This window comes from Microbacterium sp. NPDC058021 (assembly GCF_042885955.1).
Classification (GTDB): Bacteria; Actinomycetota; Actinomycetes; order Actinomycetales; family Microbacteriaceae; genus Microbacterium.
In genome coordinates, this window is the sequence record NZ_JBHVRF010000004.1 from 229,140 (window position 1) to 286,810 (window position 57,671).

Below are 57,671 nucleotides of genomic sequence, written 5' to 3' on the forward strand. Positions count from 1 at the left end.
GCTCAGGCGCCCCTCGGCGAGGTCGGCGAGTTCTTCGACCGGGTCGAGCAGCCCCTCGGTGCGGCCCACGTCGATGAGGGGGATCGAGGACTCCCCCGTGATGAACGCGTCGGCGACGCGTTCGGCGAGCCATTGCGACCGTTCGTCCGTCCACACGAACGTCTCCGAGACCGCGGCACTCACCCGCACGTCCAGCCACTGCGCGATCTGGTCCCAGATGGGGCCGGGGTCGCCCTCGTCGATGGACGCCTCGGCGTCGCGCTGCACCTTGCGCAGCCGGTCGCGCAGGTCGTGCTCGGTGTCGGCCATGAGATCGGCGATGCCGTCGCTCAGGGTGACCTGCCAGCGCGATGAGCGGCTGCGGAACTCGTCGGCACGGGATTTGGCCTCCTCGAGCCTGGCGATCATGCGCGGGGTGTCCTCGGGGTGTTCCAGCGCCGCGAGCTCGGTGCGCAGCGCCATGCCCAGCTGCTCGGTCACCGACAGCAGCTCGTGGATGACCACGCGCCGGCGCAGCGTCTCGGCACGGCCCAGCACGTCCCGGCGCAGGTGCGCGACGAGAGCGGGGAACCCCGATTCGTCGTTGAGGGTGCGGTCCTGCTGGTCGGCGGCGAGCAGGCGCAGGTCGCTGGAGACCGCGAACAGCGGCACGGTTCCGACGTCGCCGAGGTGGCTGCGGTCGATGTTCTCGATCTGGCGCCACGACGGGTAGATGTCGGTCTTGGACAGCACCGCCGCCACGCTCGGCGACATCCGCATCGCGTGCCGCAGGAACTGGATCTCCGGCTCGGTGTATTCCTGCGACGCATCGGAGACCAGCAGCACGGCGTGCGCGGTCGACAGCGCCGCCAGGGTGCTGAGCGAGCGCGTCGACTCGAGCCCGCCGACGCCGGGCGAGTCGATGACGCGCAGGCCTCCCTTGAGGATCTCCCGCGGCAGCAGCACCTCCGCCCCCACGATGTCCCCACGTGCCTCCCGCTCGCCGCTCTCCGACACGTAGTCGGCGAGGTCGTCCAGCGGCACCGGGACCCGTTCGATCTCGGGATCGGGCCCGTCGTCGCGCCGCATCAGCACGACCGCCGACGGCGTCTCGGCGTAGCCCACGGACGTCGGCACGCTGGTGGCGACGTCGTCGTCCACCGGGCAGGCCGGCGCGTTGACCAGTGCGTTGACGAGCTTGCTCTTGCCCTGTTTGAACTGACCGACCACGACGACCCGGATGTGAGGATCCAGCACCCGCTCCTTCGTCTGCCTCAGCCTCGTGACGAGGTCCGGCCGGCCGAGAGCCTGCGAGTAACCGGCGGTCCGGTCGATGAGCGGGAGCAGTGCAGCGGTGACGGCCTCCTCGTCGAGGTCATCGGGCGAATCCGGCGGCGTGGGCGCGAATCCGGAGCCGGGGGCGGGGTGGGTCATCGGGCGGCCTTTCAGGTGCGCGGGTCGCAGGTGCGCGGGCGGAACGCACCGAGAACCCGCTCCGCGGATGCGGGGCGGGTTCTCGGTGACGGCGGACGCTTCACGGCGTCGTCGTCGGGTGACGACGGGACATCCGCTCAGAGAGCGACGTCGCCGTCGCCGATGGATGCCGAACTGCTGTCCCAGATCATGTCGACATCCACATTCCAGGTCTCCTCCGAGACCGAACTCAGCTCCTCGTTGAACGAGTTGTCCGCCGTCCAGGTGCCGGAGTTGTCGTTGTACGAGTCGGAGACGTCCGTGTCGGTGGAGTTGTCGGTGTCCGTCGTGGTCGTCGTTGCGGAGTTGTACGAGTCGATCACGCTGGTCGTCGTCGTGGTGTTGCCGAGGTTCACGTCTCCCCCGGCGTCGATGTTGAGCGACGAGTCCTGCGAGAGCGACACGTCGGCGTCGCCTCCGGCGGCGATCGCGCCGCTGCCGGAGGCGACGACCGCGCTGTTGGCCGCGGCGAAGCCGCCGTCATCGCCGCCGTGATCGGTCGCCGCGGCGAAGCCTCCCCCGGAGACGGCGGAGTTGTAGGACTGGTCGACGATCGTGCTCTGGTTGTTGACCCAGACGTCGCCGCCCCCGCCGCCGCCGACCGTGAGGTCGCCGAAGCCGACGGTGTAGTTGCGCACGCCGACCTGCACCGAGTCGTCGTTGGTGGAGTTGTCGGAGTTGTCGTTGTACGAGCCGTTCGTGGAGTTGTCGGAGTTGTCGTTGAACGCGTCGTTGTTGGAGTTGTCGGACGCGTCGGTCATGGAGTTGTCCGAGTTGTCGTTGTATGAGTCCCGCACGTCGCTGTAGGTCTCGGTGTCGTGCGAGTCGCTGTTGAACGACCCGGAGATGCTCGTCGTCGTGTTGCCGCTGTCGGTGACCGACTCGTCGGTGTTGGCGACGTTGTCGAGGTCCGCACCCAGCGTGCTGGTGGACGTGTTGACGGTGTTCCCGGAGTCGCGCACCCGCATGTTGAACGAGTCGGTCGCCTCGTAGGTGTCATCGGCCATGATGGGCATTCCTTTCCGAAGGTGTGGGATCGGTCCGGCCGCCGGCGGCGGCGGCCGGACCGAAGGTCATCAGAGCGCGACGTCGTCGATCGAGGAGTCGCTGCTGTCGACGATCGAGTCCATGTCCATGTTGACTTCGGACGAGAAGGACTCATCGGTCATCGAGTTGAACGAGTCGGTCGCGGTGTAGCTCTGCGAGTTGTCGTTGTACGAATCGTCGACGTCGGTGTAGGTGGAGTTGTCGGTCGTCGTGGCCGTGTACTCCCACGTGTTGTAGGAGCCTTCGACGGTGTCGACGGTCGTGGTGTTGTCGAGGTTGATGTCGCCGCCGGCGCTCATGTTGACCGAGTTGTCGAGGGCGACCGAGTACGACACGTCGCCGCCCGCAGCGATGGAGTCGGCTCCGCTGGCGACGATCGCGCTGTTGCCTGCGCCGCCGGCGTCGAAGGCGGACATCCCGCCGCCGCCCGCGGAGTTGGTCGACTGGTCGATGATCGTGGCCTGGCTGTTGATCCAGACGTCACCGCCCTCGCCGCCCCCGGCGCCGGTGACGCTCAGGTCGCCGAAGCCGACGTTGTAGTTGCGCACCCCCACCGCCACCGAGTCGTCGTTCGTGGAGTTGTTGGAGAAATCGTTGAACGAGTCGTTGGTGGAGTTGTCGGAGTTGTCGTTGAACGAGTCGTTGTTCGAGTTGTCCGAGTAGTCGTTGGTGGAGTTGTCGGAGTTGTCGTTGTACGAGTCGGCGACGTCGGTGTCGGTCGTCGTGTCGTTCGAGTCGGTGTTGCCCGAGTTGGTGGTGGTGGACTCGACATTGCCGCTGCCGTCCACAGAGGCATCGGTGTTGCCGACGTTCTCCCACGCTGCGGTGCTCGTCGTGGTCGATGTGTTGGTGGTGTTGTACGAGTCACGGACGCGCGTGTTGAACGATGCGTCTGCGAGGTATTCGTCGGAAGCCATGACCTTTTCCCCTCTTCCCGGGGAGCACTCCCCGACGTGTGGTTGTGCCTGAACGCTACGAGCGACGGCGCTGCGCCACATCGGGGATGCCTCCCGGTTCTGCCGGGTGCGGTTGCGGGGTCCCCCCTCCCGGCGAGGGGGTGGTGAGGGGGTCGCCCTGACACCGCCGCGGCAGGCCGGCCGCACCCCGCGACGTAGGCTGAACGGATGGACCTGGCCGAACTCGGTGCCCTGCTCACCCCCGAAGGGCTGCGGCTGCTGGATGCCACCGGTGGCATCCGCACGACCGCCGAGGCCGCTGCCGCCGTGTCGCGACTGCGGGCCGCGGGACACTCCCCCGACCTCGTCTCCGCCGTCGTCGGCCAGGCGCGGCTGCGCGTGAAAGCGGAGGCGAAGTTCGGCCCGTTCGCCGAGCGCATGCTGTTCACGCGCGCGGGTCTCGAGCAGGCGACGCGGCTGTCGGTGGCCGCGCGCCACGCCGCCCGCTTCCGCGCCGCGGGCTGTGCACGGGTCGCCGATCTCGGCTGCGGCATCGGCGGTGACGCACTGGGACTGGCCGCCTTGGGCATCGAGGTGGACGCCGTCGACACCGACGAGGTGACCGCGGCGATCGCGGCGTACAACCTCGCCCCGTTCGGATCGCAGGTGCGGGTGCACCACGGCACCGCCGAGGCGTTCGACACCTCGGCGGTCGACGCGGTCTGGCTCGACCCCGCCCGCCGCACCGCCGGGCATTCCGAGACCAGCCGGCTCGCCGCGCACGAATGGTCGCCGCCGCTGGAGTGGGTGTTCGCTCTGGCCGGGCGCATGCCCGCCGGGGTGAAGCTCGGTCCCGCGTTCGATCGCGACGCACTGCCGGCGGACGCCGAAGCGCAGTGGATCAGCGTCGACGGGTCGACCATCGAGCTGGTGGTGTGGACGGGCGCCCTCGCACGCCCGGGGGTGCACCGCGCCGCGATGGTCGTGCGGGGGGAGGCGACGCACGAGCTGACGGCGGCGGCGGATGCCGCAGACGAACCGGTGCGCGATCTCGGCGCCTTCGTGCACGAACCCGACGGCGCGGTGATCCGCGCGCGGTTGATCGGCGAGGTCGCGCGCGAGCTGGATGCCGGCATGCTGGCGCCGGGCATGGCCTACCTGACCGGAGACGCCGCCGTGACGAGCCCGTTCGTGTCGAGCTTCCGAGTGCGCGAGCAGCTGCCGTCTGATGTGAAGGGGCTGGCCAAGGCGCTGCGCGAGCGCGGCGTCGGCACCCTCGAGATCAAGAAGCGCGGTGTCGACGTCGACCCGGCGGCGCTGCGCACGAAGCTGAAGCTGAAGGGCGAGGCATCGGCGACGCTGCTGATCACCCGCATCGACAGCAAGCGGCTGACGCTGCTGGCCGACCGCGTGGGGTGAGCGCACCGGCGTCCACCGCGATCACGGCTCCTGCGGCGGGGTCTCAGGCGAAGAGGTTGGCCGTCTGCGCGGCCCACACCAGCCAGCCGGCGCTGTAGAGCACCGAGACGAGCCCGAGCACGAGCGCCCAGACGGCCACGGCGCGGTTCTCCAACGGGCGGCGCAGCGCCACGATCGCGGTGATGGCCGAGCCGATGCCGAGGGGGAACCCCCAGCCGACGAAGCACGCGACCACGAGGCCGGCGACCGAGAAGCCCAGCGCCCATCCGGCGAGCCCCACCAGTGGCCGCTGCGGTTCGATCCACGTCACCGTCGATCCGGTCTCGGCGCGCAGGACCTCCACGGGCGCCGTGGGCAACCGGGTGAAGCCGCCGCGGTGCTCCCCGGGGAGCCGCAGGGATTCGTCGGCGGGGGCGACGTCGGTGGACGGCGGTTCGATCTGCGGGGGCTGCGGGGGTTGCGCGGGCGCGGGCTGCGGGGGCGCGGCATCCCATTCCCGGGGCTCGACGGCATCGCGGCGGGGATCGGTCATGCGGCCACCTCCTCGGCCACCTGGATCTCGGTGACCGGCAGCGTCGAGTCGGCGCCGAACGCGAGCGTCGAGGCGGGCCGCCCGGCGGCGATCAGCTCGGCGGCCAGGCCCGCGATCATCGCGCCGTTGTCGGTGCACAGGCTCAGCGGCGGGATGCGCACCTCCACACCCGCCTCGGCGGCGCGGGCGAGGGCGACTTCCCGCAGCCGGCGGTTGGCGATGACGCCGCCGCCCAGCAGGAGCCGCGGCACGTCGTACCGGGCGCAGGCATCGAGCGCCTTCGTGACGAGCACGTCGACCACCGCCTCGCGGAACGACGCCGCGACGTCGGCGGTGGGCACCGGCTCACCGGCGGCCTCGCGCTGCTCGATCCAGCGCGCGACGGCCGTCTTCAGCCCCGAGAACGAGAAGTCGTAGCGGTGCTCGGCCATGTCCGACGCGCGCGAGAGCCCGCGCGGGAACCGGATGGCGGTGGGGTCGCCCGCTGCCGCCGCCCGGTCGATCTCAGGACCGCCCGGGTAGGGCAGCCCGAGGATGCGCGCGACCTTGTCGAACGCCTCGCCGGCGGCGTCGTCGACCGTCTCGCCGAGCATCTCGACGTCGCTCGTGAGGTCGCGCACCAGCAGTAGTGACGTGTGGCCGCCGCTGACCAGCAGCGCGACGGTCGGGTACGCCACGGCGTCGCCGGTGAGCAGGTCCGCGGCGATGTGGCCGACGAGGTGGTTGACGGCATACAGCGGCCGGTCCAGCCCGACCGCGAGCGCTTTGGCGGCGCCGATGCCGACCATGAGCGCACCGGCGAGCCCGGGGCCGCTGGTGACGGCGACGGCGTCGAGGTCGGCGAGGGTGATCTCCCGCCCCTCGGCGGCGGAGGCGTCCGCGAGTGCCCGTTCGATGGCCGGCTGCAGGGCCTCGAGGTGGGCGCGGGCGGCGATCTCGGGGACGACGCCGCCGTAGCGGGCGTGCTCGTCCATGGAGCTGGCGATCGTGTTGCTCAGCAGCCGGCGCCCGCGCACGATGCCGATGCCGGTCTCGTCGCAGCTGGTCTCGATGCCGAGCACCAGGGGGTTCTCGCGGTTCATGTGCGCTCCCTCGGTGCGTCGGCGGCGGTGTCCGCCGCGGTGCGGGCGGACCAGTCGCGCAGGTCGAGCCGCATCACGATGGCATCCACCCCGTCGGGCTGGTAGTACCGGGGGCGGCGGCCGAGTTCGGTGAACCCCTCCGAGACGTACAGGGCGTGGGCGGCGGGGTTGTCGGCGCGCACCTCGAGGAACACCTCGGCGACGCGGCGCGCGGCGGCCTCGCCGAGCAGGGTCCGCAACAGGGTGCGTCCGTGACCGTGACCGCGTGCGTCGGCGGCCACCGCGATGGTCTGCACATCGGCATCCTTCGAACCGGCGGGAGCGCGCAGCCCGGCGTAGCCGACCAACCGGCCATCGTCCTCGAGGGCGAAGTACGTTCCGTGCGGCGAGGCGAGCTCGGCACGCATGAGCGTCTCGCTCCACGCGTCGGTCGGGAACGAGGCCCGCTCGAGGGCCATGATCGCATCCAGGTCGGCGAGGGTCGCCGCGCGCACGCTCACGCGCCGACCTTCTTGCGCGGGGCGGACACCGAGACGTCCGGCGAGCGCAGGTAGAGGGGCTCGGATGCCGCGACGCGGCGCCCGGCGGCGATCGCCCGGGCCGCAACGAGCGCGAGCAGCTGCGCGGGAACCCCAGCGGCATCGTGGCGGCGGGCACCGAGCTCGGCCAGGCGGGCGTCGAGGTCGTCGCGCGGGACGAGGGCGGGCTCGGTGACGCGCACCGGCAGGCCGTCATCGTCGAGGCCGTCGTAGACGGTGTAGGCGAACTCGCGGCGACGGGCGTCGGTGACGACGGCGAAGCGGGGCGTGTCCTCGCCGCTCATCGCATCCGCCAGCAGCACCTCCAGCGCCACCGCGTCGTGGCTCGCGACCGGCACGAGCGGGATGCCGCGGGCGAGCGCGAAGGTCGTGGCCGCGGCGATCCCGACCCGGAGCCCCGTGAAGGGGCCGGGTCCCATGCCGGCGGCGACGTGCGTCACGGCGACCGGCTCGGGGGCGCCGGTCGCACCGATCGGGCCGAAGGCGGCGTCGGCGAGGGCGCGCCGGAGCAGGTCGCCGATCACCTCGGCGTGCCCGAGCGGATTGGGGCTCGTGGCGGCGGAGCGCACCACCCCGTCGTCCTCGACGACGGCGACCGCCGTGCCGAGGGAGGTGTCGATGCCGAGGATCACCCCTCCAGGCTACCTGCGCCGCCGGGCGGCATCCTCGAACCGGTCGCCCCTCAGGGGCGGCGGGAGATCACGACGCGACGCGGGGTGTCGGCGTCGAGGTCCTCGGTCGCGCGGGAGTACGTCCCGCACGCGGTGTCGACGCCCCGACCGTGCCACTCGCGGTCGAGCTCGACCTCCCACCAGCTCTCGCGCAGTCCCGCCACCATGTCGCGGCCCCACTCGACGACGACGACCGAGCCGTCCACGTCGATGTCGAGGTCGTCGAGCTCGGCGGCCGACCCGAGCCGGTAGGCGTCGACGTGCACGAGTGGCGGCCCGCCGACGAGCGACGGGTGCGTGCGCGCGATGACGAACGTGGGGCTCTGCACGGGGCCGCGCACACCGAGACCGGCGCCGATCCCGCGCGTCAGGGTCGTCTTTCCCGCCCCGAGCGCGCCGGTGAGCACCAGCAGGTCGCCGGCGCCGAGGCTCTCGCCGATCGTGCGGCCGAGCGCCTCCATCTCGGCCGGCGACGAGATCTCCCGTTCGCCGACGAGCGCATCCAGCCCGGTCACGTCGACACCTGCCGCCGGGGCACGCGGGGTCCGATGCGCGTGACGACCTCGTAGTTGATGGAGCCGGATGCCACGCCCCACTCGTCGGCGCCGGGGACCCCGAGCGTGGGGTCGCCGAACAGCACCGCCTCGTCGCCGACCGACACCGGGTCGTCGCCGACGTCGACGACGAACTGGTCCATCGCGATGCGGCCGGCCACGGTGTACCGGCGTCCACCGATGCTCACGGGACCCACGCTCGACGCCGCCCGCGGCACGCCGTCGGCGTATCCGAGCGGGACGAGGGCGAGGGTCGTCTCCCCCGCGGTGCGATGGGTGTAGCCATACGACACGCCCTGCCCCTCGGGGACGCGCCGGACGGCGGCGACGGCGGCGCGCAGCGTCATCGCGGGGCGCAGGCCCAGCTCCGCCGCGGTGCGGTCGTCGAAGGGCGAGAGCCCGTACATGCCGATGCCGATGCGCACGCAGTCCAGCCGCGCCTCCGGCAGGGCGATCGCGGCATTCGTGGCGGCGATGTGCCGGATCGTGGGCTTCAGCCCCGCGGAGCCGGCGAGCTCGACCGCCCGGTGGAAGACCGCGAGGGCGGCGCGGTCGTCGGCGAGGGACGTGTTGGAGAGATGGCTGAAGATCCCGACGACCCGCACCTTGCCGATGCGCTCGAGACGCGCGGCCTCGGCGAACACCATGCTCCACTCGGCGGGGGCGAGGCCGTTGCGACCCAGGCCGGTCTCGACCTTCAGATGCACCGCGACGGGGCGGTCGGCCGAGGCGGCCGCGGCGGCGAGCAGCAGCTGGTCGAAGCTCGAGATGCCGAGTTCGATGTCGTGGGCGGCGGGTTCGCCGAACGACGCACCGGGGGCGTGCAGCCAGGCGAGCACGGGCGCGTCGATGCCCGCTGACCGCAGCGCCAGCGCCTCGGTGACGTCGGCGACGCCGAGCCGGGTGGCACCGGCATCCAGCGCGGCCCGCGCCGTGCGCACGGCGCCGTGGCCGTAGCCGTCGGCCTTGACGACGGCGAGGATCTCGACGCCGGTGAGCTGGCGCAGGTGCCGGATGTTGGCGCCGATCGCCCCGACGTCGATCACGGCCTCCCGCAGGGTGCCCGACGGCATCCGGGTCATCGCGTGCCCCCTTCGGTCTCGGCAGCGGATCCGTCGGACTCCGCCACGACGTACGCGGTCGCCAGTCCCGCGTCGTGGGAGAGCGACAGGTGGAGGGTGGTGATGCCGCGTGCCGCGACGACGGCGGCGGTCGATCCGGTGAGGGTGAACCAGGGCCGGCCGGAGGGTTCGGGGGTGACCTCGATCTCGGTCCAGTGCACCCCGTCGGAGCCGCCGAGCGCCTTGATGAGCGCTTCCTTCGCGGCGTAGCGGGCCGCGAGCGAGCGTGTCGGCAGGCTGCGCTCCCCCGGAGAGAAGAGCCGCTCGGCCAGGCGCGGCGTGCGTTCGAGCGAGCGTTCGAACCGGGGGATGTCCACCAGGTCGATGCCGATTCCGACGATCACCGCCACCTCCTCGCGCACTCGGGTCCGCCCCGGGCGCGGCATCCGCCAGGATACCTCGCCACCACCCGTCGGAATTCAGGCGGGCAGGTCACAATCGGCCCCGCCGAGGCCGCAGCCGTCCGCTGAGCCTGAATTCCGACCGCCCTCCGGCTCCGCCGCGCGAGTACTCACTCGGCCGCGCGAATGCTCACTCGGCGGCGTCAGTACTCACTCGACGGTGACGGACTTCGCCAGGTTGCGGGGCTGGTCGACGTCCAGGCCCTTCGCGTTGGCGAGCCCCATCGCGAAGATGTGCAGCGGCACGACCGCCAGCAGCGGCTCGAACAGGGGCGCCGCCAGCGGGATGCGCAGCACCTCGTCGGCGTACGGCAGCACCGCGGCGTCCCCGGCCTCGGCGACCGCGATGATGCGGGCACCGCGCGCGCGGATCTCCTGGATGTTGGAGACGACCTTCTTCTGCAGCTCGGCGGACTCGCGCGGCGACGGCACGATGACGAACACCGGCTGTCCCGGCTCGATCAGCGCGATCGGGCCGTGTTTGAGCTCACCGGCGGCGAAGCCCTCGGCGTGGATGTAGGTGATCTCCTTGAGCTTGAGCGCACCCTCCAGGGCGATCGGGTAGCCCACGTGCCGCCCCAGGAACAGCACCGAGCGGGTGTCGGCCATCCAGTGGGCGAACTGCTCGATGTGCGTCTGCTCGGTGGCGAGGATCTCCGAGATCTTGGCGGGGATGGCTTCGAGCTCGTGCGCGTTCGCGGCGATCTCGGCGTCGGTCAGCGAGCCGCGCAGGCGCCCGACGTGCAGCGCCAGCAGGTATAGCGCGGTGATCTGGGCGACGAAGGCCTTGGTGGATGCCACGGCGACCTCGGGCCCGGCGTGGGTGTAGACGATGGCGTCCGACTCCCGCGGGATCGTCGCGCCCTGCGTGTTGCAGATCGACAGCGTCTTCGCACCGCGCGAGGAGGCGTACTTGACCGCCATCAGGGTGTCCATCGTCTCGCCGGACTGACTGATCGACACGACGAGGGTGTCGGGGCCGATCACCGGGTCTCGGTAGCGGAACTCATGGGCGAGTTCCACATCCACCGGGATGCGGGTCCACTGCTCGAGGGCGTACTTGCCCACCATCGCAGCGTACGCGGCCGTGCCGCACGCGACGACGACGATGCGGTTGATGCCCAGGAACATCTCGTCGAGCCCGTTGAGCTCGGGGATCTGCACGACGCCGTCGTGGATGCGGCCCCGGATCGTGTTGGCGACAGCCTCAGGCTCCTCGGAGACCTCCTTGGCCATGAACGACGACCAGCCGCCCTTCTCCGCCGCCGAGGCGTCCCAGACGACCTCGAACGGCTCCACCTCGACGTCGTTGCCGTCGAAGTCGGTGACGGTGACGGCATCGGGGGTGATCGTGACGATCTGGTCCTGGCCGATGGCGAGGGCGTTGCGGGTGTGCTCGACGAAGGCGGCGACGTCGGAGCCGAGGAAGTTCTCCCCCTCGCCGAGGCCGATCACGAGCGGGGAGTTGCGACGGGCGCCGACGACGACGCCCGGGCTGTCCTGGTGCATCGCCAGCAGCGTGAACGCGCCCTCCAGCCGGGAGACCACCGAACGGAAGGCGGCCACCAGGTCGCCGGCTTCCTGGCGGTAGGCGCGGGCCAGCAGGACGGCGGCCACCTCGGTGTCGGTCTCGCTGCGGAAGGTGTGCCCCTCGGCGACGAGCTCGTCCTTGAGCTCGGCGAAGTTCTCGATGATGCCGTTGTGGATGACGGCGAGCTTGCCGTCATCGGCCAGGTGCGGGTGCGCGTTGGCGTCGGTGGGGCCGCCGTGGGTGGCCCAGCGGGTGTGGCCGATGCCGGTGGTGCCGTCGGGCATGGGGTGCGCGGTGAGGTCGTCGCGCAGCACGCTGAGCTTGCCGGCGCGCTTGCGCATCCCGAGGTGGCCGTCGCCGTCGATCACGGCGATGCCGGCCGAGTCGTAGCCGCGGTACTCCAGACGTGCCAGCCCTGAGAGAAGGATGTCCTGGCTCGGCCGCGGGCCGACGTATCCGATGATTCCGCACATACGGCCCATCCTAGATCGCGGCGCCTGAACGCTTGCGCGCGGGCCAGGGGCAGGGTCAGGGGATGCGCGGGTTGTGCCGGGGCGACGGATCGCCCGTGAGCACGTCGACGATGTTCGCCACGACATCCGGGTTTCCGAACAGGTCGTCGTGCGCGCAGTCTCCGCCGCCCATCGGGATCGACACCTCACCGCGCAGAAGCCGGCCGAGGCCGGCCAGGTCGGCGGTGATGCGCGTCTCGCACCGCACCACGAACACCGAGTCGGCCTGCGCCGTCGCGGACTCGCGCGAGACCAGCCCGTCGCCGAAGGACACCACTTGATCGGCCACGCTCAGCCGCGCGTCGCCCGCGATGGCGTGCACATCCAGCGCGTGGGGCCAGGCGGGCAGGTTCGTCAGCTCCTCCGAGCCGACGTGCAGGGCGCGGCCCGCCTCACCGGTGTTCGCGATCGAGGTGCGCAGCCACGTCGGCAGGCCGCAGCCGGACTTCGCGTCGATGGCGAGATCGCGATTGCACAGGTCCACCAACGCCGGCACGATCAGCGCCCGGGCGGCCGACCCGGCACCGACGACGGTGCCGGTGGCCAGCGACAGCGCGTCGAGGAGCTCTGCGGCATCCGATCCCAGGGTGGGGGTGCCGACGGTCACCACCTGCCCGATCAGCTCGATGAGGTCGGGGTGGGCGGCGACGGCGTAGCGCAGGGCCAGTCCCCCCATCGAGTGGCCGATGACATCGACCGGCGCACTCGTCTCGGCGGCGAGCTGGCGGATCGCCCGCGCCAGCCCCTCGATGACGGCGGCGCCCCCCACCCAGGCAGCGGCCGTCTGGGAGTAGTCGAAGGCGTACAGCGTGGTACCGGGGAGGGCCTCGATGCGGTCCTGCAGCGAGCGGGTCGCCTCCATCGCCTCGGCGAGCGTGGATCCTGCAGCCGACGCCGGCCGCCGTGCGAAGGGCGACTGCGCCACACCGGGATCGGCGTCGCCGACGGCGGGCAGCGACGTGCTCAGCCATCCGTGGACGAACAGCACCGCGTGCTCGGCGGATGCCACGCGCTCGGGGGCCGACAAGCTCACGAGCGACCCGCCGACGGCGCCGCCGTAGCCTTGCGTCACCGTGAGGTCGACGGGGTTGTCGGTGGGAGTCGCAGCGTAGGAGGGCAGCGGCACACCCGAGCTGGAGTAGACGAGCACGGCGACCAGCGCCAGCGCCACGCGCGCCGACCGCGACAGCCCCCCGCGACGTAGCCACCGCCAGGACCTCAGACCGGTGGACGTGGGGCGTTCCGCACGGCTCGCCGGTGTCTGCGGCGAGGCGAGGGCACCCCGTGGCGAGGCGGCGCGATCATCGCCGCGGCGACGCGCCATCAGCCGGTTCTCGACCGCGCGATATTAACCCCCATACCCATAGATTATGGCGGTAATCGCGGCGTGTCGGAAATGCTGATTCGAAGAGAGAAGCGGGACCCTCTCGAGTCAGCCATTTGGGGACTGATTTACTCGAGAGGGTCCCTTGCCTGCGCACTCTCGAGCGATCCGTTGGGGACGGAGCATGCCCGAACGCCGCTTGGGGGGCAGCTGAGATTTACGCGCAGGCGCGCCCATGCTAGCCGATCGGGTCGGCCAGAAACGCCGCGCATCGACGCGACCCGCGGGAGGGGCGCGCGACGATCCCCCGCCGGCGGCCGACTCGACGAGGGGACGTCCCCCTATTGGTGGACAACCGGCATCTGTGTAATATGGCGCCCGACAGGCAAGGCCTGAGGCATTTGGGGAGTCCCAGGCCGATGAATTGCCGGTCGATCCAGGGGGCATTTGGGGACACTGTGCACCGTGGGGGGCGTTGTGCCGTGCGCTGATCCAGCGCACGGCACAACGTGTTTTCGGCCGGGTGCCGCCGTCGCCGATTGGTCCTTCCGCTGGCGGGGACCGTGTGCCATACTCAACCCACGCCGGCCACCGAGAGGGGGCCGCGGAATGCCGAGGGGTCGGCATTCCGCTTCGGCCCGATGTGGGAATCGGGCCGCGACAGACACGGCGCCTGATTGGGGAAGTGCGGATTTCGATCCGTGCTTGGGGAACGCGGGTCTGAACCCGCCTTTGGGGACACTGGGGAACGTTCATGGGGAAACGGTTCTGCACGAGCGTGCGTCGTCGCACGCTCTGCGCTTGTTCGGTCGCACAGTCCGCCGTCGGAATGCCGCGATGACCGCCGCGGCGCTGCCTCTGGAGTTCGAGGCGAGTGTCCGCGCACCCCGCGTCCTGCCGTTGCTGGAGCGACGGCTGGCGTGGCTGCGCAGGCGGCGTGCGTGGACGGGCACGCTCGATGTCGCGGTGATCGTGGCGGCATCCACCGCGACCGTCATGGTGACCACGGCCTCGGGAAGCACCGACTCGGCCCGCGTGCAACTGCTGATCGACTCGGCGGTGCTCGCCGCCGTGTGGATCGCGGCGCTGTTCGCGCTGCGACGCGCGGCGCATCGACATGGCGCGGGTCAGCGCATGGAGCTTCTTCCGGTGCTCCACTCCGCCGTCATCGCTTTGGCCGCGCTCGCGCTCATCGCCGGCGTCACCAGTTGGTCGGCCGTGCGGCCTCACGTCTTGCTGACGTTGCCGGTCGCAGTCACCGCACTGGTCACCGCCCGTGTGCTGCGCCAGGTATGGCGAGCCCACGGGCCCCACGCCGTCGCGTTCGCCCCGCGCGCTCTCATCGTGGGGGATCGGGTGAGCATCGAGCACACCATCCGCTCCCTGCGACTCGACGGTCGGCTCGGTCACAACGTCGTGGGGACGGCGTTGGGGGACGATGGTGTCACCGAGCTGACCGTCGATCATCTGACCTACCCGGTGCTCGGAGTGCCGGGTCAGGCGGCACGGATCGCACGCGAACTCTGCGTGGATACCGTGATCATTGCGGCCGGGACGGACGATCCCGACTTCGTGCGCAGGCTCAGCTGGAGCCTGGAGGGTGCAGCGACCGATCTGGTGCTCGCAACGCGGCTGACGGACGTCTCCCGTTCGCGCATCGCGTTCGAGCGCACCGACGGCCTCGCCCTCACGCACGTGAGTCTGCCCCGGTTCGACCGCTCGAGCATGCGCGCCAAGCGCGCACTCGACGTGGTCGTAGCGCTCGTCGCGCTCGTTCCGATTGCGATGATCACACCGGTCATCGCTCTGCTGATCCGGACGGACACACCGGGGGGCGTGTTCTTCCGGCAGCAGCGGATCGGGCGCGACGGGCGCGAATTCGGCATCCTCAAGTTCCGCACCATGGTCGCCACCGCCGAGGCGGACCGCTCGGCTCTGGAGGGGCAGAACGAGGGCGCGGGACCGCTGTTCAAGATGAAGTCGGACCCCCGCGTCACCCGCGTGGGCTCCGTGCTGCGGCGATTCTCGCTCGACGAGCTGCCGCAGTTCTGGAACGTCCTGAAGGGCGAGATGAGTGTGGTCGGGCCGCGCCCGCCGCTGCCGACCGAAGTGAGCGACTACGACGGCACGGTGTTCCGCCGGCTCTACGTGCAGCCGGGCATCACCGGTCTCTGGCAGGTGAGCGGTCGCAGCGACCTCACGTGGGAACAGAGCGTGCGGCTGGATCTGCACTACGTCGAGAACTGGTCGCTCACCACGGATCTGGGCATCATCGCCCGGACCGCCGGCGTCATGGTGCGACCGAGAGGCGCGTACTGAAATGACCGCCCCGAGATGTCAAGGATCGGACGCCCGTGCCACCGGGCCGTCCCCTCGTGCAGCGGCCTTCCTGCGGCACCGAGGACAGATGTGGCGGCTCATGCTCGAGCCAAGACGGCCGCGCCGGCACGATCGCTTAGGGGCTTGCTCATTCGCGCTACGGCAGTGTGGCCGCACTCCTCCCCCAGAGAGCATGAGTCGTCACTCCTTAGGTGTGTCCGCCCGGCTACCCAGAGGCCGGGCGGGCACGCCGACTCTTTCCACGGACCGGGGTGGGGAGTAGAGTCGGCGCGGCAACGGCTCGCGCCATGGGGACGTCATCGGGGACATGACGACGGCATTCGGAACACGAGCGCCGTCCGCGGGGAGGTGCCGGCAGCGCCGGCATCCTGAGTATCTGGGGATACGTGCATGGGGACACGATCACGCGCCGACGCGCGCGGCGAGAGCACACTGACGCCGACGATGCGATGGTCGATCGCCGCGGTCGCGGCGGTGGTCGTCCTCGGGCTGTCGGCGACGGGCTGGTTGCTGTCGACGACGCGCGATGCCGCGCCGGCACCGCTGCCATCGGCGACCGGGGAGCCGATGCCGGGCCCGGTCGCGGGGGCGACGCCCGTCGCCGGCAGCGAAGTGCAGCCGCCCGGAGGTGCAGCGGAGGCAGCGCACCTGCCGCAGACGCTCCCCGCGACGCCACTGGTGCACGCACCGCTGCCCGAGGACGCCTCGGCCCGCAACGCACTCGTCGCGGGGTTCCCCGTCGCGGTCGCCGGCCCCGCACCCGCCGCCGACGTCATCGACAGCTCGCTCGCCCAGGACGGCATCGTCCTGCAGGCAGCACTCACGGCGCACACCGACGCCGACGCCGACACCGTCCTCTCCCACTATCGGGAGCTGTGGTCGGGCCTCGGGCTGGCCAGGCAGACGGCCGAAGGCAGCAGCGAGGCGTTCTCCGACACCTATTCATCGGTCTCGGTCTCCGTCGCGCCCTCGACCGGAACCGGCACGGTCTACACCGTCTACGCCGTACTGCGGACGGAGTGAGCGCGTGTACATCTCGCTGACCAACACCCCCCTTCCCGGCCGGCGGCGGAGCCGCGGCACCCGAACCGTGTCGTCGACGGTCATCACCCTCGGCGTCGTGTCGCTGCTCACCGATATCTCATCGGAATCCGTCTCGGCGATCCTGCCGTTGTACATCACCGGATTCCTGGGGCTCTCGACGATCGCGTTCGGCGTACTGGACGGCATGTACCAAGGCGTGAGCGCGGTGGTGCGCATCGCCGGAGGCCACGCCTCCGACCGGCTCGATCAACCGAAGTGGATCGCCTTCACGGGGTACGCGCTGGCGGCGGTGGCCCGCGTCGGGCTGCTGTTCGCCTCGGGCTTCGCCGCGCTCACAGCGGTGGTCACGGCGGACCGCATCGGCAAAGGCATCCGCACGGCCCCGCGCGACGCGCTCATCACCGCCGCCAGCTCGCCCGAAGACCTCGGTCGGGCGTTCGGCGTGCACCGGATGCTCGACAACATCGGGGCCGCCCTCGGACCGCTCATCGCGTTCGTGATCCTGCTCGTCGTGCCGGACGGGTTCCACATCGTGTTCGTAGCCTCCCTCGCCTTCGCCGTGATCGGGGTGGTCGTGCTGGGCCTCGTCGTCCCGAATGTGCGCACCCGCGCGCGGCGACGCGACGACACGGACCCAGCCGCCGCACCTCGGAAGCGGTTCGATTGGGCGATCATCTGGCGCGGCCCCATGCGTCGCGTGCTCGCGGCGGCCGGAATCCTGGGGCTCATGACGATCGGCGACGGGTTCGTCTACCTCGTCCTGCAGGCGCGCAGCGACTTCGCGGCGCAGTGGTTCCCGCTGCTGTACGTCGGCACGAACGTCGCCTTCCTCGCTTTCGCCGTCCCACTCGGACGGCTGGCCGACCGCATCGGCCGGGCACGGGTGTTCGTCCTCGGCCACACCGCTCTCCTGGCGGCCTACGTCATCGCAGCGCTCGCCATCGACGACATCCTCGCGACGGTGCTCTGCCTCATCATGCTCGGGCTGTTCTACGCAGCCACCGACGGCGTGCTGGCGGCCCTCGCCGCACAGCTGACCACGCCCGAGACGCGCGGCACCGGCATCGCGGCCGCCCAGACGGTGGTGGCGGTCGCCCGCTTCGTCTCGGCGGCCGGCTTCGGCCTGCTCTGGTTCGCGATCGGCCGCGAGCAGTCGATGCTGGTGGTCGCCGTGCTCCTCGCCATCGCGATCCCGCTCGTGGCTCTGCTGCTTCGACCGCTGTTGCGCGCTCCGGAGCGGACGCGCGCATGAACGACCGGGGCAGATGGACGGTCATCGCAGGTGTCGCGGTGGTCGCACTGGGCGCGACGGCCGCAGTGGGCATCAGCGCGTGGGCCCAGTACGACGCGCGCACCGGCGCCCCCAGCGAAGCCCTCACCTCGACCGGGGATTGGGCGGACGGGGACCGCATCGTGTTCCGCAACACCGCAGACGGTCAGGGCTACGGCCATGTCGCCAGCGTCCCGCTCGCCCACCCTGAGGGCGCACGCGCGATCAGCGACGTCGTGTGCGATCGGGTGGACGCGATCGACGCGACCTTCGCGTGCCTGCGCACGGTGCGAGGGATCGCCCCCACCTACACCGCCGAGATGTATGCCGACGACGGCACGGTGCTGCAGCAGTGGCCGCTTCCCGGCATCCCGAGCCGCACCCGCATGAACGACGACGGGACGCTCGTCGCCACGACGGCGTTCGTCACCGGACACTCGTACGCCACGATCGGGTTCTCGACCGAAACGGTGATCCGGGTGCCGGGCGGCGAGAGCCTCGGCAGTCTCGAGGAGTGGACGCTGATCGTCGACGGGCAACCGGCCGCGCCGGTGGACCGCAACTTCTGGGGTGTGACCTTCGTGGACGACACCTCCTTCTATGCGACGGTGGGGATGACGTCGGAGGGCACCACCCACCTGGTCACGGGCGACCTGACCACCCGCACTCTCACCACGATCGCCCAGAACGTCGAGTGCCCCTCGATCTCGCCCGACCGCACCCGACTCGCGTTCAAGCGGGTGACCGCCGGCACCGGCCCCACAGCGCACTGGACACCGGCCGTCTTCGACATCGCCACCCGTGCCGTCACCCTCCTCCCGGAGCCCCGGAGCATCGACGACCAGATCGAGTGGCTGGACGACGACACCGTGTTGTACGGGATGCCACGTGACGGCGAGGCCGGTACCAGCGACGTGTGGTCACTCGCCGCTGACGGCTCGAGCGCCCCGCAGGTGTTCCTGGAGCACGCGTGGTCCCCCTCGGTGGTGAGGGTCCCGTGACCGCTTCCGACGGTGAACGAAAGGTGGGACCGCGCATGTTGAGCGTCATCATCGCCGCGCACGATGAGGAGAGCGTCATCGGCGCGACGCTCGACGCCCTCCTGGCCGATCCCGGCACCGAGGGGGCCGAGGTCATCGTGAGCGCCAACGGCTGCTCCGACCGGACCGTCGGCGTCGCTGCTGCGCGCGGCGTCATCGTGGTCGACCGGCCGGAGCCGGGCAAGGCCGCAGCGCTGAACGCGGCAGACGGCATCGCGACGGGGAAGACCCGGATGTACCTCGATGCGGATATCCGGGTCCCCTTCGGTGCCGTCGCGACGCTGCTCGGCTACTTCGACACCGCCGCGCCGCCGCTGGCGGTCGTGCCCCGCAGACGCATGGACACCTCGGCATCGAGCTGGGGTGTGCGGGCGTACGTCAGCGTCAGCGAGCGGCTGCCGGCGTTTCGCCACGGACTGTTCGGGCGAGGGCTCATCCTGTTGTCCGAGACTGGTCGGGCGAAGTTCGAGGAGTTCCCCGCGCTGATCGCCGACGACCTCTACGTCGACTCCCGTTTCGCCGACGACGAGCGAGCCGAAGCCCCTGACGTCGTGATCACGGTCGAGGCCCCGCGCACGGCGCGGAGTCTTCTGCGGCGGCTGATCCGCGTGCGCCGCGGGAACGCGCAACTGCGCGCCGCCGCCGCGCGCGGCGAACTCGATGCCCCTGTGCGCCCGGCGGACAGGCTGTCGTGGTGGCGCGACGTGGTCGCACCGGATCCGCGGCTCCTGCCCGCGGGGGTCGTGTACTGCGCGATCACCCTGCTCGCCTCGGTCCTGGCACGGCGGCCCCCGAAGCGCGATGACTGGGCGCCGGATCGCAGTACCGGAGTGACCCACCCTCCGAGGACAGCGTCAGGAGCCGCATGAGAACGCACATCTGCTTCCACGGGATCGGTCGCTGCTCCCGCGAGCGCGAGCCCGGCGAAGCGCGGTACTGGATGGGCGGGAAGGTGTTCCTCGACGTCCTCGACGCACTGGCGGAGCATCGCTCTGTGGCGTTGAGCTTCGACGACGGGAATCGCTCCGATGCCGAGTTCGCCCTGCCTGCGCTGCGGGAACGCGGCTTGTCCGCGACCTTCTTCGCCCTCGCCGGGCGACTGGACGATGCCGCGAGCCTCGGCCGTGAGGATCTGCGCGAGCTGCGCGCCGCAGGTATGGTCATCGGCTCTCACGGCTGGGATCACGTGCCGTGGCAAGGGCTGACGCACGAGGCTGCGCAGCGCGAGATGGTCCTCGCCCGACTCGCGCTCGAAGAAGCGGGCGGCGGTCCCATCACCGAGGCCGCGCTGCCCCTCGGGCGATACGACCGCGTCACCCTGCGGCGGCTGCGGACAGCCGGATACCGCGCCGTCTACACCAGCGACCGATTCCGTGCCCGGGAGGATGCATGGTTGCGGGCGCGCTACAGCGTCACCGCTGACGACACCGCCGCCTCCGTGCTCGCCATCGCATCGGCGAGGCCGGGACCGCGAGAGGCGCGCAACGTGATCGCCAGCCAGGTCAAGCGCCTTCGATAGGGTTCGGCGATCGTCCGGCAGACGCCGCGTTCCGCTCGCGACGCAGCACGGCCATCCAGGCCAGTGCCGCGCCCACAGCAGCACCCACCACGTTGGCCAGCACATCCCGCAGGCTGGGTTCACGAGAGGGGATGAAGGCCTGTGCGAGTTCGGCGGCAGCGGAGAGGGCGAGGGCGAAGACGACACCCAGCCAATGTCGTCGCACCAGCAGGGTGAGCAGCAGCCCCAGTGGCACGAACATCACGATGTTGCCGGTGAACTCGATCCATCCGGTCCCGAATCCGCCGATGCCGAGTCCGTCCGAGAGGACGACGCCGATCGCGTTGACAGCGCCTCCGTAGGAGACGGGCAGCAGCAGCACCGCCCCGACCATGGCCAGATAGACCGCCAGCGCAACCCACACCCAGCGACGGCGCGGCGCTCCTGCGCCGGTCTCCGTGCGCGTCATCCGACCTCCGTCGCCCCGGCGAGTCGGTCCCTTCCGCAGGCCTGCGCAGCGAACCCCACGCCACCCCCAGTATGTGAGTCTTCTCTCATTCGGGTAAGAGGGCACTGATCCCCGGGTGATACTCGCATAACCCGAGCAGTTCTCCCCGATCCCCCCGGAAAAGACTATGTCTCGACTCATGTTGCGTACCCGTGGCTCCGGCCAGCCCCGACGCAGGATCCGCACCCGCCTCGCCGTCACCGCGATCGTCGCCCTCGCCGGCGCAGGCTTGATCGCCGCTCCGGCGATCGCGTCTCCCACGCCACCGGCGGCCGCTGAGACCTTCGGCATCTTCCCGGACGACCTCCAGCCGGAGATCGTCGCAGACCGCGACAGCAAGCCTGTCGAGCTGGGTGTGCGCTTCACCCCCACCGACTCCGGCGATGTCACGGCGCTGCAGTACTACCAGGGCGAACGCGCCGAAGGAGTGAGTCGGGCGACCCTCTGGGGGCCCGGCGGCAACGTCCTGGCCCAGGTCGAGTTCGCACCGTCCGATGACGTCGGGTGGCGCACGATCGAGTTGCCGGCGCCGGTGACGCTCTCCGCGGGGCGCCAGTACACCGCCTCGTACTCCGCACCCGAAGGTCACTATCCGGTGACCGAGCGAGATCTCACCAGGACTCAGGAGCAGAACGGATTCGTGCTTCGCGCCGGTGCCGGGGTGTACCGGTACGGCGATACGACCACCGTCCCCACCGACACGTATGCCGGGTCGAATTACCTGGTGGACGTGGTGTACGCGCCCGCGGCTCCTTCACCCGAGCCGACGACGACTCCGACTCCCGCTCCGACCGCCAGCCCGACCCCCACGCCGCCCCCCACCGCGGAACCGTCCCCGGCGCCCGAGCCCGAACCGCAGCCCGAGCCCGAACCGCAGCCCGAGCCCGAACCTGCGCCAGAGCCTGATCCGGCGGGCATCGTCGTGCTCGGTCGTAGTTTCCCCAGTGCCGCCACGACCGGTGTCCCTGCCGGCACCGCGTTGACCGCCTACACCGGACCGTGCACGATCCAGACGGACAACGTCAGGATCGACGCGAAGATCATCGACTGCGACATGCGGATCCTCGCCCAGAACGTGCAGATCACGAACTCGCGCATCAACGGCAACATCTACAGCGACCCGGACTACTTCAACGGCTCGTTCTCCCTCACCGACAGCGAGGTGTACATCGGCAACCACGCCGGCACCGGAATCGGCGACGTCAACTTCGTCGTGACCCGCGTGGAGGTCACCGGCGGCAGCCGCTCCATCAACTGCGCGGCCAACTGCACGGTGCAGGATTCCTACCTGCACGGCCAGTACACCGATACCCGCGGCATCGACCACGAATCGGCGATCCGCATGGGGGCGGGCAGTGTCATCCGGCACAACACCATCACGTGCGACGCACGACCGGTCCCCCCGGACGCGGGGTGCTCGGCCGCCCTCACGGGTTACGGCGACTTCGCGACCGTCCAGAACAACACGATCGCCGACAATCTGATCGACGGGGGGCCCGACGGCTCGATGGGCTACTGCGCCTACGGCGGGTCGACGACCGGCAAGCCGTACTCGGCGGGTGTGAACAACATCCGGTTCACCGACAACATCTTCATGCGCGGCCCCAGCGGCAAGTGCGGCATCTGGGGCCCGATCACGTCGTTCGACTCCAACGCCCCCGGGAACGTCTGGTCCAACAACCTGTGGGACGACGGACGTGCCGTTCCACCGGCGAACTGACCGGTCTGCTCACCACTGCACGAGTGTGAGCTCGCTGTAGAGGTAGTCGACGTCGGCCGGGTCGAGTGCTCCCCCGCGGAACATCTTCGGCCGCGGCCGCGGCAGGTCCCACCCGACGCCGCGCGCATCGAAGTCCAGGACCCGCCGCTCGGCGATGGTCGCCACCAGGCCGCGTGCCAGGAGATGTGACGAGATCTGCGGCCAGGCCTCCGCCATGAGGGCACGGTCTCCGCCCACGTGCAACGGCGAGGCGAACAGCGGGAGGTGCTTGCGTCGGTCGCGGCGGTACAGGAGATACCCGTAGCGATCGCCGAGCGTGACGATCAGATGCCGCGCTGCGGGCGCTTCCCGATGGTCCTGGTATATCCGCGCATCGTCGGCCCGCACCGTTGCGGCGATGAGGGCGGGGTCACGGCTCACCCGCGCGCGCCGCCGCACCGCCGGTGTGTTGAGCACCAGCCGGCCGCGGGTGTCCAACTGCGCGAACCCCAGCCGCGCGTTGATCGCGGGGACGTTGCCGCTCGGGGACAGATCGGTGAAGAGGTACCCCTTCTGCGACAGGCAGGCCCGCATGAGCCGGAGCGAATGGGAACGATGGTCCGGCAGCACACAGAACGCGGCGAGATTGCACACGGCCTGGCTCGCGCCGTCACGATTCCGCTCCGAGTACACCGCGACATAGACGCCCACGATCCGGCCGTCCTCGGTGAGCTGGAACCCCGAGTTGGGCCCGACCCTCCCCCAGGGCGGACGCAGCAACGCCCTCCAGGAGCTCGCGGATACCCGCGGGTTCAGATGCTCGTGCAGGAAGGCGCTCACTGCGTCGAGGTCCTCGGCCTGGATCGGAGCCAGTGCCACCCGCTGTGCCTGTCCGCCACTCATCTGTCACCCCGCCGCGAGCGTACCGGTCGCCGCCCAGGCCGCGTCGGCCCGGGAACGTCGTCGGCGTTCGAGCACCAGCACGACCGCCGCTGTCAGCCCCACACCCAGCACCGCAACCATCGCCAGTGCGCGTACGTTGCTGCCCTCGACATGGAAGATGACGGTGGTCTCGGGCGCTTCCATGGACGTGATCATCGCGGCAGGGTCGGCGCCGGCCTGTTCCTGCATCTGTCGTAGCTCGTCCGCCACCCGTCCGAGGATCTTCGCCTGCTCCGCCTCCACGCCTTCCCTCGTAGGGCCGACGATGTCGAGGAACAGACGCTGCGTGGCGAAGTTGCTCGCCCATTGACCACCCGTGTCAGGCAGCCGCAGCCACCAGCCCTCCCGCACTCCGAGACCGACCAGTGTCACGTCGGGCGATGCGAACTTCGTCTCCGCCTGAGGTCCGCTGATCCGCCGAGCGACGGCACCGGCGGCGATGATGATGTCCTCCGACTGCGTGCGCAGGGCATTGGGATACAGCGGGCTGGTCGGCGCAAGGAAGAGGATCTCGGTGCGCGTGAAGTAGACGCCGTCGTCGTTCAGTGCAGCCAGACCCGCCCCCGCGGTCACCAGCGCCCCGACGAGTACGATCGGCCAGCGTCGGACGAATGCCCGCACGAGCTCCCAGACTGTCATGTGCTCCCCGGCGACTAGACTACTCCCCACCACGTGCGCGCCGGAGCGCGCCGGGGTGCACGGCAGATGGGGGAGATTTTGCTGTTGAGCATGTTCCGCGCGCTGGGGCGCCGGTGGTACGTCGTGGTGGTGGGGCTGCTGCTGACGGCCGGTCTGGTCTACGGCGCCTTCCGGGCGACGCCACCGGAATACAGCGCGCGCGCCCTGGTGCTGCTGCTGCCATCGCAAGCGCAAGTCGGCGAAGGCGGCAACCCCTTCCTGGTCCTCGGCGGGTTGGAGCAGCCCGCCGGCATCGTGGTCGCGTATTTCGCCAGCGCGGCTGCGGCCGACGAGATCAGCGAAGTGTCGCCCACTGCGGAGCACCTGGTCGCGATCGACGACTCCACGCGGGGCCCCGTGATCGTCGTCCAGGTGAGCGACACCAGCGCGGACGGCGCGCTGGCGGTTCTCGACCTGCTCTCTGAGCGCATCCCGGAGGAGCTGCAGCGCCTGCAGAACGACGTCTCGGTGCCGGACGACGCGATCATCACGTCGATGCCGCTGACCACCGACGCGGAAGCGACCGAAGACCGCAGCAGCACCGTGCGCGTCGTCATCGCCGCCGCCGCCGTGGGCCTGGTCGCCACGATCTTCGGTGCCATCGCCCTCGACGGCGCACTGCTGCGACGCGCCTCGCGGCGTGATGGTGAACCGGCCGACGAAGCCCTCAGCATGGACGACGCGAGCGCCGAGCCGGAGCCACGGCGGCGTGGTGCGAAACGTACGGGGCCGACGCAGCCCCATGACCACCCGCCCGTCGACGAGAGTACGCCGGTCGACGCATCCGACGCACGGTCACCCGCGGCCCGGCAGTGATGACGCTCGCCGCGCTCCGTCCGGGTGCCAGACTGGCCGCCCCGGTCGACGCGGTGGGTTGGCTGACGGCATACATCGTGCTGCTGCTGTTCATCCCCTCACGACTGGTGGTCGGACCGCTCGCGAGCGCGGGCGCACCCTCGATGCTCTTCGGGCTGGCGAGCCTGCTGCTGTGGCTGCTGATGTTCATCGGCGGCGTGCGCCGCCCCGCGTCCGAAGTACAGCCGATCCGTGTAGCTCTGTTCGTTCTGCTGTTCTGCGTGGGGATCAGCTACGTGCTCGCCATGGCGCGGCCCTCGAGCCCAGACGAACAGAGCCCCGCCGACGTTGCGCTGCTCGTGCTCGCCTCATGGTCGGGGACGCTCCTGCTCACTCATGACGGCGTCGCCCTCCGGAGTCGCCTGGACACGCTCGTGTGGCGCTTCGCGGTCTGCGGTGGTCTGATCGCGCTGCTCGGGATCATCCAGGTGCTCACCCGGCAGCTCTGGGTCGACCAGTTGTCCATCCCTGGGCTCAGCAGCTCCCCGGCCTACGGTCTCGTGTCCCGCGGCGGCTTCCCTCGACCGGCGGGAACGTCCATCCACCCGATCGAGTACGGCGTGATCCTGGCGATGCTCCTTCCCCTTGTGCTGCATGTGGCGTTCCACCACACCCATCGTCACGTCGTCGTGCGGTGGCTGCCCGCCGCCGCCGTCATCCTCATCATTCCGCTCACGTCTTCCCGTTCGGCCTACCTGGGCGCACTGGTCGCCCTCGTGGTCGTGGCCATCGGGTGGTCGTGGCGACGACGTCTCACCATCATCGGTGTCGCCGTCGGCGGGCTGCTGGCGATGCTGGTGATCACCCCGAACCTCCTCGCCTCGATCGTGGAGATGTTCACCGGTGCCGCCGAGGATCCGAGCATCGCCTCCCGCACCGACAGCTTCGCGCTGGCGTACCAGTTCATCGCACAGGACCCCCTGTTCGGTCGCGGACTGGGGACGTTCCTCCCGAAGTACCGCATCTTCGACAACCAGTACCTTCTGCTGCTCGTGACGATCGGGATCGTCGGCACCCTGGCCTTCCTCGCGTTGGGCGTCACGGCGGCCACGACGATGTTCCGGCTTCGCGCCCGCGCCACTGACGGCGACACCCGCGACCTCGCGATGGCGCTCGCGGCCGCCATCTGCGCAGGCTTCGTCTGCCTGTTCATGTTCGATGCCTTCGCCTTCCCCATGACCATGGGCTCGCTTTTCCTGATCATGGGGATGGCGGGCGCGCTGCGTGGGATCCAGCGAGCCGAATCCGGATCGGAGGATCTTCTGCGATGACCTCACCTCCCGTGGATGTGGTCGCCGTCGTCGTCACCTACAACAGTGCAGACCACATCGCCGATCTCCTCGACAGCATCCCGGCCGCCATGGGCGAACTGCGCCATCGCGTCGTGGTCGTCGACAACGGCTCGGCGGACGACACTCTGGCGGTGCTCGACACGCGCACCGACTGCACTGTCATCCGCTCCTCGAACGACGGCTACGCCGCCGGCATAAACCGAGCCGTCCGCGCGTGCAGCGACGCCGACTCGATCCTCATCCTCAACCCCGACGCGACCCTCGACGAGGGTGCTGTGCCCACCATGCGCGCGGCACTGAGCGCGTCGGGCGTCGGGATCGTCGCCCCGCGGGTGCGGGAGGCCGACGGCAGCCTATCCCCGACGCTGCGCCGCGGCCCGACCATGGGGCGGGTGGGCGGGCTGAGCTTCACCCGGTGGCCTGCGTTCGCCGAGCGGATCGAGGACCCGCGGGAGTACGAGCGGGCACACGAGGTGGAGTGGGCTGTGGGCGCCATCCTGCTGGTCGACCGGGAGTGCTACCGCTCGCTGGGCGGACTCGATGAGAGCTACTTCCTCTACTCGGAAGAGACCGACTTCAGCCTGCGGGCGAAGGATGCCGGCTGGGCGACGCTCTACACGCCGGAGGCGGGCGCGATGCACGTCGGCGGCGGTTCCGGGGAGAGCGCGACGACGCACACGATGAAGATCCTCAACCGCATCCGCCTGTATCGCCGCCGAACCGGCACCGTTCCCGCCGCCACCTACTACTGCCTCACCGTCCTCGTCGAGCTCCGCCGAGCGGTGCTCGGACACCGCAAATCATGGTCGACGCTGCATGCATTGGTGCGCCCCTCGGCCCGCCCGCCCCTGCTGAACGCCAACGACTCGATCCTGCCCCGCTGACTTCGGAGATGAGATGAGAAGAGTCCTGCTGGTCGCCCCGGCATGCGACGGCGAAGATGTCGGGGAGGCGTGGGTCGCATTCCAGTGGGCCAGGCTGCTCGCCGACCGGTACGAGCTCACGCTGCTGACCACCTTCAAGCGCGGCCACACCCCCATGACGAAGCAGTTGCCGCACGTCCGGGTGATCGAGTGGGAGGAGCCGCCGGGGGTAGGGCGCTTCGAGAGGCTGAACAGCCTGCTCCAGCCGGGCTACGTGCCGTTCTATCTGCGCGCGCGCCGGTGGGTGCGGCAACGACTGGCGGACGGGGAGACCTTCGACGTGGCGCACCAGGTCGTTCCGGTCGCCATGCGCTACCCCTCGCCGGTCGCGCGCCTGTCCGTTCCGTTCGTGATCGGCCCGGTCGGCGGCAGTCTCGACTCCCCCGCCGCGTTCGCCGCCGAAGAGGGTGCCACCCCCTGGTACCAGCGGCTGAGACGGATCGACGGGTGGCGGATGCGCGCCGACCCGCTGCTGCGGCGCACGTACGAGTCCGCGGACTGCGTCATCGGGGTGGCCGAGTACGTACGCGAGTTCACATCCGCGCTCTCGCTTCAGCGCTTCGAGATCATGAGCGAGACCGCGGTAGACGCGGTGCAGCCGCCAGTGGATCGCGGCAGCCGCACCGGCCCGGTGCGGCTGCTGCACGTGGGACGGATCGTGCGCACGAAGGGTTTGCGCGACGTGATCCGGGCACTGGCCGCGGTCCGCGACGTGGATGTCACGCTCGATGTCCTGGGTGACGGGAACGACCGTGAGGCGTGCGAGCGGCTGATCGCGGAGCTGGGCCTCGAAGACCGCGTGACGTTGCACGGAGCGGTTCCCCGCGCCGTCGTGGACGAGTTCTATCGACGCGCCGACGTCTTCGTCTTCCCCAGCTACCGGGAGCCCGGCGGGAACGTGTGCCTGGAGGCGATGTCATGGGGACTGCCCGTGGTGGTCTGCCGCCGCGGCGGCCCGGGCGCCAATGTCGACGAGTCATGCGCGATCCTGTTGGACGCGCAGTCCCCCGAGCAGCTTGCCGCCGACTGCGCGACGGCGATCCGCCGGTTGGCGACGGACGCCGGTCTGCGCGCGCGGATGGGCGAGGCGGGCCGCCAGCGCGTCCTGACCTCACACCTGTGGTCCCACCGCATCGATCGTCTGGACAGGCTCTACGACGAGGTCGCCCCGCTGCCGGACGGTGCCGGCTCGTCCTGACCCGTGGCCACCAGCAGGTTCGTCAGCAGCGCCACCGTGCTCGGCCGGGGCTGCACGGCCCCGTCGAGCATGCGGCCCAGCCACGCCTCGTCCAGATAGGGCGATCCCCACAGCCCTCGCACCGACTGCGGCTCGGCCCGCCAATGCTCCACGACCTTCCCCGCCAGCACGACGCCACCCGCGGGCGCACGGTTGTCACGGCGAACGCGTTGCGCCGCCTTTCGGGCGATCCGCATGGCCGTGTCCAGCGACTGCCTCGCCGGGTGCAGCGGCGACGGGTGCGCATACGAGGCCGGCGCGGGCCTGCCGTCCAAGGGGATCCGTCCCAGTTGCGGGTCGAGTTCCATCTGCAGCTCGGCGAGGAACCGCGAGCCCGCCTTGTCCTGCGGGCTCAGTCGGGCCGCCAGGTCGAGGAAGCCGTGGTCCAGCATCGGGTTGATCACCACGCGCTCGTTGCTGACCGCGGTGTCGGTGGCCCCCGCCCACCGCTGCATGCGGTGTCGCACGTACAGCTCATCGGTGGCGGGGAGCCACGGCGTCCCGCCACCGAGCAACGCTGCGTGCACGGCGTCCAGCGCGGTCTCACGGGCCGAGGCGGAGAACTCCGCCGTGAGCACGCCGGGCTCGACGGCATCGTTCACGAACATCCGCCACAGCGCCAGCCGCTCGGCATCCTTCCTCGTCTGAGGACGCTCGGTGATGCGGCCGGTGTAGTAGAAGCCGCGCGCCACCTCCCCGCCGAGGCCCGAGATGCGCACCCCCTGTTCGAACGCACGCTCGGCGATGCGCTGGGCGGCCAGGGCGACCGGATCCGCCATCGCGTCCAGCCGCGTCGCCTCGGCTCGGCACAGCGTCCACGCCTCCGCCGGGCTCGTCTGCGCGACGTCGGCCAGCCCCCGCACGTCGTGCTCGAGCCCGTCTCGTTGCGCGAGGCTCCTCGCGATGGCCACGTCGCCCTTTCCCGGGACGTCGAGCGTCATCGCACGCAACCCGCGCCGACGCGACGGCGGTATCGCACTGAGCAGGAGTCGCGAGTCCATCCCTCCGGTCAACTGCAGCACCGCTCGGGGATACTCATCCAGCACCGCGGCAAGGGAGGTGCGCAGCAGCGCAGCAGCACGGAGCACCGCGGTACGCCGTTCGACGGGCTCCCGTGACTTCGGTGCAGGGTCCCTCAGCGCCAGACCGTCGTGCCCGACGTCGGCGACGGCTCCCGGACTCAGCTTGCGCACCCCTTCGAAGAGCGTGCGCTGCCCGAGCTGCCACCCGAGCAGCGATTGGACGCCCACCGCCGCGTCGTCCAGCCCGGCCCTGGTTGCTCGAGCAGCCAGGAGGGCTGTCGAGGACAAGACGACGGAGGCGGAGCCGGGAACCGTGTAGTACAGGTGCTGGAAGCCCATCGAGTCGGCGACCATCCGTACGCCGGCATCGTCGCCGGCGACGGCACCGAACGGTGGGAGCAGGTCGGTCAGCCGCTCGGGTCGATCGCGCATCGACTCGATCACTTCCGGATCCCCGACCGCCCCCGCCGTGCGCCGGGCCACGCGCGAGAGCACGATCGTGGGACGCTCGGGCGGTGCGCCGGCCACCGGCCGATGCCCCCAGTACACCAGCGACGCCGGGCCGCATACGACCGCATCGGCATGCACGCCCTCGGGTGCCACGGCGGGATGATCGCCGGTCGTCGCGAGGAATCCCGCGGGCAGCGCCGTCGTCAGCACGGTGTCAGTCGGTCGCGAGCTTCGCCTCGACGAACCGGGTGAGGCTCCCGACCGTCTCGAACAGCTCGGCACCGAATTCATCGTCGTCGATCGTGATCTCGAACCGGTCCTCGAGAGCCCCGACGAGGGCGACCACGCCGAACGAGTCCAACTCGGGCAAGGCTCCGAACAGCTCTGTGTCGTCGGCGAGGTCGCCTGGCGCATGGGCCAGTTCGAGGGTGTCGATGAGGACGTCGCGGACGGTGTCGATGGTCGCGGGCATGGTCGCTCCTTCGGGATCAGACGAGTACTTCGCTCGGGGCGGGATGCCCGAGGAAGGCGGTGGGGCTGGCCGTGAGCCCGTAGGCGCCGGCCTGGAAGATCACGACGAGATCGTCGATCTCGGCGTGCGGGAGTGCGACGTCGTCGCCGAGCAGGTCCAGCGGAGTGCACAGGCAGCCGACCACGTCGACTTTCTCCTGCGCCTGCACATCCGCCTTGTTGCCGACGACGACGGGATAGTTCCGTCGGATCGCCTGACCGAAGTTGCCCGACGCGGCCAGCTGATGGTGCATGCCCCCGTCGACGACGAGGAAGGTGGTGCCGCGGGACACCTTTCGGTCGACGACGCGGGTGACGTACACGCCGCACTCGCCGACGAGGTAACGGCCGAGTTCGATGACCGGGGTCGCCTCTGGGAACCGCTGCGCGAGTGGTCCATCGACGAGCAGATGCAGATTCGCCGCGACGGTCTCGAGGTCCAGCGGCAGATCGCGCTCGGTGTAGGGGATGCCGAAGCCGCCCCCCAGATTGATGTACCTGAGCGGACGCGGCAGATGCGCGGCGAGATCGGTGACGAGGTCCACCGTCCGCCGCTGCGCTTGGGCGATGACTTCGGCGTTGAGGTTCTGCGACCCGGCGAACACGTGGAAGCCGAGCACGTCCACGCCGGCGCCGGCATACGCCTTCACCACATCGGGGACCGACTCGGCATCGATGCCGAACTGCTGAGGCCCGCCACCCATGCGCATGCCGGAGCCCTTGACGGCGAAGTCGGGGTTCACACGGATCGCCACCGTCGGGGTCGACCCCGATTCCCGCCCGGCGGCGACGACCCGGTCCAACTCCGTCGTGGACTCGACCTCGATGATCACGCCTGCGGCGACGGCCTGCCGCACCTCCGCCACGGACTTACCCGGGCCGGCGAAGCTGATGCGATCGGGCCGCAGGCCGGTGTCCAGCGCAGTGGCCATCTCGAGCCCCGACGCCACGTCGATGCGATCGACCCGCCGCGCCAGGTGCTGCACGACGGCGGGCATGGGGTTGGCCTTCATCGCGAAGCTCAACTCGAGCCGCTCCGGGAGGAGCGCGCGCAGCCGGTCGATGCGTTTGTCGAGCAGGCCTCTGTCGTAGGCGAAGAACGGCGTGGCGCCGACCCGTGCTGCCAGCCGTGACACCGGCATCCCTCCGACGCGCAGCTCGCCGCCGATCGTGCCGAAGGCACGGACGTGGTCGGACGGTTTCATGCGTGCACCTCTGCCTTGATCAGGTTGCGGTCGAACTTTCCGTTCGGCGAACGGTGCAGATGCGAACGCAGTTCGATGCGTCCGGGCACCATGTACAGCGGGAGCCGCTGTCGCAACGCGGTGTTCAGCGCGTCCGTCTCCACGTCTGCGGTGGCGGGGGTCGCCACCAGCACGATCCGCTGGCCCAGCGCATCGTCGGGGATTCCGAACGCGACCGCGTCACGGACCATGCCCGTGCTGTACGCCGCCTCTTCGATCTCTGTGGGGCTCACCCGGTACCCGGACGTCTTGATCATGTCGTCGCGGCGCCCGACGAAGTACAGGAAGCCCTCGTCGTCCGCGACGACGGTGTCACCGGACCAGACCGCCACCTCGGCGCTCCGCCACGGGCCTGCCGATCGCGCGATGGGTCGGTAGCGTTCCGCCGTGCGCACCGGGTCGCCCCAGTAACCCAGCGTCACCAGGGCACCCCTGTGCACCAGTTCGCCCTCCTCACCGGGCGCGCAGGGCGTGCCGTCGTGCCGCAGCACCAGGATCTGCGCATTGGGGATCGCCTTTCCGATCGAGTCCGGCCGGCGATCGATCTCGGCGGGGTCGAGGTAGGTGGACCTGAAGGCTTCGGTCAATCCGTACATGAGGAACGGCGTCGCCCCGGGGAAGATGGCGCGGAGGCGCTCGAGGGCGGCACGCGGCATCCGTCCGCCGGTGTTGGCGAAGTAGCGCAGGCTCTGCGCTGCGGCGTCAGGCCATGCCGCATCGATCAGCTGCAGCCACAGCGGAGGGACACCCGTGATGCCGGTGACGCCGTGGCGCGCGCACAGCTTGGGTACGTCGCGCGCGAGCAGATAGTTCACCAGCACGCAGTGCGCGCCCACCGAGAATGCCGTCGTCACCTGGCTGAGGCCGGCATCGAAGCTCAGTGGCAGGACACTCAGAATCACGTCGGCGGAAGTGTTGCCGAGGTAGGTGCTGACGCTCTCCGCGCCCACGATGAGGTTGCGGTGGCTGAGCACCACCCCTTTCGGGCTTCCGGTGCTGCCGGAGGTGTAGAGGATCGCGGCCGGGTCCAGGTCGATGGCATCGACGACACCCTCGCCTGCGGTGGATGCCGCCTGCGCCGTCGACCAGGAGTGCACAGCCCTCGTGGGCGCCGTGGACGGCATCGCTCCCACGACGATCACGTGTTCGACCGCCGTCCCGGCCAGGTCCGCCGCCAGGTGCCCCAGCCGGTCCCCCGAGGTCACCAGGACGCGGGCGCCGCTGTCGGTGAGGATGTGCGCGACCTGGGCAGATTTCAGCACGTGGTTGATCGGCACGAACATGCCCCCCGCTGCCGTCGCGGCGAACATGGCCAGCACCGCCTCGATGCGCTTCTCGAGGAAGATCGCCACGCGGTCGCCACGCTCCAGACCGAGACCACGCAGCAGCACTGCGGCACCCGTCGCGCCGGCCCACGCGTCGGCATACGTGATGGTCTCGTCGCGGTAGGTCAGCGCGGGGGCGTCGGGCCAGGCGGCCGCCGCGTCGCGAAGCAGGTCGTGCAAGGACGTGCGCATCAGGGGGCCCGCCGCTCTCGGAGATACCGGTCGAACTCCGTGGCGTCGTCGAGGTCGACATAACGTCGGCCCTGCCCGTCGGCATTCCGCGCGCCGAGGGCGGCCGGGACCGCGGGACCGGGGCGGGAGTACCCCGACACCTCATCGAAGACGGCGACGTACGCCTCTGCCTGCGGGCGCCAGTCGAGCTCGCTGACCACCCGCGCACGCGCCTTGCGGCCCAACTCCGCGCGGAGGGCGGGGTCGTCGAGCAGACGTTCCACGGCGTCGCCGAACCCCGCGATGTCGCCGGAGGGCACGTACAGCAGCGTGTCCGCGCCGGAGACGCGCGTCTCGGCGAGATCGAACGAGACGGCAGGCAATCCGTAGGACATGTACTCCATCGTCTTGTTCATGGTGGACAGGTCGTTCAGCGGGGTCTGCAGATCCGGGCAGACACCGATGTCCGCGCGGCTCAGGTGTTCCGCGATCGCCACCCGGTCCACTCTCCCGGTGAAGGTCACTCTGTCATCGAGGCCCAGCGCTGTCGACTGCTGCTTGAGACTCTCCAGACAGTCGCCGAATCCGAGCAGGGTCGCGCGCACATCCGTGCGGCCGCGCCGGTTCACGAGATCGTCCATGACCAGCAGCACCTGATCGACGCCGTCCTGCGGCCCCATGATCCCCAGATAGACCAGCTCCACACCATCCCGCGTGCGCGGGTGCTGCGGATAGATGGGACGCATCTGTTCGGTGTCCGGCCCGCTCCGGACCACCGTGACGTGACCGGGACGCCGTCCACCGCGGGTCATGGCGATCCGTCGGTACGAATTGTTGGTGGAGATGACGCGGTCCGCGGTTCGGAAGCTGCGACGCTCGAGCCATCGCAGTGCCGACAATTCGAGTCGCTTCAGCAGATTCTGCGGTGGTCCGAACCTGCTGAGGAAGAGCTCGGGGTTCAGGTCATGATGATCGAAGACGAACTTCACCCCCCTCACCCGCCACAGCAACGCGAGCAGCCAGTAGGTGTCCGGCGGGTTGCAGGCCTGGATGATGTCGAACCGGCCGCGACGCCACACGACGAGCGACAGCAGCGCGGTGCGCATCCAGCTGTAGGCGAACTCCCACGCATATCCGAGCAGCCCCTGGGCCTCGGGCGCGGGCGCGTACTTGTAGATGTCGACGCCGTCGATGCGCTCGCGCGCAGGGTCGCCCGGTCCGCGCGGGCAGATGACACTCACCCGGTACCCCCGCGCGATCAGGGCGCCGCACTCCAGCCACACCCGCCGGTCCAGCGGTACGGGCAGGTTCTGCACGATGATCACGACGTGCGGCGCGATGTGCGCGCGGTGGTTCTTCACGATGCGTGGTCCTCCTTCACCAGATCGATGAACTGCTGAGCGCGGGCACCCCACCCGTGTGGTTCCGCCGATCTGCGGATCTCGGCCCGATCCCACTCGGCGGCGGCGACCTCGCGGATGCGGTCGACGATCTCGTCGGCGCTGCCGGCGGTGAAGACGAACCGGCGGTCCAGCGCACCGGTCCCCGCGACGGCCGTGGTCACGACGGGAAGGCCCGCGGCAAGGTAGTCGAGCGTCTTCAGCGGATAGCTGCGGCGATTGAACATCGAGTCCGCATAGGGCGTCAGTCCCACCGTCATGAGGGCGAGATAGGCCGGAAGCCGCTCGCGGGGGACGGCGTCGACCCACTGGACTCCCGGCAGTGCGATGAGCGCATCGAATGCCTCATCGTCCTCCCGGGTGGTGAACCACCGTGGGCCGACGAGCAGCAGGCTCAGACCGGCCGCCTGCACGGCCCGCAGCACCGCCAGATCGGTGCGTGAGTTGAACTGGCCCACGACGCCCACGATCGGCGACGGCAGGACGACATCGGTCGCCGTCGTGACCTCCGGTGCCGCCGGGCTGTGCACCTCGGTGCCGTTGGGCAGCCAGCGGCCGGCGGTCGGCGTGCGCTGCAGGTGTCGGGCGAGTTCCGGCGTGACCGCGAGCACCAGGTCCGCAGCGGCGAGGTTGGCCTCACGGGCCTTGCTGAGGTATCCCCTGCCGACCCCCCACAGCGCACCGGCTTCGACGAAGTCGTCGGTCGCGTAGTAGACCTTCACTCCGGGGAGGTCCTTGGTCAGCGCGAGCATGGGAGCGGTCGTGGATGCGACGATCCCTCGCGGGCGCAAGCCCTGCGCTGCGAGGTAACGACGCGCGGCCCGTGCGCGGCGCCGGTTCGCCACGGCGCGCAGGTAGGGACGCTGCACTCCGGGCACCGTCGACGCCCGCAGCCGCACGACGTTCTCCTGCGGCCGGGTGACGGCGGGGATGCCGCGGTCCCGCCGGTGGATCGGCGTGTGAGGGGTGTCCACCCACACGATCGGCGCATGCCGCGCCAACTCGGTGACAAGCAGTCGATCCGTCCCCGACAGCGTGTCCCATCCGACCCCGGGGAAGTAGAGGATCGGCCCCGAATCGACGGCGCCCGAGCGCCGCGCCGCGCCCGCGGAACGGGCGGCGACCGGGACGGCGTTGAAGTCGTCGGTGCGCTGTCGTCCTCGCCACCGCGCGACGCGTTGCGTGAGGTGATAGTTCGCCAAGCCGGCGAACGACTCCGCGGCAGCGCGCAGCCGGCGTTTCTGAGCAGCCCGGCCTGCCCAGGCGTCGCGGTAGACCGCGAGCTGCCGGTGCGCGGCGGACTCCAGGGAGAACTCCTCGACCACCTCACGACTGAACCGCCCCGCACGCTCCCGGCGATGAGGATCCGTCAGTAGCGGCAGCAGCTCCTTTGCGAGCGCCGCGCGCCCGTCCGTACCGGGCGCCCCGACGCCGTACCAGCCCTGCCACCGGAAGATATCGACGCTCTCAGGTGTGAGCGCGCGGAAGAACCCGCCCTCCCCCTGCACGATGAGCGGGGCGCCGAAGGCCAGCGACCGCAGCGCCGACCCTCCCATCCCCAGCGCGACATCGGCCACGGCGTAGGCGACGCGCGGATCCGCGAGTTCGCCGGTGAACACGACCGTCCGTCGGCCGGCGCGGTCCTCGGCTCGCGCCGCCGCGCGTTCGAGGTCGTCACGTGCCTTGCCGTCTCCGACGATGAGCAGCTGGAACGGCGCCGTCGCGGCGAGGTCGGCGGCGACCTCGATGGCGGTGAACAGCCCTTCCGATTTCAGCTCGGGTACCAGCCGACACACGCTCACCACCACGGGACGCTCGTCGAGTCCGTACTGCGCGCGGAAGGCTGCGATGGCGGTCTGCGGCACCGCGCCGTTGTACCCGAGGTCGACCGAGGGCTCGATGAGGTTCACACTCAGCCGCCCGCGGCCCTGCTCGACAGCCGAGATCTGCTGTGTGCCCACCACCAGCGGCATCCACTCGGGCAGGAAGGGCGCCACCGCCATCGACATCACGGTGCACACCGCGGCGACATCGGCGAGGGGTTCGGCGGCCATCGCGGCCTCCAAGCCCGGCGGCCACTCGTAGCCGTGGATGACGTCGATGCCTCGCTCGACGGCGATGGCGCGAAGCGCTCGCGCGATCCGCAGGGACGGGCGCCGGCCCGGCTCCGGGGATTCGATGAACTCCAGCCCGAGCTGCTCGATCCGCTCGCACAGCGTGCCGCGGCGCCCGAAGATGATGCACTCGTGACCCCGCGCGGTGAGCGCCGACGCCAGGTCGATCGCGTTGGTCTGACTGCCGCCCATGTTCAGATCGTGCGGATAGACGAGGATCCTCATGACTGCCCCTTCCCCGCGAACGCCTGCCGGAGCAGCCGGAGATTGCCCCGCTGCCAGAAGGCGAGCAGCCCGATCGCTGCGGCCGCGATCGCGGCACTGACCAGCGACGCGACGAATGCCGCATCGATCCACGCCGTGACCGCCCAGCAGGCGCACCAGACGAGGACCCCCGCGGCGACCGGCAGCGCGACCGCAGCCAGCAGGGATCGCGCCGGCAACTGCACTCTCACCAGGTTCCACACGTACAGCGGCAGCACCACCACGACCGCCACGAATAGTTGCACCGCAGCGACTCCGGACTGCCCGTACGGCCCCACCACCGCCAGCGTCACCGGCAGCGAGACCGCGAACGAGCAGGTCTGGATCAGCAGCACGACCGCCGAACGCCCCTGCACGACGAGGTAGTCATAGGCAAGTTCGAACCAGATGCGCAGCGCAGCCACAGCGGCCATCCACATCAGGATCTCTCCGGCGGGCAGCCACGGCGATCCGTACACGAACCCGACCACGGCATCCGCGGCTCCGCTGATGGCCAGACACGTCGGCAGCGCCACGCACGAGAGCACGGTGAGCACCCGGAAGAAGTTGCGCGACATCCGCGGCGGATCGTGCTTCAGCGCCGAGAAGGCCGCGGGCGCGACCGCGCGCAGCGGCAAGGAGAAGATCGACACCGGCCAGCTCGCCAGGTTGAACGCGAGCACGTAGAACCCGAGGGCCTGTGCCCCGAGCATGGATCCGACGATGATCTGGTCGACATACCCCGAGGCGAACACCACGATGCTGGATGCCGCCAGCGGAAGACCGAAGCGCAGCAGCCTGCCCACGACGGCGCGGTCCCAGCCGAACCGGTACGGCACCGGCGACCAGCGCCAGATCATCACAGCGAAGACGAGGCTGGCCACCAGCCGCCCGATGGCGAGACTCATCGCCCCCCACCCGAGCAGTGCGAGCAGAAGGGACAGCCCTGCACCGAGCCAGGTGTTGACCTGATCGGCGATGGTGCGCTGGCGCTGCAGGAATTCGCGCTGCAGGATGGCCGCGGGTGTCGCGACGAGTCCGTTGATGAGCACGGACAGCGCGATCACCTGCACAACCGGAGTCGCGGCGGGATCCCCCAGACCCGCCGAGATCCACGGCGCGGCGACGATCATCGCCCCGGTCAGCAGCGCACTGGAGGTCACCGCGATCGTGTTGATGGTCGGCGCGGTGAGCGCAGGGTCCTCACGCCATCGGATGACCGCCAGGCTGACGCCGAGCTCGTTGAAGCTGAGCACGGCCAGCAGCGCCACCGTCGCGATCGCGAAGATGCCGAACTCCTCCGGCCCCAGCACTCGGGCGAGGGTGATGCCGATGAGCAGGGTGCCCAGGCGACCCGCGAGCGTGTTGCCGAAGCTCCAGCCGAACGCCCGGGAGGCGCGACTGCGGACGAAGTCCGCCTGCTCCTGATCGCTCACGTCCGCACCGCGTGCGACAGCACCTCGGCGACGTGAGCCTGTTGCGACTCGGTCAGGTGCGGGAACATCGGCAGCGACAGGATGCGGTCGGCCGCGGCCTCTGCCACGGGGAACTGTCCTTTACGTCCGCCGAGCGGGGCATACGCCGCGGTGAGGTGCACGGGGGTCGGGTAGTGGATGCCGACGCCGATCCCCGACGCCGACATCTGCGCCATCACACGGTCCCTCTCATCGACCCGCACGACGTAGAGGTGCCAGACATCGGTGTTGCCGGGGCGCACCCTCGGGACGCGGATGCCGGGAACACCACTCAGGAGACGGGTGTACCGCTCCGCCGCTTCACGTCGCGCGGCGTTCCATCCCTCGAGTCGGCGCAGCTTCGCGCGCAGCACCGTGGCCTGCACCGCATCGAGCCGCGCGTTGACGCCGATGTGGTCGTGCACGTATTTGGCCGAGCTGCCGTGCGCCGCCAGCGTGCGCACCAGCTCGGCGATGCCGTCGTCGTGGGTCATCACCGCTCCGGCGTCGCCGGCGGCACCGAGGTTCTTGCCGGGGTAGAAGCTCGTCGCCGCGACCTCCCCCACCGCTCCCGCGCGGCCGCTCGCGCCGGTGGCCCCCTGGGCCTGGGCGGCATCCTCGACCACCGCCAGCCCGTGCCGCTGCGCGACCGCCGCGATCAGCCCCATGGGAGCGGTCTGGCCGAACAGGTGCACGGGGGCGATCACCCGCGTCCGCGGGGTGACCGCGGCCTCCACCGCCGCCGGGTCGATGAGCAGGTGCTGCTCGTCGACGTCGACGAACACTGGCACCGCGCCGATCCGCGACGCAGCCTCCGCCGTGGCGATGAAGGTGTTGGCCGGCATGATGACCTCGTCGCCGGGCCTCACGCCCACCGTGCGGTACGCGAGCTCGAGGGCGTCGGTGCCGTTGGACACCCCGATCACGTGACGGACGCCGATGTAGTCGGCATACTCCTGCTCGAAGGCGGCGACCTCCGCCCCGCCGACGAAGGCGGCGGATTCGAGTTGCGACCGCCACACCCCGAGCACCTCCTCCGCGATCTCGGCCTGCTGGGCGACGAGATCGAGGAACGGCACCGTCGCGGTCGTCGTGGTGGTCATGCGCGTTCCCCCAGACGTCGTGCGGGCACCCCGGCCCAGGTCTGTGCTGCCGGCGCGTCGTCGAGCAGCACCGACCCCATTCCGATGACCGCTTCGACTCCGACCGTCACGCCCTGTCGGATCGATGCGTTCATGCCGATATACGCTGCCTCCCCGAGGTGCACCCCGCCCCCGAGGGCCACTCCAGCCGCGAGTGTGACGAAGTCGCCGAGCACGTCGTCGTGGGTGACCACGCAGTTGGGCATGACCGTGACGTGCTGTCCGATGCGCGCGTCCGCCGTGACCACGACGCCATCGAGCACGATGGCCCCCGCACCGACCACGCTGCCCGCCCCGATCACCGCCGACCTCGCCACGAACGTCGCGAACCGGTCGGCCGCGACGCCCGCCTCCCGCAGCCGGGTGACGACGCTGCGGCGGGCGAGGCTCGGACCGACGCACACGAGCAGCTTCTCGTTCCGGTCGGCTGCGGCGCCGACGCCCCCGAGCACGGGCACCCCGCCCACTTCGGTGCCGTGGCGGCGATCGCCATCGTCGAAGATGCCGACGACATCGGCGAGCCCGGCGGCGATCACCTCCCGCGCCAACCCGCTCGCACCGATCAGCAGGACACCCCCGCTCATACCGACACCCGCGCGGTGTCGCGCAGCACCGCGATGACGCGGTCCTGCTGGGCTTCGGTGATGGTGTGGAACAGCGGGAGGATGAGCGTGCGATCGGTGAGCCGCTCGGTGACCGGAAGCTCCTTCGCGTTGATGCCGGCGCGGTACGGCGCCTGGCGGTGGGCGGCCATGATGCCGCGCCGCGCCGAGATGTCGGCAGCGGCGAGCGCTTCAAGCAGCCCATCACGGTCGGTCGGGTAACCCTCGAGCACCTCGACCCAGAACGACTGCACGTTTCCGGTTCCGTAGTCGGGGTCCGCGACGGTGCGCAGTCCTGGCACATCGCGCAGCGCGGAGCGGTAGCGAGCGGCGATCGCGCGGCGCCGCCGGACGATGTGCGGGAGCCGGCGCAGCTGCACGAGGCCGACCGCCGCTTGCAGGTCGGTCATGCGGAAGTTGTATCCGACCTCGGCGTATTCCTCGGCCGGTGGCAGCACCGACCCGTGACGATCGGCCGCCGACAGGCTCATCGCGTGTTCGCGGAGGTGCCGGGCGCGCTTGGCCCAGTCTCCTCGTGTCGTGGTGATCATGCCTCCTTCGCCCGTGGTCAGCAGCTTCCGGGGGTGGAATGACCACGCGGTGATCTCGGCACCGGCCCCGACCGGCCGCCCTTTGTAGGTGGATCCGGCGCCGCACGCGGCATCCTCGATCACGAGGATCCCGAGCGGATCGGTGGCACTGCGCACGTCGTCGAGGTCGAGGGGCACGCCGCCCTGGTCGACGGCGATGACCGCCTTGGTCGAAGACGTGATCGCCATGCGGATCGTCTCACCGGTGACGTTGCCGGTGACGGGGTCGACGTCGGCGAACACCGGCTTGGCCCCCACGTGTCGGACGACGTTGGTCGTCGCGATGAAAGAGAACGACGGGACCACGACGTCGTCGCCGGGACCTATGCCCGCGACGACCAGCGCGAGGTGCAGGGCCGTGGTGCAGCTGGTGGTCGCCACGGCGTAGGGCACCTCCATGGCGGCGGCGAACTCCTTCTCGAACTGCGCGACCCGGGGGCCCTGCGCCACCCAGCCGCTGGCGATGACCTCGGCGAGCGCGTCGGCCTCTTCCTGCCCGAGCCACGGGACCATGACGTTGATGCGCTCGCTCATCGGGCGACCACCGGTCGCCCGATGGCGATCTCTTCGCGCAACGGCGCCCACCAGTCCACGAGGAGCCGCAGACCCTCGTCGAGACCGATCGTCGCGCTGAAGCCGAGGTCGCGCTCGGCGGCGCTCGTGTCCGCGAGTCTGCGGACGACGCCGTTCACGGCGCGTTCCGGCCCGATTTCCACCCCGAGCCCCTCGGCACCCATCACCCGCAGCAGCGCTTCCGCCAGCGCACGCAGGCTCGTCTCGGTGCCACTGGCGATGTTGTACGTGCCCTCGGCCACGTCACTGCGGGCTGCGAGGACGTTCGCGCGTGCAATGTCCGGCACGCACACGAAGTCCATCGTCTGCGCCCCGTCGCCGAAGATGAGCGGCGGGCGGCCGTCGGCGATGCGCTCCATCCAGCGCACGAGCACCTCCGTGTACAGACCGTGCACGTCCATGCGCGGGCCGTACACGTTGAAGTACCGCAGCAGCACGTAGTCGAGCCCCTGCATCGCACGGAAGCTGCGGACGAGCCCCTCGTTGAAGGTCTTGGCCGCGCCGTACAGGGTGTCGTTGTTCTCGTGGTGGTGGCGTTCACCGGTCGGGAAGCTCTCCGCCATCCCGTACACCGAGGCGCTCGATGCCGCGACGAGCTTGCCCACGCGGTGGCGCGCCGCCGATTCGACGACGTTGAAGGTGCCGTCCACGAGCACTTCCAGTGCCAGCCTCGGCTCTTCGGCGCATTGGGTGATGCGAATGGCCGCCTGGTGGAAGACGACGTCCTTGCCTGCCGTGAGGTCGTCGACCAGGCGCGCGTCACGGATGTCGCCCTCGACGAGTGTGACGCGACCGGTGGCGAGCGCGGAGTCGAGGTTCGCACGGCGTCCGCGCACCAGGTTGTCGAGCACGTCGATGTGATCGACGCCGGCATCCAGCAGCTCGTCCACCAGCGTGGACCCGATCGTGCCGGCGCCGCCGGTGACCAGGACGCGGGTTGCTTCCAGGCGGGTCACGCCGCAACCTCCTCGAGGTCGTTGGCCACGGGCTGCGGACCACCCGAGAGAGCGAGGCTGGATGCCGCGGCATCCAGCACCGACAGCACGCGCAGGCCTGCCGCACCGCCCGTGCGCGCCGGCCGGCCTTCGCGGATCGCCGCGGCGAACTCCGTGACCACGCCGCCCAGCGCCTCCCGCTCCGGCAGCGCAGGTGCCCACGTGTCTCCCAGCCGGTAAGAGATGTTGGCCGCCCGGGTGTGGGCGGTGGTGACCTTCGAGACGGCGTCGATGTCCACCCCGCGGTCGTAGACGCTGAGCCGTTGCTGCGGATTCAGGTCGTCCCACACGAGGGTGCGCCTGGTCCCACCGATCACCATCTGACGGATCTTCGTGGGGCTCAGCCAGTTCACGTGCACGTGGGCCATGGCCCCGCCGACGAGCGGCATCGCGAGGTAGCCGACGCACGACTTGCCGGTGCGCAGCGGGTCGGACCCGTGAGCGGATACCGACGTGGCCGCGAGGCCGCCCGGCAGCACGAAGTCCATGATCGACAGGTCGTGGGGGGCGAGGTCCCAGAACACGTCGACGTCCGGCTGGATGAGCCCCAGGTTGATGCGCACACTGTCGACGAAGAGGATGTCGCCGAGCGCGCCGTCCGCGACCAGTTCACGGATCTTCAGCACCGCGGGCGTATAGCAGTAGGTGTGGTCGGCCATGAGCACGAGTCCGCGTTCCTCGGCGCGGCGCACCATCTCCACCCCCCGCGCCCGCGTGTCGGCGAGGGGCTTCTCCACCATCACGTGTTTGCCGGCATCCAGCGCCGCCATGGCGATGGCATGGTGCGTCCGCGCCGGCGTGGCGACGGCGATGGCGTCGACCCGTGGGTCGCGCAGCACGTCGCCCAGTTCGGAGACCACCGGCACTCCCCCGACGCCGTCGGCGACGCGGGTGGCCCTCTCGAGATCGAGATCGCAGATCGCGGCGAGGTTCCAGTCCGAACCCGCACGGAAGTTGCGTGCGAGGTTCGGCCCCCAATAGCCGGCTCCGACGACGACGACGTTCAACCGTTCAGTCACGGTTCCCCCAGATTCCCCAGATGTCATGTGTTGCCCAGATGTGCAGCTGTGCCGCTACCCGGATGGGACGAAGGTGACGTCCACCCAGTGGTTGTGCGTCGAGGTGTCCCCCGGGAACCCTCGCGAGTACGTGTAGGCGCTACCCCTCGCGGGCACGGTGAACGGACCGAGAACGGTCGGCTCCGCGAGCGCCCCGAGGTCGACCGCGTACCTTCCCGTCGTGCTGTGCAGCCCGACGCGGTATTCGACTCCCGGCACGAGGGCGACGCTCCGCGAGAATCGCGCGGTCTGCCACCCATCCGCGGTCTCCCCTTCGAACACCACCTCGGCGAGCAGCTGTTGCTGCGGACCCCACAGGTAGCCGGTGTGGATGCCGGTGTTCGCCGCGCCTTTGTAGAAGCGGATGCCGGTGGCCACGCCGGGTGTGCTCACGGTGAACCGGGTCGCCACCTGCACGCCGTCGGGATCGTTCCACGATGCGTGCTGCGGCAGGGCATCGCCGAAGATCGTCGTCGCCTCGACGATGGGGGGTTCGGCGGCCGTGGTGACCGCCCACCCCCCACCGGCAACGAGCGACGGGCCCACCGTGATGTGCGCCTCGTACCGTGTCGACCAATCCAGCGGGACGGTGGGCGTGAAGGTGACGGTGCGCAGGGCGGCGTCGTACGCCGTCATGCCGGCCACGGCACCGGTCGGCCCCGTCACGACGACCGCGGCGGCTGCGCCATCACCGCTGAACGTCGCTGTGAACACGGTGGTCGGCGATACGTCGACGGCATCGCCGACGGGCGCCGTCGACGTCACTTCGATCGGTGTCGGGGCGGGCGACGGCGTGGGTGTCGGCGTGGGCGTCGGCGTCGGCGTGGGCGTGGGTGACGGCGTCGGCGTGGGCGACGGCGTCGGCGTCGCCTGCGGCCCGGCCACGACCTCCGCGTCGACGAAATAGGCGGAGGAGTTCCACGACGATGTCGGGAACCCGGCGCTGCCGGCGCGGAACCGTCCGTTGTGTCCGGAGGGCGCGGCGATCACACCGCTGGTCTGCGGTGCCGAGAAGAAGCCCGGTGCGATCGCGTACCGACCGGCGGGCGCGAAGTAGGACGCGATGTAGTCACGGCCCGGTTCCACCGCGACAGGGCTCGACAGCACGGCGCGCTGCCACCCGGACGCGGTTTCGTCGACGAAGGTGACGTGCGCGAGTCGGGTGCCGTCCTCGGCCCAGAGGCTCCCCTCGTGAGGTCCGACGTTCGCAGCGCCTTTGTAGAACCGGATCGCGGTGACGGTCCCGGGGGCCGTCACCCGGAAGGCGGTGCCGACCTCGATGGGGTCGGTGTCCACAGCCGCCGCGACGACCGGCGTGACGTCGCCGAACAGCGTGTGGACCTCGCCTTCCACCTGGGGTGCGGCGGTGGTGAACGTCCACTGGTCCAGCGCCTGCCCGGCGATGCGCACGCGGGCGGTGTACTGGGTCGCCGCAGCCAGCGGCGCCGTGGGCGCGAACGCGAGGGTGCGCGTGGCCGGGTCGTACGAGGACGAGCCCGGCACGTCGATGCCGCCGGCGTCGAGCTCGAGCGTCGGCGAGGGCATGCTGCGGGACAGCGTGGCGGTGATCGCGCCGGCGAGCGGCGCGTGCTGTCCCGTCGGGCCCTTCGCGGTGATGGTGGCGGGAGACGCGCCCGTCGTCTGGAACTCGACGTCGACGTAGTAGTTGGTCCCTTGCCACGCCGACGCCGGTCGCTCGCCGCTGCCGTACCGGAAGACGCCGGCACCGGCGGTCAACGGTCCGCTGCTGAAGGGCTCACTGAAGAACGATCCTCGCGACACGTATCGGCCCTGGTCGGAGTGGTACGAGACCGTATACGTGACCCCCGGCGCGATGTCGACAGGGCTCGACAGCTGGGCACGGCGCCAACCGGCGCTGCTCCCGCCCACGAAGTCGACGGATGCGAGCGGCTCACCCGTCTGCGACCACAGCGTTCCCCGGTGGCTTCCGGTGTCGCCCTCGGCCTGGAAGTAGCGCAGCGCCGTGATGCTCCCGGCGATGGAGGTCTGGAATGTCGTCCCCAGTTCCACCGCCGGCCCGGCACCCTGATGGACGACCGGTGGAGTCTGGGAGCCGAAAAGCGTCGCCGCGACCGCCTGGTTCTGATCTCGCACGACGGTGAAGATCCAGGTGCTGTCAGGGGCGCTTCCCGAACCGCCGACGATTCCCGACACCGTCACCGCGACCGTCGCACCGAAGGGGAGCGGCGACGAGGGCGTGAAGGTCACGACGCCTCCGCTCACGCTGACCGCGCCCGCCACCGGCGCCCCGTCGGCGGTCACCGTGACGACCGCCCCCGGCGTCAAGGTCTCGCTGTAGGTCGCCGTGATCGCCGCGTCGCGGTCGACGGCGACGGCGTTCGCGGCCGGACTCGACGACGACAGCTCGGGTCCGCCGGACACGCGTTCGAAGATCGCGTCCACGAAGTAGCTCGTCGTCGAGCGTTGCGCGGGCATGCCGCCTGCATACGTGTAGGCGCCGCCTTGCGCGGGTACGACGAGCGGACCGCGGGCGAGGGGCGCGTTGAACGCGCCGGGGCTTGCGGAGAAGCGCCCCCCCGGAGCGACGTAGGCGACGATGTACTCCGTCCCCGGCTGGACGGCGACCGCCTCCTCGAACTGCACGGTCTGCCATCCCGAGGTCGGCTGGGCATCCAGTACCGATTGCGTCAACAGCACTCCCCCCGACGCCGTCGACCACAGTTGGGCGGTGTGCGGGCCGTTGTTCTGGGCCGACCGATAGAAGCGGATGCCGGAGACGACCCCGGGCTCGGTCACCGAGAACCGCGTCCCGACTGTGACCGTGGCGGTGTCGGGATCGACGGAGACGGCGGGGACGTCCGACTCGCTGTACAGCGTGCAGGGACACTCGCCCGCCGCAGGCGGCGGTGCCGCCGTCTTGAACGTCCATACCGGGCCGGCATCGAATCCGTCCCCGTCCACGGGGTCCGCCGCCACCGTCACGGTGTAGCTCGTCGATTCGTGCAGCGCGACCGCCGGAGCGAACCGGAGGGCACGCGTCGCGGCGTCGTAGGAGACCGTGCCGTCGACGGCGCCGTGGTCTCCGGTGACCGTCATGGCGACCGAAGCGGCATCCGCATCACGGCTGAGGGTCGCGACGACGTCGGTGGTCGTGGCGATGGAGCCCGCGCTGGCCGCGGGGATGCGCGAGGAGATGCGCAACGGAGACTCTCCGGCGGGCTCGAACACCGCGTCGACGTAGTAGTTCGCCGATCCGTACGTGGAGGTCGGGAAGGCCCCCGCCCGCCCGTACGCCCCTGGACTGGCCTGGCCTGTCCCGGGCTGCACACTCAGCGGAAAGGATGCCCTGCCCTGATAGGGCCAGTAGTCGTCGACGTAGGCGTAGCCGCCTTCCGGCGCGGTGTACGACACCACGTAGGTGGATCCTGCGAGCACCGCTACGGGGACGTCGAACATCGCGGTCTGCCATCCGCCGGCCGATTCGGCGGTGAAGGTGGTGGTCGCCAGCCGGTCGCCCGCAGCGTTCCAGAGGCTCCCCGAGTGGGTACCCGTGTTGGACGGCCCCTTGTAGAAGCGGACACCGAGGATGGTTCCGTCTGCTTCCGGCGTGAACTCCAGCCCGAGTTCGACGGGCTGCGTATCGGCCGCCGAGGGGACCACCGGGACATCCTCGCCCAGCACCGTGTAAGGGCCGGTCACGGCGAGCGGGCGCGTCACGCCCTGCGCGGCGAAGTTTGCACTGTCGTCGATGGCCCGGGCGATGATCGTCGCCGTTCCCACCCCCTGCTGGAGGTAGCTGTAGGTCCAGTTCGTCGTGCCCGTCGCGGGATGCCAGCTGTCGCCTCCGTCGGTGGACACCTCGACACCGGCCACCACGCCGTCGGCGTCGCTGGCTGTGCCGGTCACCGTGACCTGCGACCCGTGGGCGACCTGCTGCTGCGCGGCCGGTGTGAGGATGGTCGTCGTCGGTGCTGCGGAGTCGCCGCTGGCAGCCGCCGGAACCAGCCCCGCCATGAGCGTCGCCGGCTGCGCCCCCATGTCGGCGAGGAGGTTGACCTGCGCCTGCTGCATACGCGGATCCGCCGCAGGACGTTCGCCATCGTGCGTGCTGTCCAGGCCCCAGCTCCACTGCACGCTGGCCGCGCTGAAGACCAGCGCGCCGCTGGCCGCACGATAGAGCGTCACGTGGTGGCGGGTGTTCCCCGCCGTCACGGTGTTGCCATAGTCGCGGAGATACTGCGGGGTCGGCCCCTGCGTCGTGGACAGCCGGATGAGCCCTTCCGGCCGGAACCCGTTGTCGATGTCCTCGTTCGACTCGTACCCGACCGTCTGGGGGGTGAGCTCCGCGGTCTGATCCCCCGTCAGCGCGGACAGACCGGTGTTGCGCCAGAGCCGGTAGTCACCCTCCTCGGCGTTGACCGTGACCGGGAGGTAGACGTTGTTGACCATGTACATCGTGCCGGTCAGGGCGTTCTCGGGCAGGTGTCCGCCCTGCGCCGCGGTCGCGAACCGCGGGTCCCGCCACGTGCCCGTCCACTCCGGCGACGGATCGATCTTGGCACCCGCCCACGTCTCCTTGTACGAAACCAGGGTGCGGCGGTCGGTGTGCGAGTCGTCGATGGACGGCTCGTACCGCGTGCGCCAGTACCCCTCGTTCCCGGTGAGGAACTGCAGGTTCACGCCGGCGTCGCGCGCCGCTTCGATGTTGGCGCGCTGCGCGCCCGACCAATACTCGTCATGCCCGACGGACAGGAAGACGTCGTGGTTGAGCAATTCGCCGCCGCGCCGGTCGGCATCGACGCCGGCGATGTAGCTGACGTCGTAGCCGTTGCGCTCGAGGAAGCGGACGGTGGCGAATTCGGAGCTGAAGTAGAAGTCGCGGCTGGTCTCACCGCCGCGCGTGGCGAACGGGCGGTTGTAGCTGATCTTGAAAGCCCGGCCGTTGCCGGCGCCCTGATAGAAGTCCGAACCGCCATAGATGTTGTAGGCGTGCCACGTCGGATCCGACGTCTGGAACAGCACATCCGATGTGTTGCCGTCACGACGCACGATGAAGAGGATGTGGCTGGCACCGTGCGTGTCGGTGCGTTCGAGACGGGCGAGGTACACACCCGATGCGGCGTCGGCCGGCACGGTCCACGTGGCGGAGACATCCCACGTCCCGCAGTCGTAGAGCTCGGTGTCCTCGTCGGTCTTGCATTCGTTCGCCTGCGGCTCGATCAGGGACGGCTCGACCGACTGGATGAAACGGGCACCCTTGCCCTGGTACCAGCCGGTCCGGTAGATGTCGATCTCGTAGTCGGCGGCATCCGTGTCGATCTTGAAGTCGATGGGGCTGCCCGCGTTCACACTGATGTCGGTGGCGAACCCCTGGATCGTGGGGTCGCCGGCGCCCTCGATGTCCCAGACCTCGGGCTCGGTGCCCGGCTGCTGGTTCTCGCACACGACCCGGTTGACGCCGACACCACACGGGCTTGAGGCCTCGGCGCGCGCGGAGGGCTGCAGCGCCACCAGAACGGCGGCCAGCATCACGACGATGACGATCGACGCCACCCGCCGCTGCGCGCGCGAAGCTGCTGCTGCCGACAACGCGACAGCGGTCCCCGAATTCCCCATGCTCTTCCCCAGTCGCCTGCGACGCGAGCGAGCGTCACAGGCCATTGACCGGCACGACGACGAACAATCTCGTCGTCGTCATGCGAGCGCCTCCCCGACGCGCGCACAACCGGTATCCCCGGGGGCAGTGTATCCGCAACCGGAGACCACGCACAATAGAATCTCGGAGCACGTTCCACCCGGCGCCGGCGCCTGCCGGGGGGTGTCCGTCCGAGAGGAATCGCCATGACCGCCCCCACCGACGCCCCCGTCGTGCAGCCGAGCGCCGACGTCGACGACGACGTCACGCTGGGACCCCGCACCCGTGTGTGGCACCTCGCCCAGGTGCGGACGGGCGCGCGCCTCGGCGCGGACTGCAACATCGGCCGCGGCGCCTACATCGGCCCGGGGGTGGTGCTCGGCGACGCCTGCAAGGTGCAGAACTACGCCCTCGTGTACGAGCCGGCGGTCATCGGCGACGGCGTGTTCATCGGGCCTGCCGTGGTGTTCACCAACGACGAGTTCCCCCGCGCGGCGAATCCCGACGGATCACCCAAGGGCACCGACGACTGGCACGCTGTGGGCGTCACGGTCGAGCGCGGCGCCTCCATCGGCGCACGGTCGGTGTGCATCGCACCGGTCACGATCGGAGCCTGGTCGCTCGTGGCGGCGGGGGCGGTCGTCACCAGGGATGTGCCGGCCCACGCCCTCGTGGCGGGGGTGCCGGCCCGGCGTGTGGGCTGGGTCGGCCGCGTGGGTCGGCCGCTGGTGGCCGACGGCGACGAGTGGGTGTGCCCGGAGTCCGGCGAGCGCTACGTCGCCGACGGGGACACGCTGCGACTGCTGCCGTAGCGGCATCCGTCCGCCCCCGGCGTCCGCGCGGTCAGAGCTTGCGCAGCAGCACCTGCTCCACGGCGTGGTCCGCACCCTTCTGCAGCACGAGGGTCGCGCGGTGGCGGGTGGGCTCGACGTTCTCGCGCAGGTTCGGCAGGTTGATGTCGTTCCAGAATCCGAGCGCCCGGGTGACCGCCTCGTCGTCGGGGATGCCGGCGAAGCGGTTGAAGAACGAGTTCGGGTTGCTGAAGGCGGCGCGGCGCAGGGCCAGGAAGCGGTCGACGAACCACTGCGTGATGTGGTCGGCGTCGGCGTCGATGTAGATCGAGAAGTCGAACAGGTCGCTGACGGCGATGTCGTTGGGCGACGGCGGCGGCTGCAGCACGTTGAGACCCTCGACGATGACGACGTCGGGGCGGCGGACGGTCACGTGCGCATCGGGGATGATGTCGTACCGCATGTGCGAGTAGAACGGGGCCCGCACCTCGGCGGCGCCGCTCTTGACCTCGGTGAGGAAGGCGACCAGCGCCCGGCGGTCGTACGACTCCGGGAAGCCCTTGCGGTGCATGATGCCGCGGCGCTCGAGCTCGGCGTTGGGGTAGAGGAACCCGTCGGTCGTGATGAGCTCGACACGAGGGGTCCCCGGCCAGCGGCTCATGAGCTCGCGCAGCAGACGCGCGATGGTGGATTTGCCGACCGCGACGGATCCGGCGACGCCCACGACGAACGGGGTCGTGGTGTCGGCCTCCCCCAGGAACGCGCTCTCCTCGGCGCCGAGGCGCTGGGTGTTCTCGGCGTACAGCGACAGCAGTCGGCTGAGCGGCAGATAGACCTCCCGCACCTCGTCGAGGTCGAGCCGGTCGCCGATGCCGCGCAGCTGCACGACCTCGGTCTCGGTGAGCGGGTTCGGGATGCCGCGGGCGAGGCGGGCCCAGTCGGCGCGGTGGATCTCGCGGTAGAGCTCGCGCGCGAGGGGCTCGGGCGCGGCTTCGTCGCTCACGGCAGTCGTCTCGGCCATCGGGCCCATCGTATCGGCGCCGACCGGCCGGGCACCCGCGCACAACGTCGCCGATTCGCGCGCCATGCCCCGGGAGCGGCGGTTTCGGCCCCGCGAGAAGCCGGATCAGCGACGTTGTGCGCCGTCGCGCCCGAAGCCGGCACCGCTACGCTGACGGAGTGCGCCTCGGAGTCCTCGACATCGGTTCGAACACCGTCCACCTGCTGATCGCTGATGTGATCCCCGGCGGCCGGCCCCACGCGACGACCAGTCAGCGCACCGTGCTGCGCCTGATGCGCTACCTCGAACCTGACGGCTCGATCAGCGAGGAGGGCGTGACGGCGCTCGTGGACGCCGTGACCGAGGCACGCAAGATCGCGGCGAAGGAGAACGTCGCCGAGCTCCTCGCGACGGCGACCAGCGCCGTGCGCGAGGCGAAGAACGGCAAGAAGGTCATCGCCCGCATCGAGGAGGCCCTCGGCCAGGAGCTCCAGGTGCTCGGCGGCGAGACGGAGGCGCGGTTCACCTTCCTCGCGGTGCGACGCTGGTTCGGCTGGTCGGCGGGACAGATCCTGCTGTTCGACATCGGCGGCGGCTCGCTCGAGCTGGCAGCCGGCGCCGACGAGCTCCCGGATGCCGCGGCATCCGTCCCGCTGGGCGCGGGCCGCATGACGGTGCAGTACCTGCCGAACGATCCGCCCGGCGACGACGAGGTGGACCGGCTGCGCAAGCATGCCCGGAAGACCCTCGCGCCGGTCGCGGAGATGTTCGCGGGCATGCCCAAGCCCGACCACGTCGTGGGGTCGTCCAAGGCGATCCGGTCGCTGGCGAAGCTCGCCGGCTATCCCGTGCCCGGTTGGTCGGGCATCGAGCGCATGGTGCTGCCGCGGTCGGCGCTGAAGGCGTGGATCCCGCGCATCGCGCGCATGCCGGCCGACGCGCGCGAGGCACTGCCGGGCATCACCGCCGACCGCACGTTCCAGATCGTCGCGGCCGCGGTCGTCCTGCACCAGGCGATGAAGGCGCTCGACGTGGAGGAGCTGGAGATCAGCCCCTGGGCGCTGCGCGAAGGCGTGCTGCTGCGCTACATCGAGTCGCTGTCCTGGACCGCGCCCGGCGCCTGACCCGGCGGCACACGCGCCGCGCCCTTTACTCCCGGGCGCTGCGGCGGGATCATTCACCCTATGGATGCCACGGGACCTGTCATCCGCACGCCCGACCAGCGCATCCGGGTGTTCGTCAGCTCCACACTGCGGGAGCTCGAGCCGGAGCGCCGCGCGGTGCGCGCCGTGATCGAGCGCCTGCACCTGGCGCCGGTGATGTTCGAGCTCGGCGCACGCCCGCACCCGCCGCGGGCGCTGTACCGCTCGTACCTGCGCCAGAGCGACATCTTCCTCGGGCTCTATTGGGAGCGGTACGGCTGGGTCGCTGACGGAGAGGAGATCTCGGGGCTCGAGGACGAGTACCGGCTCTCGACGCCGCTGCCGTCGCTCATCTACATCAAGGAGCCCGCGCCGCAGCGCGAGGATCGGCTCTCCGGCCTGCTCGACGCGATCCGCGGCGACGACCGCACCTCCTACAAGTCGTTCCAGAGCATCGAGGAGCTCGCCGACCTCGTGCTCGCCGACATCGCGACGCTCCTCGCCGACCGCTTCGACGCGACGAACGTCGCCGCGGCGCGCGGGCCGGCGGCCGCGGATGCCGCGATCCCCGCGCCCTACTCCGCGCTGGTCGGCCGCGAACACGAGATGGCGGCCGCGCGCGACCTGCTCGCCCGCCCGGACGTGCGCCTGCTCACGCTCACCGGTCCCGGCGGCGTCGGCAAGTCACGCCTGGCCATCGAGCTGGCGGGGGATGCCGCCGCCTCCGGCCGCGACGTCGCCTTCGCCGCACTGGAGTCGGTCGGACGCCCCGAGGGCGTCATCACGGCGCTCGCGCGCGCCCTCGGGGTGCGCGACACGGGCGACGGGCCGCTCGGGGCGACGGTCGCGGCCGCGATCGCCGACCGCGACCTGCTGCTGGTGGTCGACAACATGGAGCATGTGCTCGCGGCATCCGACGTGCTCGTGGCCCTCGTCACCGCGTCGCCGCACCTGCAGCTGCTCGTCACGAGCCGCTCGCCGCTGCGGGTGCGCGCCGAGCGGGTGCTCGAGGTCGGGCCGCTGGCGACGCCGTCGGCCGAGGCGACCCCGACCGCCGCGGCGACCTCGGCGGCGGTGACGCTCTTCGTGGAGCGCGCGACAGCCGTACATCCGGCGTTCCGGCTCACGCCCGACAACGCGCCCGCCGTCATCGCCCTCAGCCGCGCGCTGGAGGGCCTCCCCCTCGCGATCGAGCTGGCCGCCGCCCGCTCCCGCATCCTCAGCCCGCAGCAGATGCTCGACCGCCTCGACTCGGCTCTCAGCCTGCTGGTCGGCGGCGCCCGGGACCTCCCCGACCGGCAGCGGGCGCTGCGCCACACCATCGCGTGGAGCGTCGACCTGCTCGACGATGCGTCGCGCGATGCGCTGGCCGCCCTCGCCGCGTTCTCGGGCACGTTCGCGCTCGCGACGGCCGAGGCCGCGCTGCTCGAGGCGGGTGTCGACGACCCGCTCGCGGCGCTGGAGTCCCTCGCCGACGCGAGCCTGCTCAGCCGCGTCGAAGCGGGCACCTCACCCGCGTTCCGGCTGCTGGGCCTGGTGCGGGCGTACGCGGCGAGCACTCAGGACCCCGAACAGGCCGAGCGGGGGATCTCGGCGTGGGTCCACGCCTACCGCGGGCTCGCCGCGGAGGCGGTGACGGGCCTGCGCGGCCCCCGGCAGCTGGAGTGGTTCGCGCGACTCGAGCTCGAGTCCGAGAACCTCGCCGCCGTCATGCGCACGCTCCTGGACCGCCGCGATCTGGATGCCGCGGCCGACTACGCCTGGCATCTGTATCTGTTCCTGTGGGTGGGCGGCTACCTGGGTCTCGTGCAGTCGTGGATGGCGGAGCTGCTGGCGACCGCCGACCGCGAGGGGCGGTCGCTGCAGGCGCGCACGCGGGCGATCGCGCTGTATTACGTCAACGCGGTGCGGTTCTGGCAGGAGCGCGACTACGACCCGGTGCCCGGACTGGCATCCAGTCGGGACATCTTCCTCGAGACCGGCGACGAAGCCGGCGCGGCGCTGGCGGGGGTGTCGGTGGGGCTCGGGCTGCTCGGGCGCAGACCGCAGCCTGATCTGCCGGGTGCCGTCGCCGAGCTCGAGCGCAGTCTCGTCGGCTTCCGCGCAGCCTCGGATGCCTGGGGCGAGGCGATGGCGCTCATCACGCTGGGCCGCATCGACCTGTTCACCGGCGCGATCGACTCGGCACGGGCGCGTTTCGACACCAGCGTCGAGCTCGCCCAGGCGCAGGGCGAGCGTCTGGGGATCGTGATCGCGCAGAACCACCGCGGGTGGGCGCGGTTCCTCGGGGGCGACGTGGCCGGTGGCGCCGACGACTTCATGGAGAGCCTCGAGCTCTCCCTGGTGCTCGGGCACGACGAGGGCACCGCGTACGGGCTGGAGACCTACGTCGCCGTCCGTGCGACGGAGGGCGACGCGGTCGCGGCGGGGCGCCTGCTGGGCGCGGCGCAACGACTGCGACGCCGCAAGGGCATCGTGAACACGGGCGGGTTCGACTTCTACAGCGCGCCGCTGCAGGCGCTGCGCGATGCCGGCGAGGGCGAGGCGATCGACCGCGCCGTCGCGGAGGGTCTGGAGCTCTCGCCCGAGCAGGTGATGGCCCATGCCCGGCGGTGACGCCGCGGGGCAGGCGGGAACGGCGGGTCGGGATTCGCGGGATCGCATCTTCGCCGTGACCCGGGTCGTCGCGGTGGTGATCCTCCCCTTCCTCGCGGTCGCGGCATTCCTGCTGTTCGTCTTCCCCACCCGCACCGGCGAGCTGTTCGCCTGGCCGATCGATCCGCCGTTGTCGGCGTACCTGCTGGCGTCGGCGTACCTCGGCGGCATCTGGTTCTTCGTCCGCGTCGCGACGACGACGCGCTGGCATCGGGTGAAGCACGGCTTCCCGGCCGTCGTGGTGTTCGCCGGCGCGCTCGGGGTGGCGACGCTGCTGCACCTGGACAGGTTCTCGGAGAACATCTCCTCGGCCACGTGGATGGTGCTCTACGCCACGACGCCGATCGCAGTGGCGGTGCTCGCCGTCGTGCAGCGGCACGAGGATCCGCGTCTGCCGGAGCCCGTGGACGTCGCGATCCCCCGGCCCGCGCGCATCGCCCTGGCGCTGATCGGCGCGGCGGCGCTGTGCACGGGCATCGGCATGTTCGTCTTGCCGACGGTCGCGATCGACGTCTGGGCGTGGCCGCTGACGCCGCTGACCGCGCGGGTCACCGGGTGCGTGCTGAGTCTCACCGGCGTCGTGAACGCGGCGCTCGTGTGGGATGCCCGGTGGAGCGCGTTCCGGGTGCTCTTCCAGGCGCAGGTGCTCAGTCTCGTCGCGATCGCGGCGTCCCTCGTGGCCGGCCGCGGCGACCTGCTGGCCGACCGGCCGCTCACCGGGCTGTTCGTCGGGTTGATCGCGGGCGCGCTGCTGGCATACGGCGGGCTGGTGGTGTGGGGCGAGCTGCGGCTGCGAGTACTCACTCGGCGGCGCGAATACTCACTCGGCGGCTGAGACGGGAGCGGGAGAGGGCCGGCCCCCAGTGGCACGGCCCCCTCCCGGCTCCGGCGCTCGGGCGTCGCAGAGCCCACGGCTCCAGGCGGACACAGACAATTGCGTGGGGGGATACAGTGTCGGCCCGGCGCAGCAGCCGTGCATGCCCCTTTTGTACCGTATGCAGAAACCTCAGCGCCACTGTTTTGCGCACACATGTCGGTTTTCTCACCGACGAGCGGGTTCAGACGTGCAGCGCCAGTCGCTCTCGCACAACGGCAGCAAGGTCGCCGGCCACCGCCGCTGCGGCATCCGCCGTCTCGGCTTCGACCATCACGCGGACGAGCTGCTCGGTACCCGACGCGCGCAGCAGCACGCGACCCGACAGTCCGAGCGACGCCGTGGCGGCGGCGACCGCCTCCTGCACGGCGTCATCGTCGTTGACGCGCGTGCGGTCGACGTCGGTGACGTTGATGAGCACCTGCGGGTAGACCGTCATGACCGATGCGAGCTCGGCGAGGGTGCGCCCGGTGCGCGCCATCTCGGCACACAGGTGCAGGCCCGTGAGCAGGCCGTCGCCGGTCGTGGCGAACTCGCTCATGATCACGTGCCCCGACTGCTCGCCGCCGAGCGAGAACCCGCCGGCCGCCATGCGCTCGAGCACGTAGCGGTCGCCGACCGCGGTCTGCTCGACGTGGATGCCGTGTTCGGTCATCGCGCGGTGCAGACCCAGGTTGCTCATGACCGTCGCGACGAGGGTGTCCTTCTTCAGCCGTCCTCGCTGCTTCATCGACAGCGCGAGGATCGCCATGATCTGGTCGCCGTCGACGATGTTGCCTGCGGCATCCACCGCCAGGCAACGGTCGGCGTCACCGTCGTGGGCGATGCCGATGTCGGCGCCCACGCGCACGACCTCTCCGGCGAGCACGTCGAGGTGCGTCGAGCCGAAGCCGTCGTTGATGTTCATGCCGTCGGGGTCGGCGCCGATGACGGTGACGCGGGCGCCGGCGTCGCGGAACGTCTCGGGAGAGACTCCGGATGCCGCGCCGTGGGCGCAGTCGAGCACGACGTGCAGGCCGTCGAGGCGGTACGGCAGCGAGCCGAGCAGGTGCACGACGTAGCGGTCTTCGGCGTCGGCGAAGCGACGGATGCGACCGACGGCGCCGCCCGTGGGCTGGAGCTTGGGGCCGGACATGGCCTCTTCGATGCGCGCCTCGACCTCGTCGGGCAGCTTCGAGCCGCCGCGGGCGAAGATCTTGATGCCGTTGTCGGGCGCCGGGTTGTGCGACGCCGAGACCATCACGCCGAAGTCGGCGTCGCGGTCGGCGACGAGGAACGCCGCCGCCGGGGTCGGCAGCACACCGGCATCCAGCACGTCGACACCGGAGGAGGCGAGCCCCGCCGAGACGGCGGCAGCCAGGAACTCCCCCGACACTCGGGGGTCGCGGGCGACGACGGCCGTGAGCCGCTTGCCTGCCCTCCGCCGTGCCTCCGCGATACGCCCCTGGCCCAGGACGACGGCAGTCGCCTGGGCCAGGGAGAGCGCGAGGTCGGCGGTGAGGGGGCCGTTGGCCAGCCCCCGCACACCATCCGTACCGAACAGCGCCATGCGCGCTCGGATCAGCGCTTCGAGTACTGAGGCGCCTTGCGGGCCTTCTTGAGACCGGCCTTCTTGCGCTCCTTGACGCGAGCGTCGCGCGAGAGGAAGCCGGCCTTCTTCAGGGTCGGGCGGTTGTTCTCTTCGTCGATCTGGTTCAGCGACCGAGCGATGCCGAGACGCAGCGCGCCGGCCTGGCCCGAGGGGCCACCGCCCGAGATGCGCGCGATGACGTCGTAGCCACCGGCCAGGTTCAGCACGGTGAACGGGTCGTTGATCAGCTGCTGGTGCAGCTTGTTGGGGAAGTAGTCCTCGAGCGAGCGGCCGTTGACCGTGATCGTGCCGGAGCCGGGGACCAGACGCACGCGGGCGATGGCCTGCTTGCGGCGGCCGACCGCGGCACCGGGGACCGAGAGCACGGGGCGCTCGACGGTGACCTGCGCCTCGTCGGCGGGGGTCTCGGTGGAGTAGTTCTGCGGGGTCTCTTCGATGTTCGCCATCAGTTGTCCTTAAATCTGAGGGGCGCTTACTGGGCGACCTGGTCGAGGGTGTACGTCTTGGGCTGCTGCGCCGAGTGCGGGTGCTCGCCACCGGCGTAGACCTTCAGCTTCGACAGCTGCTGGCGGCCGAGGCTGTTCTTGGGCAGCATGCCGCGGATCGCCTTCTCGACGGCGCGGGCCGGGTTCTTGTCGAGGAACTCCTCGTACGAGATGGACTTGAGGCCGCCCGGGTAGCCCGAGTGGCGGTAAGCCCGC

48 protein-coding genes (2 of these 48 cut by a window edge) are annotated in these 57,671 nt (G+C 70.6%); 16 read left to right on the forward strand and 32 right to left on the reverse strand.

Annotation, left to right across the window (positions count from 1 at the left end):
* The 3 genes from ACFVR6_RS10235 to ACFVR6_RS10245 form a co-directional block, all read right to left on the reverse strand.
* On the reverse strand, positions 1-1,413 hold the 5' portion of the coding sequence (locus ACFVR6_RS10235) for a dynamin family protein (RefSeq protein WP_386962233.1). The gene continues 483 nt to the left of window position 1, outside the view; only the first 1,413 of its 1,896 coding nucleotides appear in the window; the start codon lies at positions 1,411-1,413; the stop codon falls past the left edge of the window.
* A gap of 137 nt (positions 1,414-1,550) precedes the next feature.
* Positions 1,551-2,459, reverse strand: a complete 909-nt coding sequence (locus ACFVR6_RS10240; RefSeq protein ID WP_386962236.1) for a hypothetical protein — start codon at positions 2,457-2,459, stop codon at positions 1,551-1,553.
* 69 nt (positions 2,460-2,528) lie between these two features.
* The gene (locus ACFVR6_RS10245; protein WP_386962239.1) at positions 2,529-3,416 is read right to left on the reverse strand and encodes a hypothetical protein; all 888 of its coding nucleotides are present in this window, start codon (positions 3,414-3,416) and stop codon (positions 2,529-2,531) included.
* Positions 3,417-3,623: 207 nt separating this feature from the next.
* On the opposite strand from ACFVR6_RS10245, the gene ACFVR6_RS10250 reads away from it, so the two are divergent.
* Entirely contained in the window at positions 3,624-4,814 is a 1,191-nt protein-coding gene (locus tag ACFVR6_RS10250) for a class I SAM-dependent methyltransferase (protein ID WP_386962242.1), read from the forward strand.
* A gap of 43 nt (positions 4,815-4,857) precedes the next feature.
* On the opposite strand, the gene ACFVR6_RS10255 is transcribed toward ACFVR6_RS10250, so the two are convergent.
* From ACFVR6_RS10255 to ACFVR6_RS10295, 9 genes are all read right to left on the reverse strand, one after another.
* Positions 4,858-5,346 (reverse strand): hypothetical protein, encoded by a 489-nt coding sequence (locus tag ACFVR6_RS10255; RefSeq protein WP_386962245.1) that lies wholly within the window; start codon positions 5,344-5,346, stop codon positions 4,858-4,860.
* On the reverse strand, positions 5,343-6,428 hold the full coding sequence (gene tsaD / locus ACFVR6_RS10260) for a tRNA (adenosine(37)-N6)-threonylcarbamoyltransferase complex transferase subunit TsaD (protein WP_386962247.1): 1,086 nt from the start codon (positions 6,426-6,428) through the stop codon (positions 5,343-5,345). Before tsaD ends, ACFVR6_RS10255 begins: the two co-directional genes overlap by 4 nt.
* Positions 6,425-6,928: a ribosomal protein S18-alanine N-acetyltransferase gene (gene rimI, locus ACFVR6_RS10265; RefSeq protein WP_386962250.1), complete on the reverse strand. Its 504-nt coding sequence runs from the start codon at positions 6,926-6,928 to the stop codon at positions 6,425-6,427. Before rimI ends, tsaD begins: the two co-directional genes overlap by 4 nt.
* Positions 6,925-7,599 carry a tRNA (adenosine(37)-N6)-threonylcarbamoyltransferase complex dimerization subunit type 1 TsaB gene (gene tsaB, locus ACFVR6_RS10270; RefSeq protein WP_386962253.1) on the reverse strand — a complete coding sequence of 225 codons (675 nt, stop codon included), beginning with the start codon at positions 7,597-7,599 and terminating at the stop codon, positions 6,925-6,927. The genes rimI and tsaB overlap by 4 nt, the downstream gene beginning before the upstream one ends.
* A gap of 50 nt (positions 7,600-7,649) precedes the next feature.
* Positions 7,650-8,153: a tRNA (adenosine(37)-N6)-threonylcarbamoyltransferase complex ATPase subunit type 1 TsaE gene (gene tsaE, locus ACFVR6_RS10275; RefSeq protein ID WP_386962256.1), complete on the reverse strand. Its 504-nt coding sequence runs from the start codon at positions 8,151-8,153 to the stop codon at positions 7,650-7,652.
* Positions 8,150-9,274: an alanine racemase gene (gene alr, locus ACFVR6_RS10280; protein WP_386962259.1), complete on the reverse strand. Its 1,125-nt coding sequence runs from the start codon at positions 9,272-9,274 to the stop codon at positions 8,150-8,152. Before alr ends, tsaE begins: the two co-directional genes overlap by 4 nt.
* Positions 9,271-9,657, reverse strand: coding sequence for a holo-ACP synthase (locus ACFVR6_RS10285; RefSeq protein WP_386962262.1), 387 nt, complete (start codon positions 9,655-9,657; stop codon positions 9,271-9,273). The genes alr and ACFVR6_RS10285 overlap by 4 nt, the downstream gene beginning before the upstream one ends.
* A gap of 207 nt (positions 9,658-9,864) precedes the next feature.
* Positions 9,865-11,718, reverse strand: coding sequence for a glutamine--fructose-6-phosphate transaminase (isomerizing) (glmS, locus tag ACFVR6_RS10290; protein ID WP_386962265.1), 1,854 nt, complete (start codon positions 11,716-11,718; stop codon positions 9,865-9,867).
* Between the two features lie 55 nt (positions 11,719-11,773).
* Complete coding sequence (locus ACFVR6_RS10295; protein ID WP_386962266.1) at positions 11,774-13,081, reverse strand: esterase/lipase family protein; 1,308 nt, start codon at positions 13,079-13,081, stop codon at positions 11,774-11,776.
* Between the two features lie 837 nt (positions 13,082-13,918).
* On the opposite strand from ACFVR6_RS10295, the gene ACFVR6_RS10300 reads away from it, so the two are divergent.
* The 6 genes from ACFVR6_RS10300 to ACFVR6_RS10325 all read left to right on the forward strand — a co-directional run bounded on the left by ACFVR6_RS10300 (position 13,919) and on the right by ACFVR6_RS10325 (position 20,294).
* Positions 13,919-15,400 (forward strand): sugar transferase, encoded by a 1,482-nt coding sequence (locus ACFVR6_RS10300; protein ID WP_386962269.1) that lies wholly within the window; start codon positions 13,919-13,921, stop codon positions 15,398-15,400.
* A 411-nt stretch (positions 15,401-15,811) separates the two neighbouring features.
* Complete coding sequence (locus ACFVR6_RS10305) at positions 15,812-16,444, forward strand: hypothetical protein (protein ID WP_386962271.1); 633 nt, start codon at positions 15,812-15,814, stop codon at positions 16,442-16,444.
* A 4-nt stretch (positions 16,445-16,448) separates the two neighbouring features.
* Positions 16,449-17,717, forward strand: a complete 1,269-nt coding sequence (locus tag ACFVR6_RS10310) for an MFS transporter (RefSeq protein ID WP_386962274.1) — start codon at positions 16,449-16,451, stop codon at positions 17,715-17,717.
* Entirely contained in the window at positions 17,714-18,736 is a 1,023-nt protein-coding gene (locus ACFVR6_RS10315; protein ID WP_386962277.1) for a hypothetical protein, read from the forward strand. Before ACFVR6_RS10310 ends, ACFVR6_RS10315 begins: the two co-directional genes overlap by 4 nt.
* The gene (locus tag ACFVR6_RS10320; RefSeq protein ID WP_386962280.1) at positions 18,733-19,644 is read left to right on the forward strand and encodes a glycosyltransferase; all 912 of its coding nucleotides are present in this window, start codon (positions 18,733-18,735) and stop codon (positions 19,642-19,644) included. Before ACFVR6_RS10315 ends, ACFVR6_RS10320 begins: the two co-directional genes overlap by 4 nt.
* On the forward strand, positions 19,641-20,294 hold the full coding sequence (locus tag ACFVR6_RS10325; protein ID WP_386962282.1) for a polysaccharide deacetylase family protein: 654 nt from the start codon (positions 19,641-19,643) through the stop codon (positions 20,292-20,294). The genes ACFVR6_RS10320 and ACFVR6_RS10325 overlap by 4 nt, the downstream gene beginning before the upstream one ends.
* Here the strand turns inward: ACFVR6_RS10325 and ACFVR6_RS10330 are convergent.
* On the reverse strand, positions 20,278-20,742 hold the full coding sequence (locus tag ACFVR6_RS10330; protein ID WP_386962285.1) for a VanZ family protein: 465 nt from the start codon (positions 20,740-20,742) through the stop codon (positions 20,278-20,280). The genes ACFVR6_RS10325 and ACFVR6_RS10330 overlap by 17 nt on opposite strands.
* A gap of 178 nt (positions 20,743-20,920) precedes the next feature.
* Between ACFVR6_RS10330 and ACFVR6_RS10335 the strand changes: the two genes are divergently transcribed.
* A complete protein-coding gene (locus tag ACFVR6_RS10335) occupies positions 20,921-22,501 on the forward strand; it encodes a DUF4082 domain-containing protein (protein WP_386962288.1) in 1,581 nt (526 codons plus the stop codon).
* A gap of 9 nt (positions 22,502-22,510) precedes the next feature.
* Here ACFVR6_RS10335 and ACFVR6_RS10340 read toward each other — a convergent pair whose 3' ends face one another.
* Both ACFVR6_RS10340 and ACFVR6_RS10345 read right to left on the reverse strand, forming a co-directional pair.
* Positions 22,511-23,359, reverse strand: coding sequence for a hypothetical protein (locus tag ACFVR6_RS10340; RefSeq protein WP_386962291.1), 849 nt, complete (start codon positions 23,357-23,359; stop codon positions 22,511-22,513).
* 27 nt (positions 23,360-23,386) lie between these two features.
* Positions 23,387-23,995 carry a hypothetical protein gene (locus ACFVR6_RS10345; protein WP_386962293.1) on the reverse strand — a complete coding sequence of 203 codons (609 nt, stop codon included), beginning with the start codon at positions 23,993-23,995 and terminating at the stop codon, positions 23,387-23,389.
* A gap of 150 nt (positions 23,996-24,145) precedes the next feature.
* Here ACFVR6_RS10345 and ACFVR6_RS10350 point away from each other — a divergent pair, with 150 nt between their 5' ends.
* From ACFVR6_RS10350 to ACFVR6_RS10365, 4 genes are read left to right on the forward strand one after another with little or no spacing between them, the layout of a single operon-like run.
* Positions 24,146-24,916 carry a hypothetical protein gene (locus ACFVR6_RS10350; protein WP_386962296.1) on the forward strand — a complete coding sequence of 257 codons (771 nt, stop codon included), beginning with the start codon at positions 24,146-24,148 and terminating at the stop codon, positions 24,914-24,916.
* Positions 24,916-26,226: an O-antigen ligase family protein gene (locus tag ACFVR6_RS10355; protein ID WP_386962299.1), complete on the forward strand. Its 1,311-nt coding sequence runs from the start codon at positions 24,916-24,918 to the stop codon at positions 26,224-26,226. The genes ACFVR6_RS10350 and ACFVR6_RS10355 overlap by 1 nt, the downstream gene beginning before the upstream one ends.
* Positions 26,223-27,131 (forward strand): glycosyltransferase family 2 protein, encoded by a 909-nt coding sequence (locus tag ACFVR6_RS10360; RefSeq protein WP_386962302.1) that lies wholly within the window; start codon positions 26,223-26,225, stop codon positions 27,129-27,131. Before ACFVR6_RS10355 ends, ACFVR6_RS10360 begins: the two co-directional genes overlap by 4 nt.
* A gap of 13 nt (positions 27,132-27,144) precedes the next feature.
* Positions 27,145-28,368, forward strand: a complete 1,224-nt coding sequence (locus ACFVR6_RS10365; RefSeq protein WP_386962304.1) for a glycosyltransferase family 4 protein — start codon at positions 27,145-27,147, stop codon at positions 28,366-28,368.
* Here the strand turns inward: ACFVR6_RS10365 and ACFVR6_RS10370 are convergent.
* The 13 genes from ACFVR6_RS10370 to ACFVR6_RS10430 are packed head-to-tail and all read right to left on the reverse strand — an operon-like array spanning position 28,323 to position 48,835.
* Positions 28,323-30,089: a hypothetical protein gene (locus ACFVR6_RS10370; RefSeq protein ID WP_386962307.1), complete on the reverse strand. Its 1,767-nt coding sequence runs from the start codon at positions 30,087-30,089 to the stop codon at positions 28,323-28,325. The two genes, ACFVR6_RS10365 and ACFVR6_RS10370, sit on opposite strands and share 46 nt — an antisense overlap.
* A gap of 4 nt (positions 30,090-30,093) precedes the next feature.
* The gene (locus ACFVR6_RS10375; RefSeq protein ID WP_386962310.1) at positions 30,094-30,351 is read right to left on the reverse strand and encodes an acyl carrier protein; all 258 of its coding nucleotides are present in this window, start codon (positions 30,349-30,351) and stop codon (positions 30,094-30,096) included.
* A gap of 16 nt (positions 30,352-30,367) precedes the next feature.
* Positions 30,368-31,594: a pyridoxal-dependent decarboxylase, exosortase A system-associated gene (locus ACFVR6_RS10380; protein ID WP_386962312.1), complete on the reverse strand. Its 1,227-nt coding sequence runs from the start codon at positions 31,592-31,594 to the stop codon at positions 30,368-30,370.
* Positions 31,591-33,150 carry an acyl-CoA ligase (AMP-forming), exosortase A system-associated gene (locus tag ACFVR6_RS10385; RefSeq protein ID WP_386962315.1) on the reverse strand — a complete coding sequence of 520 codons (1,560 nt, stop codon included), beginning with the start codon at positions 33,148-33,150 and terminating at the stop codon, positions 31,591-31,593. The genes ACFVR6_RS10380 and ACFVR6_RS10385 overlap by 4 nt, the downstream gene beginning before the upstream one ends.
* Positions 33,150-34,490, reverse strand: coding sequence for a glycosyltransferase family 4 protein (locus tag ACFVR6_RS10390; protein ID WP_386962318.1), 1,341 nt, complete (start codon positions 34,488-34,490; stop codon positions 33,150-33,152). The genes ACFVR6_RS10385 and ACFVR6_RS10390 overlap by 1 nt, the downstream gene beginning before the upstream one ends.
* Positions 34,487-36,868 carry a glycosyltransferase family 4 protein gene (locus ACFVR6_RS10395; RefSeq protein WP_386962321.1) on the reverse strand — a complete coding sequence of 794 codons (2,382 nt, stop codon included), beginning with the start codon at positions 36,866-36,868 and terminating at the stop codon, positions 34,487-34,489. The genes ACFVR6_RS10390 and ACFVR6_RS10395 overlap by 4 nt, the downstream gene beginning before the upstream one ends.
* Positions 36,865-38,322 carry an oligosaccharide flippase family protein gene (locus ACFVR6_RS10400; protein ID WP_386962324.1) on the reverse strand — a complete coding sequence of 486 codons (1,458 nt, stop codon included), beginning with the start codon at positions 38,320-38,322 and terminating at the stop codon, positions 36,865-36,867. Before ACFVR6_RS10400 ends, ACFVR6_RS10395 begins: the two co-directional genes overlap by 4 nt.
* Positions 38,319-39,443, reverse strand: a complete 1,125-nt coding sequence (locus ACFVR6_RS10405) for a DegT/DnrJ/EryC1/StrS family aminotransferase (protein WP_386962327.1) — start codon at positions 39,441-39,443, stop codon at positions 38,319-38,321. The genes ACFVR6_RS10400 and ACFVR6_RS10405 overlap by 4 nt, the downstream gene beginning before the upstream one ends.
* On the reverse strand, positions 39,440-40,066 hold the full coding sequence (locus ACFVR6_RS10410) for an acetyltransferase (RefSeq protein ID WP_386962331.1): 627 nt from the start codon (positions 40,064-40,066) through the stop codon (positions 39,440-39,442). The genes ACFVR6_RS10405 and ACFVR6_RS10410 overlap by 4 nt, the downstream gene beginning before the upstream one ends.
* On the reverse strand, positions 40,063-41,208 hold the full coding sequence (locus ACFVR6_RS10415) for a DegT/DnrJ/EryC1/StrS family aminotransferase (RefSeq protein WP_386962334.1): 1,146 nt from the start codon (positions 41,206-41,208) through the stop codon (positions 40,063-40,065). The genes ACFVR6_RS10410 and ACFVR6_RS10415 overlap by 4 nt, the downstream gene beginning before the upstream one ends.
* The gene (locus tag ACFVR6_RS10420) at positions 41,205-42,203 is read right to left on the reverse strand and encodes an NAD-dependent epimerase/dehydratase family protein (RefSeq protein ID WP_386962337.1); all 999 of its coding nucleotides are present in this window, start codon (positions 42,201-42,203) and stop codon (positions 41,205-41,207) included. Before ACFVR6_RS10420 ends, ACFVR6_RS10415 begins: the two co-directional genes overlap by 4 nt.
* Positions 42,200-43,288, reverse strand: a complete 1,089-nt coding sequence (locus ACFVR6_RS10425) for a Gfo/Idh/MocA family protein (RefSeq protein WP_386962339.1) — start codon at positions 43,286-43,288, stop codon at positions 42,200-42,202. Before ACFVR6_RS10425 ends, ACFVR6_RS10420 begins: the two co-directional genes overlap by 4 nt.
* A 27-nt stretch (positions 43,289-43,315) precedes the next feature.
* Positions 43,316-48,835: a DUF4082 domain-containing protein gene (locus ACFVR6_RS10430; protein ID WP_386962342.1), complete on the reverse strand. Its 5,520-nt coding sequence runs from the start codon at positions 48,833-48,835 to the stop codon at positions 43,316-43,318.
* A 288-nt stretch (positions 48,836-49,123) separates the two neighbouring features.
* Here ACFVR6_RS10430 and ACFVR6_RS10435 point away from each other — a divergent pair, with 288 nt between their 5' ends.
* Positions 49,124-49,729 (forward strand): acyltransferase, encoded by a 606-nt coding sequence (locus ACFVR6_RS10435; RefSeq protein WP_386962345.1) that lies wholly within the window; start codon positions 49,124-49,126, stop codon positions 49,727-49,729.
* A gap of 31 nt (positions 49,730-49,760) precedes the next feature.
* Here the strand turns inward: ACFVR6_RS10435 and coaA are convergent, their stop codons facing one another.
* Complete coding sequence (gene coaA, locus ACFVR6_RS10440; RefSeq protein ID WP_386962348.1) at positions 49,761-50,729, reverse strand: type I pantothenate kinase; 969 nt, start codon at positions 50,727-50,729, stop codon at positions 49,761-49,763.
* Positions 50,730-50,887: 158 nt separating this feature from the next.
* On the opposite strand from coaA, the gene ACFVR6_RS10445 reads away from it, so the two are divergent.
* The 3 genes from ACFVR6_RS10445 to ACFVR6_RS10455 are packed head-to-tail and all read left to right on the forward strand — an operon-like array spanning position 50,888 to position 55,340.
* On the forward strand, positions 50,888-51,832 hold the full coding sequence (locus tag ACFVR6_RS10445; protein ID WP_386962351.1) for a Ppx/GppA phosphatase family protein: 945 nt from the start codon (positions 50,888-50,890) through the stop codon (positions 51,830-51,832).
* A gap of 60 nt (positions 51,833-51,892) precedes the next feature.
* Positions 51,893-54,466, forward strand: coding sequence for an ATP-binding protein (locus tag ACFVR6_RS10450; RefSeq protein WP_386962354.1), 2,574 nt, complete (start codon positions 51,893-51,895; stop codon positions 54,464-54,466).
* Between the two features lie 55 nt (positions 54,467-54,521).
* Positions 54,522-55,340 carry a hypothetical protein gene (locus ACFVR6_RS10455; RefSeq protein WP_386962357.1) on the forward strand — a complete coding sequence of 273 codons (819 nt, stop codon included), beginning with the start codon at positions 54,522-54,524 and terminating at the stop codon, positions 55,338-55,340.
* Positions 55,341-55,563: 223 nt separating this feature from the next.
* Here the strand turns inward: ACFVR6_RS10455 and glmM are convergent, their stop codons facing one another.
* The 3 genes in view from glmM to rplM are tightly spaced (at most 26 nt apart) and all read right to left on the reverse strand, a layout consistent with a single transcriptional unit that may run on beyond the window.
* On the reverse strand, positions 55,564-56,928 hold the full coding sequence (gene glmM, locus ACFVR6_RS10460) for a phosphoglucosamine mutase (protein ID WP_386962360.1): 1,365 nt from the start codon (positions 56,926-56,928) through the stop codon (positions 55,564-55,566).
* An 11-nt stretch (positions 56,929-56,939) separates the two neighbouring features.
* Positions 56,940-57,416 (reverse strand): 30S ribosomal protein S9, encoded by a 477-nt coding sequence (gene rpsI, locus ACFVR6_RS10465; RefSeq protein WP_386962363.1) that lies wholly within the window; start codon positions 57,414-57,416, stop codon positions 56,940-56,942.
* 26 nt (positions 57,417-57,442) lie between these two features.
* On the reverse strand, positions 57,443-57,671 hold the 3' portion of the coding sequence (gene rplM, locus ACFVR6_RS10470; RefSeq protein ID WP_386962366.1) for a 50S ribosomal protein L13. It continues 218 nt past the right edge of the window; the window shows 229 of its 447 coding nt (coding positions 219-447); its start codon lies beyond the right edge, outside the window — the gene reads right to left on this strand; the stop codon is at positions 57,443-57,445.

What these genes read in the sequence shown, in the direction of transcription:
- ACFVR6_RS10240 (WP_386962236.1), bottom strand. Translation starts at nt 2,459, where the DNA reads ATGGCCGATGACACCTACGAGGCGACCGACTCGTTCAACATGCGGGTG.
- ACFVR6_RS10245 (WP_386962239.1), bottom strand. Translation starts at nt 3,416, where the DNA reads ATGGCTTCCGACGAATACCTCGCAGACGCATCGTTCAACACGCGCGTC.
- ACFVR6_RS10250 (WP_386962242.1), top strand. Translation starts at nt 3,624, where the DNA reads ATGGACCTGGCCGAACTCGGTGCCCTGCTCACCCCCGAAGGGCTGCGG.
- ACFVR6_RS10255 (WP_386962245.1), bottom strand. Translation starts at nt 5,346, where the DNA reads ATGACCGATCCCCGCCGCGATGCCGTCGAGCCCCGGGAATGGGATGCC.
- tsaD (WP_386962247.1), bottom strand. Translation starts at nt 6,428, where the DNA reads ATGAACCGCGAGAACCCCCTGGTGCTCGGCATCGAGACCAGCTGCGAC.
- alr (WP_386962259.1), bottom strand. Translation starts at nt 9,274, where the DNA reads ATGACCCGGATGCCGTCGGGCACCCTGCGGGAGGCCGTGATCGACGTC.
- glmS (WP_386962265.1), bottom strand. Translation starts at nt 11,718, where the DNA reads ATGTGCGGAATCATCGGATACGTCGGCCCGCGGCCGAGCCAGGACATC.
- ACFVR6_RS10295 (WP_386962266.1), bottom strand. Translation starts at nt 13,081, where the DNA reads ATGGCGCGTCGCCGCGGCGATGATCGCGCCGCCTCGCCACGGGGTGCC.
- ACFVR6_RS10300 (WP_386962269.1), top strand. Translation starts at nt 13,919, where the DNA reads ATGACCGCCGCGGCGCTGCCTCTGGAGTTCGAGGCGAGTGTCCGCGCA.
- ACFVR6_RS10305 (WP_386962271.1), top strand. Translation starts at nt 15,812, where the DNA reads ATGGGGACACGATCACGCGCCGACGCGCGCGGCGAGAGCACACTGACG.
- ACFVR6_RS10315 (WP_386962277.1), top strand. Translation starts at nt 17,714, where the DNA reads ATGAACGACCGGGGCAGATGGACGGTCATCGCAGGTGTCGCGGTGGTC.
- ACFVR6_RS10325 (WP_386962282.1), top strand. Translation starts at nt 19,641, where the DNA reads ATGAGAACGCACATCTGCTTCCACGGGATCGGTCGCTGCTCCCGCGAG.
- ACFVR6_RS10330 (WP_386962285.1), bottom strand. Translation starts at nt 20,742, where the DNA reads ATGACGCGCACGGAGACCGGCGCAGGAGCGCCGCGCCGTCGCTGGGTG.
- ACFVR6_RS10335 (WP_386962288.1), top strand. Translation starts at nt 20,921, where the DNA reads ATGTTGCGTACCCGTGGCTCCGGCCAGCCCCGACGCAGGATCCGCACC.
- ACFVR6_RS10355 (WP_386962299.1), top strand. Translation starts at nt 24,916, where the DNA reads ATGACGCTCGCCGCGCTCCGTCCGGGTGCCAGACTGGCCGCCCCGGTC.
- ACFVR6_RS10360 (WP_386962302.1), top strand. Translation starts at nt 26,223, where the DNA reads ATGACCTCACCTCCCGTGGATGTGGTCGCCGTCGTCGTCACCTACAAC.
- ACFVR6_RS10365 (WP_386962304.1), top strand. Translation starts at nt 27,145, where the DNA reads ATGAGAAGAGTCCTGCTGGTCGCCCCGGCATGCGACGGCGAAGATGTC.
- ACFVR6_RS10375 (WP_386962310.1), bottom strand. Translation starts at nt 30,351, where the DNA reads ATGCCCGCGACCATCGACACCGTCCGCGACGTCCTCATCGACACCCTC.
- ACFVR6_RS10380 (WP_386962312.1), bottom strand. Translation starts at nt 31,594, where the DNA reads ATGAAACCGTCCGACCACGTCCGTGCCTTCGGCACGATCGGCGGCGAG.
- ACFVR6_RS10385 (WP_386962315.1), bottom strand. Translation starts at nt 33,150, where the DNA reads ATGCGCACGTCCTTGCACGACCTGCTTCGCGACGCGGCGGCCGCCTGG.
- ACFVR6_RS10395 (WP_386962321.1), bottom strand. Translation starts at nt 36,868, where the DNA reads ATGAGGATCCTCGTCTATCCGCACGATCTGAACATGGGCGGCAGTCAG.
- ACFVR6_RS10405 (WP_386962327.1), bottom strand. Translation starts at nt 39,443, where the DNA reads ATGACCACCACGACGACCGCGACGGTGCCGTTCCTCGATCTCGTCGCC.
- ACFVR6_RS10410 (WP_386962331.1), bottom strand. Translation starts at nt 40,066, where the DNA reads ATGAGCGGGGGTGTCCTGCTGATCGGTGCGAGCGGGTTGGCGCGGGAG.
- ACFVR6_RS10415 (WP_386962334.1), bottom strand. Translation starts at nt 41,208, where the DNA reads ATGAGCGAGCGCATCAACGTCATGGTCCCGTGGCTCGGGCAGGAAGAG.
- ACFVR6_RS10425 (WP_386962339.1), bottom strand. Translation starts at nt 43,288, where the DNA reads ATGACATCTGGGGAATCTGGGGGAACCGTGACTGAACGGTTGAACGTC.
- ACFVR6_RS10435 (WP_386962345.1), top strand. Translation starts at nt 49,124, where the DNA reads ATGACCGCCCCCACCGACGCCCCCGTCGTGCAGCCGAGCGCCGACGTC.
- coaA (WP_386962348.1), bottom strand. Translation starts at nt 50,729, where the DNA reads ATGGCCGAGACGACTGCCGTGAGCGACGAAGCCGCGCCCGAGCCCCTC.
- ACFVR6_RS10450 (WP_386962354.1), top strand. Translation starts at nt 51,893, where the DNA reads ATGGATGCCACGGGACCTGTCATCCGCACGCCCGACCAGCGCATCCGG.
- glmM (WP_386962360.1), bottom strand. Translation starts at nt 56,928, where the DNA reads ATGGCGCTGTTCGGTACGGATGGTGTGCGGGGGCTGGCCAACGGCCCC.
- rpsI (WP_386962363.1), bottom strand. Translation starts at nt 57,416, where the DNA reads ATGGCGAACATCGAAGAGACCCCGCAGAACTACTCCACCGAGACCCCC.